Origin of the sequence: Facivitalis istanbulensis (assembly GCF_040560405.1) — a bacterium.
Lineage (GTDB): Bacteria > Pseudomonadota > Alphaproteobacteria > Sphingomonadales > Sphingomonadaceae > Sphingomonas > Sphingomonas istanbulensis.
Window position 1 is genome coordinate 224125 of the sequence record NZ_JAVSCQ010000001.1, and the last position, 52112, is coordinate 276236.

At 66.5% G+C, this 52112-nt stretch carries 70 protein-coding genes and 1 tRNA gene (2 of these 71 only partly in view); 40 read left to right on the forward strand and 31 right to left on the reverse strand.

Annotated features, from left to right (window positions below; all coding sequences use genetic code 11):
- The 5 genes from RN629_RS01115 to RN629_RS01135 form a co-directional block, all read right to left on the reverse strand.
- Positions 1-17: the 5' portion of a hypothetical protein gene (locus tag RN629_RS01115; RefSeq protein WP_407033421.1), read on the reverse strand. 355 nt of this gene lie to the left of the window's left edge; the window shows 17 of its 372 coding nt (coding positions 1-17); its start codon is at positions 15-17; its stop codon lies off the left edge, out of view.
- 2 nt (positions 18-19) lie between these two features.
- Positions 20-925 (reverse strand): hypothetical protein, encoded by a 906-nt coding sequence (locus RN629_RS01120; protein ID WP_407033422.1) that lies wholly within the window; start codon positions 923-925, stop codon positions 20-22.
- 2 nt (positions 926-927) lie between these two features.
- Complete coding sequence (locus tag RN629_RS01125; RefSeq protein WP_336866886.1) at positions 928-1185, reverse strand: hypothetical protein; 258 nt, start codon at positions 1183-1185, stop codon at positions 928-930.
- Entirely contained in the window at positions 1182-1349 is a 168-nt protein-coding gene (locus RN629_RS01130; protein ID WP_407033423.1) for a hypothetical protein, read from the reverse strand. Before RN629_RS01130 ends, RN629_RS01125 begins: the two co-directional genes overlap by 4 nt.
- A 323-nt stretch (positions 1350-1672) precedes the next feature.
- The gene (locus tag RN629_RS01135; protein ID WP_058734298.1) at positions 1673-1918 is read right to left on the reverse strand and encodes a helix-turn-helix domain-containing protein; all 246 of its coding nucleotides are present in this window, start codon (positions 1916-1918) and stop codon (positions 1673-1675) included.
- 51 nt (positions 1919-1969) lie between these two features.
- Here RN629_RS01135 and RN629_RS01140 point away from each other — a divergent pair, with 51 nt between their 5' ends.
- From RN629_RS01140 to RN629_RS01220, 17 genes are all read left to right on the forward strand, one after another.
- The gene (locus tag RN629_RS01140; RefSeq protein WP_407033424.1) at positions 1970-2383 is read left to right on the forward strand and encodes a helix-turn-helix domain-containing protein; all 414 of its coding nucleotides are present in this window, start codon (positions 1970-1972) and stop codon (positions 2381-2383) included.
- A 318-nt stretch (positions 2384-2701) separates the two neighbouring features.
- Positions 2702-3091: a hypothetical protein gene (locus tag RN629_RS01145; protein ID WP_407033425.1), complete on the forward strand. Its 390-nt coding sequence runs from the start codon at positions 2702-2704 to the stop codon at positions 3089-3091.
- The gene (locus tag RN629_RS01150; RefSeq protein ID WP_407033426.1) at positions 3088-3237 is read left to right on the forward strand and encodes a hypothetical protein; all 150 of its coding nucleotides are present in this window, start codon (positions 3088-3090) and stop codon (positions 3235-3237) included. Before RN629_RS01145 ends, RN629_RS01150 begins: the two co-directional genes overlap by 4 nt.
- Positions 3237-3590 carry a hypothetical protein gene (locus tag RN629_RS01155; RefSeq protein WP_407033427.1) on the forward strand — a complete coding sequence of 118 codons (354 nt, stop codon included), beginning with the start codon at positions 3237-3239 and terminating at the stop codon, positions 3588-3590. The genes RN629_RS01150 and RN629_RS01155 overlap by 1 nt, the downstream gene beginning before the upstream one ends.
- Complete coding sequence (locus RN629_RS01160; protein ID WP_407033428.1) at positions 3587-3949, forward strand: hypothetical protein; 363 nt, start codon at positions 3587-3589, stop codon at positions 3947-3949. The genes RN629_RS01155 and RN629_RS01160 overlap by 4 nt, the downstream gene beginning before the upstream one ends.
- Complete coding sequence (locus RN629_RS01165; RefSeq protein ID WP_407033429.1) at positions 3946-4155, forward strand: hypothetical protein; 210 nt, start codon at positions 3946-3948, stop codon at positions 4153-4155. Before RN629_RS01160 ends, RN629_RS01165 begins: the two co-directional genes overlap by 4 nt.
- Before the next feature lie 2 nt (positions 4156-4157).
- Positions 4158-4394 carry a hypothetical protein gene (locus RN629_RS01170; protein ID WP_407033430.1) on the forward strand — a complete coding sequence of 79 codons (237 nt, stop codon included), beginning with the start codon at positions 4158-4160 and terminating at the stop codon, positions 4392-4394.
- Positions 4394-4819, forward strand: a complete 426-nt coding sequence (locus tag RN629_RS01175; RefSeq protein WP_407033431.1) for a hypothetical protein — start codon at positions 4394-4396, stop codon at positions 4817-4819. The genes RN629_RS01170 and RN629_RS01175 overlap by 1 nt, the downstream gene beginning before the upstream one ends.
- Positions 4819-5229, forward strand: a complete 411-nt coding sequence (locus tag RN629_RS01180; RefSeq protein WP_407033432.1) for a hypothetical protein — start codon at positions 4819-4821, stop codon at positions 5227-5229. Before RN629_RS01175 ends, RN629_RS01180 begins: the two co-directional genes overlap by 1 nt.
- Positions 5222-5671 (forward strand): hypothetical protein, encoded by a 450-nt coding sequence (locus RN629_RS01185; RefSeq protein WP_407033433.1) that lies wholly within the window; start codon positions 5222-5224, stop codon positions 5669-5671. The genes RN629_RS01180 and RN629_RS01185 overlap by 8 nt, the downstream gene beginning before the upstream one ends.
- Complete coding sequence (locus RN629_RS01190; protein WP_407033434.1) at positions 5668-5955, forward strand: hypothetical protein; 288 nt, start codon at positions 5668-5670, stop codon at positions 5953-5955. The genes RN629_RS01185 and RN629_RS01190 overlap by 4 nt, the downstream gene beginning before the upstream one ends.
- A 29-nt stretch (positions 5956-5984) precedes the next feature.
- The gene (locus RN629_RS01195; protein ID WP_407033435.1) at positions 5985-6191 is read left to right on the forward strand and encodes a hypothetical protein; all 207 of its coding nucleotides are present in this window, start codon (positions 5985-5987) and stop codon (positions 6189-6191) included.
- A gap of 1 nt (position 6192) precedes the next feature.
- Entirely contained in the window at positions 6193-6723 is a 531-nt protein-coding gene (locus tag RN629_RS01200; RefSeq protein WP_407033436.1) for a hypothetical protein, read from the forward strand.
- A complete protein-coding gene (locus RN629_RS01205; protein ID WP_407033437.1) occupies positions 6720-7184 on the forward strand; it encodes a hypothetical protein in 465 nt (154 codons plus the stop codon). Before RN629_RS01200 ends, RN629_RS01205 begins: the two co-directional genes overlap by 4 nt.
- Positions 7181-7999, forward strand: a complete 819-nt coding sequence (locus RN629_RS01210; RefSeq protein WP_407033438.1) for a hypothetical protein — start codon at positions 7181-7183, stop codon at positions 7997-7999. The genes RN629_RS01205 and RN629_RS01210 overlap by 4 nt, the downstream gene beginning before the upstream one ends.
- The gene (locus tag RN629_RS01215; RefSeq protein ID WP_407033439.1) at positions 7996-8484 is read left to right on the forward strand and encodes a hypothetical protein; all 489 of its coding nucleotides are present in this window, start codon (positions 7996-7998) and stop codon (positions 8482-8484) included. Before RN629_RS01210 ends, RN629_RS01215 begins: the two co-directional genes overlap by 4 nt.
- A 49-nt stretch (positions 8485-8533) precedes the next feature.
- Positions 8534-9808: a hypothetical protein gene (locus tag RN629_RS01220; protein ID WP_407033440.1), complete on the forward strand. Its 1275-nt coding sequence runs from the start codon at positions 8534-8536 to the stop codon at positions 9806-9808.
- Positions 9809-9857: 49 nt separating this feature from the next.
- On the opposite strand, the gene RN629_RS01225 is transcribed toward RN629_RS01220, so the two are convergent.
- Entirely contained in the window at positions 9858-10481 is a 624-nt protein-coding gene (locus tag RN629_RS01225) for a hypothetical protein (RefSeq protein ID WP_407033441.1), read from the reverse strand.
- A 49-nt stretch (positions 10482-10530) separates the two neighbouring features.
- Here RN629_RS01225 and RN629_RS01230 point away from each other — a divergent pair, with 49 nt between their 5' ends.
- The gene (locus RN629_RS01230) at positions 10531-11001 is read left to right on the forward strand and encodes a hypothetical protein (RefSeq protein ID WP_407033442.1); all 471 of its coding nucleotides are present in this window, start codon (positions 10531-10533) and stop codon (positions 10999-11001) included.
- Positions 11002-11120: 119 nt separating this feature from the next.
- Positions 11121-11194: transfer RNA gene (locus RN629_RS01235), tRNA-Gly, on the forward strand.
- Positions 11195-11705: 511 nt separating this feature from the next.
- Here RN629_RS01235 and RN629_RS01240 read toward each other — a convergent pair.
- Complete coding sequence (locus RN629_RS01240) at positions 11706-13007, reverse strand: hemolysin family protein (RefSeq protein WP_407033443.1); 1302 nt, start codon at positions 13005-13007, stop codon at positions 11706-11708.
- Between the two features lie 139 nt (positions 13008-13146).
- On the opposite strand from RN629_RS01240, the gene RN629_RS01245 reads away from it, so the two are divergent.
- Positions 13147-13824, forward strand: coding sequence for an OmpA family protein (locus RN629_RS01245; RefSeq protein WP_407033444.1), 678 nt, complete (start codon positions 13147-13149; stop codon positions 13822-13824).
- Positions 13825-14014: 190 nt separating this feature from the next.
- Here the strand turns inward: RN629_RS01245 and RN629_RS01250 are convergent, their stop codons facing one another.
- Both RN629_RS01250 and RN629_RS01255 read right to left on the reverse strand, forming a co-directional pair.
- Positions 14015-14464, reverse strand: coding sequence for a nucleoside deaminase (locus RN629_RS01250; protein ID WP_407033445.1), 450 nt, complete (start codon positions 14462-14464; stop codon positions 14015-14017).
- An 81-nt stretch (positions 14465-14545) separates the two neighbouring features.
- On the reverse strand, positions 14546-14758 hold the full coding sequence (locus RN629_RS01255; protein ID WP_407033446.1) for a hypothetical protein: 213 nt from the start codon (positions 14756-14758) through the stop codon (positions 14546-14548).
- Between the two features lie 149 nt (positions 14759-14907).
- Here RN629_RS01255 and rpmB point away from each other — a divergent pair, with 149 nt between their 5' ends.
- Positions 14908-15216, forward strand: a complete 309-nt coding sequence (gene rpmB, locus RN629_RS01260; protein ID WP_407033447.1) for a 50S ribosomal protein L28 — start codon at positions 14908-14910, stop codon at positions 15214-15216.
- A gap of 146 nt (positions 15217-15362) precedes the next feature.
- Here rpmB and RN629_RS01265 read toward each other — a convergent pair whose 3' ends face one another.
- Positions 15363-16367: an esterase-like activity of phytase family protein gene (locus RN629_RS01265; RefSeq protein ID WP_407033448.1), complete on the reverse strand. Its 1005-nt coding sequence runs from the start codon at positions 16365-16367 to the stop codon at positions 15363-15365.
- Between the two features lie 167 nt (positions 16368-16534).
- Here RN629_RS01265 and RN629_RS01270 point away from each other — a divergent pair, with 167 nt between their 5' ends.
- On the forward strand, positions 16535-16873 hold the full coding sequence (locus RN629_RS01270) for a glycine zipper 2TM domain-containing protein (protein ID WP_407033449.1): 339 nt from the start codon (positions 16535-16537) through the stop codon (positions 16871-16873).
- A 115-nt stretch (positions 16874-16988) separates the two neighbouring features.
- Here the strand turns inward: RN629_RS01270 and phbB are convergent, their stop codons facing one another.
- The 3 genes from phbB to RN629_RS01285 form a co-directional block, all read right to left on the reverse strand.
- Entirely contained in the window at positions 16989-17711 is a 723-nt protein-coding gene (gene phbB / locus RN629_RS01275; protein ID WP_407033450.1) for an acetoacetyl-CoA reductase, read from the reverse strand.
- 85 nt (positions 17712-17796) lie between these two features.
- On the reverse strand, positions 17797-18810 hold the full coding sequence (gene hemH, locus RN629_RS01280) for a ferrochelatase (protein ID WP_407033451.1): 1014 nt from the start codon (positions 18808-18810) through the stop codon (positions 17797-17799).
- Positions 18810-21038, reverse strand: a complete 2229-nt coding sequence (locus tag RN629_RS01285) for a xanthine dehydrogenase family protein molybdopterin-binding subunit (RefSeq protein ID WP_407033452.1) — start codon at positions 21036-21038, stop codon at positions 18810-18812. Before RN629_RS01285 ends, hemH begins: the two co-directional genes overlap by 1 nt.
- A gap of 182 nt (positions 21039-21220) precedes the next feature.
- Here RN629_RS01285 and lgt point away from each other — a divergent pair, with 182 nt between their 5' ends.
- On the forward strand, positions 21221-22102 hold the full coding sequence (gene lgt, locus RN629_RS01290; protein WP_407033453.1) for a prolipoprotein diacylglyceryl transferase: 882 nt from the start codon (positions 21221-21223) through the stop codon (positions 22100-22102).
- Positions 22103-22166: 64 nt separating this feature from the next.
- Positions 22167-23249 (forward strand): class I SAM-dependent methyltransferase, encoded by a 1083-nt coding sequence (locus tag RN629_RS01295; protein ID WP_407033454.1) that lies wholly within the window; start codon positions 22167-22169, stop codon positions 23247-23249.
- Positions 23250-23314: 65 nt separating this feature from the next.
- On the opposite strand, the gene RN629_RS01300 is transcribed toward RN629_RS01295, so the two are convergent.
- Complete coding sequence (locus tag RN629_RS01300) at positions 23315-24184, reverse strand: DUF4349 domain-containing protein (RefSeq protein WP_407033455.1); 870 nt, start codon at positions 24182-24184, stop codon at positions 23315-23317.
- Positions 24185-24343: 159 nt separating this feature from the next.
- Between RN629_RS01300 and RN629_RS01305 the strand changes: the two genes are divergently transcribed.
- Positions 24344-24811, forward strand: a complete 468-nt coding sequence (locus RN629_RS01305) for a nuclear transport factor 2 family protein (RefSeq protein ID WP_407033456.1) — start codon at positions 24344-24346, stop codon at positions 24809-24811.
- Between the two features lie 2 nt (positions 24812-24813).
- Positions 24814-25386 (forward strand): TetR/AcrR family transcriptional regulator, encoded by a 573-nt coding sequence (locus RN629_RS01310; protein WP_407033457.1) that lies wholly within the window; start codon positions 24814-24816, stop codon positions 25384-25386.
- A gap of 33 nt (positions 25387-25419) precedes the next feature.
- Here the strand turns inward: RN629_RS01310 and RN629_RS01315 are convergent, their stop codons facing one another.
- The 4 genes from RN629_RS01315 to RN629_RS01330 all read right to left on the reverse strand — a co-directional run bounded on the left by RN629_RS01315 (position 25420) and on the right by RN629_RS01330 (position 29388).
- On the reverse strand, positions 25420-26751 hold the full coding sequence (locus tag RN629_RS01315) for a cystathionine gamma-synthase family protein (RefSeq protein ID WP_407033458.1): 1332 nt from the start codon (positions 26749-26751) through the stop codon (positions 25420-25422).
- Positions 26752-26832: 81 nt separating this feature from the next.
- On the reverse strand, positions 26833-27597 hold the full coding sequence (gene pgeF / locus RN629_RS01320) for a peptidoglycan editing factor PgeF (RefSeq protein ID WP_407033459.1): 765 nt from the start codon (positions 27595-27597) through the stop codon (positions 26833-26835).
- A 218-nt stretch (positions 27598-27815) separates the two neighbouring features.
- Positions 27816-28487, reverse strand: a complete 672-nt coding sequence (locus RN629_RS01325) for a GNAT family N-acetyltransferase (RefSeq protein WP_407033460.1) — start codon at positions 28485-28487, stop codon at positions 27816-27818.
- A gap of 166 nt (positions 28488-28653) precedes the next feature.
- Entirely contained in the window at positions 28654-29388 is a 735-nt protein-coding gene (locus RN629_RS01330; protein ID WP_407033461.1) for a cold-shock protein, read from the reverse strand.
- Between the two features lie 299 nt (positions 29389-29687).
- Between RN629_RS01330 and RN629_RS01335 the strand changes: the two genes are divergently transcribed.
- The 7 genes from RN629_RS01335 (at position 29688) to RN629_RS01365 (ending at position 35585) form a co-directional block, all read left to right on the forward strand.
- Positions 29688-30308 (forward strand): ribonuclease D, encoded by a 621-nt coding sequence (locus RN629_RS01335; RefSeq protein WP_407033462.1) that lies wholly within the window; start codon positions 29688-29690, stop codon positions 30306-30308.
- Between the two features lie 39 nt (positions 30309-30347).
- Positions 30348-30986 carry an LPS export ABC transporter periplasmic protein LptC gene (gene lptC, locus RN629_RS01340; protein WP_407033463.1) on the forward strand — a complete coding sequence of 213 codons (639 nt, stop codon included), beginning with the start codon at positions 30348-30350 and terminating at the stop codon, positions 30984-30986.
- Between the two features lie 6 nt (positions 30987-30992).
- Positions 30993-31535 (forward strand): LptA/OstA family protein, encoded by a 543-nt coding sequence (locus tag RN629_RS01345; RefSeq protein ID WP_407033464.1) that lies wholly within the window; start codon positions 30993-30995, stop codon positions 31533-31535.
- 117 nt (positions 31536-31652) lie between these two features.
- A complete protein-coding gene (gene lptB / locus RN629_RS01350; RefSeq protein WP_407033465.1) occupies positions 31653-32441 on the forward strand; it encodes an LPS export ABC transporter ATP-binding protein in 789 nt (262 codons plus the stop codon).
- 90 nt (positions 32442-32531) lie between these two features.
- Complete coding sequence (rpoN, locus tag RN629_RS01355) at positions 32532-34016, forward strand: RNA polymerase factor sigma-54 (RefSeq protein ID WP_407033466.1); 1485 nt, start codon at positions 32532-32534, stop codon at positions 34014-34016.
- 98 nt (positions 34017-34114) lie between these two features.
- Positions 34115-34462: a hypothetical protein gene (locus RN629_RS01360; RefSeq protein WP_407033467.1), complete on the forward strand. Its 348-nt coding sequence runs from the start codon at positions 34115-34117 to the stop codon at positions 34460-34462.
- Positions 34463-35096: 634 nt separating this feature from the next.
- Positions 35097-35585: a MucR family transcriptional regulator gene (locus RN629_RS01365; RefSeq protein ID WP_407033468.1), complete on the forward strand. Its 489-nt coding sequence runs from the start codon at positions 35097-35099 to the stop codon at positions 35583-35585.
- Positions 35586-35737: 152 nt separating this feature from the next.
- Here RN629_RS01365 and RN629_RS01370 read toward each other — a convergent pair whose 3' ends face one another.
- From RN629_RS01370 to RN629_RS01430, 13 genes are all read right to left on the reverse strand, one after another.
- Positions 35738-36634, reverse strand: a complete 897-nt coding sequence (locus tag RN629_RS01370) for a flagellar motor protein MotB (protein ID WP_407033469.1) — start codon at positions 36632-36634, stop codon at positions 35738-35740.
- A 3-nt stretch (positions 36635-36637) separates the two neighbouring features.
- A complete protein-coding gene (motA, locus tag RN629_RS01375) occupies positions 36638-37501 on the reverse strand; it encodes a flagellar motor stator protein MotA (RefSeq protein WP_407033470.1) in 864 nt (287 codons plus the stop codon).
- Between the two features lie 154 nt (positions 37502-37655).
- The gene (gene flgL, locus RN629_RS01380; RefSeq protein WP_407033494.1) at positions 37656-38549 is read right to left on the reverse strand and encodes a flagellar hook-associated protein FlgL; all 894 of its coding nucleotides are present in this window, start codon (positions 38547-38549) and stop codon (positions 37656-37658) included.
- A gap of 5 nt (positions 38550-38554) precedes the next feature.
- Positions 38555-39898 carry a flagellar hook-associated protein FlgK gene (flgK, locus tag RN629_RS01385; RefSeq protein WP_407033471.1) on the reverse strand — a complete coding sequence of 448 codons (1344 nt, stop codon included), beginning with the start codon at positions 39896-39898 and terminating at the stop codon, positions 38555-38557.
- 14 nt (positions 39899-39912) lie between these two features.
- Complete coding sequence (locus tag RN629_RS01390) at positions 39913-40233, reverse strand: rod-binding protein (protein WP_407033472.1); 321 nt, start codon at positions 40231-40233, stop codon at positions 39913-39915.
- Positions 40230-41327, reverse strand: a complete 1098-nt coding sequence (locus tag RN629_RS01395) for a flagellar basal body P-ring protein FlgI (protein WP_407033473.1) — start codon at positions 41325-41327, stop codon at positions 40230-40232. The genes RN629_RS01390 and RN629_RS01395 overlap by 4 nt, the downstream gene beginning before the upstream one ends.
- A gap of 12 nt (positions 41328-41339) precedes the next feature.
- The gene (locus RN629_RS01400; protein WP_407033495.1) at positions 41340-41999 is read right to left on the reverse strand and encodes a flagellar basal body L-ring protein FlgH; all 660 of its coding nucleotides are present in this window, start codon (positions 41997-41999) and stop codon (positions 41340-41342) included.
- Between the two features lie 74 nt (positions 42000-42073).
- Positions 42074-42862 carry a flagellar basal-body rod protein FlgG gene (flgG, locus tag RN629_RS01405; protein ID WP_407033474.1) on the reverse strand — a complete coding sequence of 263 codons (789 nt, stop codon included), beginning with the start codon at positions 42860-42862 and terminating at the stop codon, positions 42074-42076.
- 13 nt (positions 42863-42875) lie between these two features.
- Entirely contained in the window at positions 42876-43631 is a 756-nt protein-coding gene (locus RN629_RS01410) for a flagellar basal body rod protein FlgF (protein ID WP_407033475.1), read from the reverse strand.
- A gap of 30 nt (positions 43632-43661) precedes the next feature.
- Positions 43662-44951 (reverse strand): flagellar hook protein FlgE, encoded by a 1290-nt coding sequence (locus tag RN629_RS01415; RefSeq protein WP_407033476.1) that lies wholly within the window; start codon positions 44949-44951, stop codon positions 43662-43664.
- A 28-nt stretch (positions 44952-44979) separates the two neighbouring features.
- Positions 44980-45675 carry a flagellar hook assembly protein FlgD gene (locus RN629_RS01420; RefSeq protein ID WP_407033477.1) on the reverse strand — a complete coding sequence of 232 codons (696 nt, stop codon included), beginning with the start codon at positions 45673-45675 and terminating at the stop codon, positions 44980-44982.
- Positions 45676-45677: 2 nt separating this feature from the next.
- A complete protein-coding gene (gene flgC / locus RN629_RS01425; protein ID WP_407033478.1) occupies positions 45678-46088 on the reverse strand; it encodes a flagellar basal body rod protein FlgC in 411 nt (136 codons plus the stop codon).
- Between the two features lie 3 nt (positions 46089-46091).
- Entirely contained in the window at positions 46092-46439 is a 348-nt protein-coding gene (locus RN629_RS01430) for a flagellar basal body rod protein FlgB (RefSeq protein WP_407033479.1), read from the reverse strand.
- Positions 46440-46708: 269 nt separating this feature from the next.
- Here RN629_RS01430 and RN629_RS01435 point away from each other — a divergent pair, with 269 nt between their 5' ends.
- The 7 genes from RN629_RS01435 to flhA all read left to right on the forward strand — a co-directional run.
- The gene (locus tag RN629_RS01435) at positions 46709-47440 is read left to right on the forward strand and encodes a motility protein A (protein WP_407033480.1); all 732 of its coding nucleotides are present in this window, start codon (positions 46709-46711) and stop codon (positions 47438-47440) included.
- Positions 47437-47991: a flagellar motor protein MotB gene (locus tag RN629_RS01440; RefSeq protein WP_407033481.1), complete on the forward strand. Its 555-nt coding sequence runs from the start codon at positions 47437-47439 to the stop codon at positions 47989-47991. The genes RN629_RS01435 and RN629_RS01440 overlap by 4 nt, the downstream gene beginning before the upstream one ends.
- Positions 47988-48485 (forward strand): flagella basal body P-ring formation protein FlgA, encoded by a 498-nt coding sequence (locus RN629_RS01445; RefSeq protein ID WP_407033482.1) that lies wholly within the window; start codon positions 47988-47990, stop codon positions 48483-48485. The genes RN629_RS01440 and RN629_RS01445 overlap by 4 nt, the downstream gene beginning before the upstream one ends.
- Before the next feature lie 127 nt (positions 48486-48612).
- Complete coding sequence (gene flgM / locus RN629_RS01450) at positions 48613-48873, forward strand: flagellar biosynthesis anti-sigma factor FlgM (protein ID WP_407033483.1); 261 nt, start codon at positions 48613-48615, stop codon at positions 48871-48873.
- Positions 48870-49181, forward strand: coding sequence for a flagellar protein FlgN (locus RN629_RS01455; RefSeq protein ID WP_407033484.1), 312 nt, complete (start codon positions 48870-48872; stop codon positions 49179-49181). Before flgM ends, RN629_RS01455 begins: the two co-directional genes overlap by 4 nt.
- A gap of 265 nt (positions 49182-49446) precedes the next feature.
- Entirely contained in the window at positions 49447-50307 is an 861-nt protein-coding gene (locus RN629_RS01460; RefSeq protein WP_407033485.1) for a lytic transglycosylase domain-containing protein, read from the forward strand.
- Between the two features lie 4 nt (positions 50308-50311).
- A protein-coding gene (flhA, locus tag RN629_RS01465; protein ID WP_407033486.1) for a flagellar biosynthesis protein FlhA crosses the window boundary here: on the forward strand, positions 50312-52112 show its 5' portion. 281 nt of this gene lie beyond the right edge of the window; 1801 of the gene's 2082 nt are visible here — the first part of the coding sequence; its start codon is at positions 50312-50314; its stop codon lies off the right edge, out of view.

Consider the following 52112-nt stretch of genomic DNA (forward strand, 5'->3'; position numbering starts at 1 on the left):
AGCGAGCGCCACCGCATCGTCAGTTCACCGAATAGCTGGTCGTGACCAGCGCCGCGCCTTGCGCATTGGCGCCGTTGATCACCCGCCCGCGATACCCGGCCGCCGTCACCGGCACCTTCAACGTGGCGGACGATCCCGCCACCAGCGCCACCGATCCGACCTGGCGCCACGTCGTGCCGCCATCGACCGTGACGTCGACATACAGCGTGCCGCCCGCCACATCGCTAAACGCGCTGGCCGTGAAGAACGCGAAGCGCGATCCCACACCGCCCGCCGTGCCCCCGTTGCTGCGCAGCGTGCCGGTCAGCGTGCCGGACGCCGCCAGCGCGGCCGTGCTTTCCGTCCAGAACTGGCTCGCGCCGATGAACGCGCCGCTGGTGTCGCCCCGCGCCGCGATGACATTGCTGCCGTTCCAGACATAGCCCAGCGAACCGGAAGGAAAAGCCGACCCGGAACCGACGCCCGGCGGATAGGAGAGGAAGACCTGCGTACCGGTGTCGACCGGCGCCTGCGCCGCGCCGCCCGCCACCACCCGCAACTGGCGACGGCTGTCGGTAATCAGGTCGACCCGAACGCCGTCAGCCGAAAAGCCCAGATTGGTGGTGACCACCCCGCCGATCTTGACCGGCGCGCCGCTGTCCGCGCTTCCGGCCGCGACATTGCCGACCACCGGGAAGGGCGCACTGTCGGTCGCCGGGACCACCGACTGGCTGGTCGCACTCGACGACGCACCGCCACCCATGGCGGTCACCGGCATCGGATTGGTCGGCGCGGCCGGTGCACAGTTCGACGCGTTCGCGTCGCAAATCATCAGCACCGATCCGCCCGCGCGCACACCGCTGGCCCGTGTCGGGAAGGTCGACTGCGCCGCGATCGGCGCCGCCACCATCATGGCGACCCCGGCCGCCAGCATAGCCCGCATCATCCTCATGCCCCCTGCACCTCCCAATCTTCCGGTTTCACCGCGCCCTTGGTCACGCGCGCGATCACGATCGCCTCGTCACTGGCGGGCACCACCGCGCCCTCCAGCAGCCGCTCCAGCATGAACGTCGACATCCGCGTGCGCCGGACGAACCCGCGCAATCGCGACCGCGTCATCGCCGTCGAGCTGGCCCGCTTGCCGTCGCCGGTGACCAGCCACCGCGCCAGCGCCTGGCCGCCCCGCGAAAGGGTCGGGGCGGTCATCGCGCAGCGCCAATGAAAATCAGGAACCACAACACCTTAGTGACGACGTGCAGGGCCGCTTGAACGTGGTTGTCGATATACTCGCGGCGCCGCGCACCGTAGATCAGTACACAAGCGACCAATTCCGCGAGACCGAAGCGCCAATTGATGGCGGCCGTGATCATGATCGCATGCAGAAAAGCTCGCGCTGCGATACATGGGGGAGCATCACAAACACCGGCGGGGGCGCCGCCCAGCCCCCCGCCGGTGACGCTCGACGCCGCTGAACAGGCAGCAGCGGAGAAATGGGCGGACGCGACAGGGGAGCACGTCCGCCCCGGCACGGGGTCTTGGGTGGGGAGAACGATACCCGTGCCGATCTGATGCAAATTAACCTGTTGACGTGTTGGAGATTTCCCGCCGATATTCGGAACAGAACGGGAACGCCGTCCGGCCTCCCGCGCACTCGGGAGAACGTCCAATGTCGTCGAATGTGGTGCCGTTTCCGTCATGCGGCGCGACCAGAAAGCGCCGCAAGGGTGGCACTCAGCGCCCGCCGCCAGCGCGGCACGTCATAAAAATCGTTGGGCTGAACCTCCCCCTCGGTCAGCATGAAAATCCGCTGCTTCGTACCAGCGTCGGGATCGCGCTTTCCCTTTTCGTAGCGCCAGACAGCGCTAACGGTGCAGCCCAGCTCATCTGCAAGGCGCTCAAGGGTCCACCCCTTCTTCTCTCGCCAGTCAGACAGCTTCATGCCGCGCCAATCCAATCTGTTAGGTCGTTGCCAAAATGGCTATACGAAACATTGGCATTGTGGCAATACGCCAATATGGCAAACGGCCAAATTGTCTATATTCGGCGGGTGGCAAACGATGACAGCGCCCCGAACCGGATTCAGGAACTGCTTGATGCCCAAGGCATGTCGCAGGCCGATCTGGCGCGCGTCGCGAATGTGTCGGTGTCCGCGTTGAACAAGGTCATCAAGGGCACGCGCGGGCTCGACCAGGACTGGATGCGTCGCCTCGCCCCACATTTGGGCGTCACACCGGCCGAACTGCTACCTGTCGAAGACAACCCGCTCTCGCTTTCAGTAGAAGAAAAAGCCTTACTGGCGCGGTATCGCGCCGCCGATAGAAGCACTCGAGCACAACTGTCCCGCGTCAGCGAAGCACTGACCAGCGAAGCGCCGCAGTCGCCGTCGAAGTTTCGAGCAGCATGATTTATTGGTCCTTCGGTGTTGCCCACACCGTTATGTGGACCAGCGTTATCATCTACCCCGCTCTACTGCATGAACTCATGAAACGCTGGGGCATAGCCGATCGGACGCGAACCGTGGTCACCACAATCGCGGTCATCGGCTTACTCGTTCTGCTATGGCCCACCATGGACTTCATCAGCGACATAGGCTGTCGGCATTTCGAGCATGTGCCATGCGATGAGGTGGAATACGAATTGCCATAATGGCAATTTTCGGGATTGACAGCATTTCCATTTTGGCAATAACTGCGCTCCGTTCACAACCGAACGGAGCCCGGCCATGCCGAACGTCGCAGTCCTGCCAACGCCGCTGACCCATGCGGCATTGGCCGCCAACAACCCCCGCAACGCCCATACCTGCGGTATCTTCGATATCGCTGGCCGCATGGGCTATGCCGATCGCAGCGTCCCCTGGATCTGTCGCCAGATTGACGGCCTGATCGCGCAGGCGAACTTCCCCAAGCCCTTCCCGCTGATGAAGGGCGGCCGCCTGACCGCCAAGGTCGGCCGCCGCAGCAAATGGGCCATCCCCGCCGTCGACGCCTGGTTCGACGAACAACTCCCCCCCGGCGCTCAGGCCTCCGTCCGCGATGCCGAACGCGTCGCCGTCGACAGCCGCCTGAACGCCAATCTGGGCCATCTATTTCCTGCCGTGGGAGGCCGGGCATGAACATCGACCGCAGCGCGGCCGCGCAAGCGATGGCAAAGGCCATCGCCTACAAGCAGTGCGGCAAGGACGAGCTGGCCAACGAATGGGCCCGCCGCCTGGTCGAGATCCTCGAATGCGCGGACATCCTCGTCCGGGAGGTGGCGTGATGGCCGACCAACCGATCAATGCGACTGTCCTGTCCACGACCGAAGGCGATCCTGTCGCATACCGCCCGCCCTACCTCGTCAGCATCCCCGGTGGCACTTATCGTATCCATCACGCGGTATCGGTCATGATCGGCACCGCGATGGACGACACGGCGGTCACGATCGCGCTGCTGCTCCCCGCATGCGAATGCGGCTGCGGCAAACCGGCGATGGGCATGGAATTCCTGCCCACGACCGACGACGCCCGCCAGTTCGCCTCGCAGCTGCTTGAGGCGGCGGATCAGGTCGACACGCTGGCTAAGCAATCGGCGGACCAGCTGCTGGCCCGGATCGCGAAGGGCGGCCGGTCATGAAGGCGCGTCCGGTCAAATTCGTGACGGGCGCGACCGAAGTGCGCAATGACCAACCTTTGGAAGTCGGTCCGCAGCGTATCAGCGTCCGCGATGAAACCTATTGGTGCTTCCCCGCCCATGGCTGTGCGATAGCCACCGTGACCAAGCCCGGCACGGCCGATTATCGCGACGGCGCGATCTCGCTCGTGACGTACGCGGATGCACCACCGGGAATGGCGGATGGGATGGCGCTGTTGCGCACGTTCTCGGCCGACGATGCCGAAGAGTTTGCCAATCAGCTGCTCAAGATGGTTGCCGAAATTCGCGATCAGGCAGCGGAGCAAGCCGACGCCGCCCTGCGCAAGGCGGCCGGACGATGATCCCGCTCGTCCTGCGCATCCTGTTCCCGGTCGAAATGCACCGGTTCCAGCGCATGTCGCTGTCGATGTGGCTGCACACCGATGGCCAGCGCCTGGCCCGCCGGATCGAGCCCCTGTTCTCGCACCTCATGACCGTCACGGCGGGCGGCCTGGTGTTGATGATGATCGCCCGGATCGCCATCGCCTGGGCGCAGGGGCGCCTCTGACCATGACCCCCGGCGCGCTCAACCAGGCCCGCCGTCGTGACCGCCGGATCACCGCGCTGGAGCGGCGATCCAGCCTGACCCCGGCGGAACGCCGGGAACTCCAGCATCTCACCGAAGCCCGCGACCATATGTGGCGCCGCCTGATGTCCCGCATCGACCGCCACACGGCCGCCCTCCGCCGCCTGGAAACCTATGCCGACGAAATCGGCCTGCGCGGCGCAAACCGTAGGAGTAAGTGATGAAGACGCAGTTCGAATGGCAGATAGTGCCTCACCCTATCGAAGCTTTGAAGCTCGACCAAATTGCTGGTCAGCCCTTCTTTGTCGGCGATGGTATAGCCTGGTTTTCCGCCTACTACGTCAAAGGCGCCTGGTGCCATGGTGCACCTGACAGGATCAACGTCGGTGAACCGCTGGACCCACAACCGACGCACTTCCTGACGCCGGTCAACGAAGATCCTCAACCTGGGGCAGCGGAAGGCCGAGCGGGCTGGAATTGCGGCAACCTCGCCCTGGCCGCTCGCTACCTGATGCTGCTGGTCGAACGGAACCCCAGCATGACGGCCGACCAGCTGGAACGGTTCAGCGACACGATTAATCAAGCAGGGCCCCGTTGGTGCCAGGAACGGCTCGATCTCTTCACCAATGACGAGGTGCCCTTCTAATGGTCGCCTCGCTCCACACATCGCTCGACGCGCCCGTCGGGCAAGCCGCTTCGATCGCGGCCGCACAGGTCCTGACCGGGGAGGCGCTGCGCGCCATCGTCGCGGAACGGATGAAGCAGGTCGATCGCCACGGCCGGACGATCGAGCGCGACCTGCAGTTCAACCAAGTGATGGACATGCCGGCTGCCGCCGGCAACTATCTGAACGCCTTCATCGTGCAGATGTGCACCCCGCCCGCACAAGCCACCCGCGAATTGGCAAAGCCGGACCCCGATAGCTGGCCCTGGGACGATCAGTTCTGGAAGCCCGAAAATCCGCGCGCCAACTTGGTCAAGGCCGCCGCCCTGATCTGGGCCGCGATCGACTGGCTGGACCACGCCCCCGCGACGACGGAGGCGGACCGTGGTTGATTTCATACTCCAAAGCACGAAGCTTCGCGCCGCCTTCCGTATGGCCGCCAGCGCGATCGAGCGCGACGTCCTCCTCGACCATTTGACCAATGACGAAGTCGACCGGCTGATCGCGGCGATCCTGAAAGCCGATTGGAAACTTTACCTGCCGACCGACATTGCGGAACGCCTGCTGGCGACCGGCCATGTGGAATGGGGGCAGACGCCTGCCCTCGACCCGGAAGCCCATGGCGCGCACGTCACCGCCAGCTGCCGCCTGACCGAAGAGTATTTCGGTCAACAGGGGGATCAGCATATGCATGGCCTTTACCCCGTCGGCACCAACACTGTGCTCTGCCACACCGGCACCAGCCCTAACTTGCCGCTGAATGCCCGCGCACTGGCCGGGGCATGGAACTGGCTGGTCGATCTGGCGAAGGCCGATGAAGAGGCACGGTCATGATCGTCGTCCGCGTCGAACTGTGGTCGGCCGTCACCGGCAACGTCACCGAAATCGCCCGGATGACGATCGACAATATCGGGGGCACCGTACAGTCGGGCGACTACCGCGTCCGCACGATGCGCGGCCGATCGGCGGAGGCCCTGCACAAGGCGATGCTGGCGAACACGCTGTCCCGCGAAGCCCAGGTGCTGTCCCACCCGCGCCTGCGCGATCACGTCTGGAGCCTGGTCGCCAAGGCACTGATCGCCATGCGCTATGGCAGCTATGGGAGCCGGACGCGATGACCCACCCATCGCCCGGCACCCTGTAGGCCATGCGCGCCTTCCTCGGCGGCTATCTCGATGAAGGCGGCCTCACCAGCATCGCCCTGGAAAAGGCGGTCGAGGTCCTGAAGCCCGTCACCCCGCCCGGCATCACCGTCGACGGTATGATCGTCTCACGCCTGCTGCGCCGCCTGAAGTTCCAGCGCAGCTACCTGCCCCAGGACCGGGGCACCATCATCTATCGAAAGGTCGATTAGGATGGCTGACCAAATGCCCGACAGCGCGAAGTCCGTGACGCAGACGGATAGCGAGTTTCTGCACGATGTGGCGGCTCGGGTGTGGCGCTTTGCCACGCCCAACATGGGCTTCGACCAAGGCGACACCGATCGGCTGTATCGCATCGCCCGCGACCTTTCCCGCGCCGCCCCGCCCGCGATGGATCGGGAGGCGGTGGGACTGGTGGAGCAGGTCAAGCGCGCTCTGAAAGAGCTGGATGAGGAAGGCGACCAGTACACCGACGCCGGGATGGAGGATGTGTACTATCGCTGGCCTACCATTCGTCACGCCCTATCCACCCTCTCCGCAGACGCGATCCGCCAGGGGGAGGGGCTTCCACAGAGCTTCGTAACGCTGGTCATCGCTGCACGCGAGGCCTTCGACACCGGCTTGTTGCCGCAGGATGAGCAGGGCGCGCTCGACAAGGCGTTAGAGCCGTTCGCATCGTCGGTGCCCTACGCGAATGAACCCGCCACCCCCGCCTCTCACGCCAGCGATGGGGGGAAGGCATGAACCTGCGCATCCTGAAAAAGCTGTCGAAGCGCGCGGCACCTCTGTTGCCGCTGCTGGGCGATAAGCGCGAGCAATTCCTATCGCAGGCCGGTGACAACTATCACGGCCTGATTGTTCGAGCCCGGAAGCATTGGGAGCGTTGCCCAAGTGTGCACGCTGACATCATCCGGGAAGACGGGCTTGTCGCGGCTCCACGATGCCGGGCGGGCACCCAATATCCCTACATCAAGGTCTATCGGCCTTCGCACCCATGGCCGCGCACTGTCATGGTCGGTGAGGTCAGCGGTTATTACCAGCCGGAATGGGACGAGCAATCGGCCTATGCCGCGCTGGCGACCTACGTCCATTATCATTTCTGCGATTGGGACGAGGATGGCGAGACGCCGACCCGACGTATCCGCACGCCCCGCGACGTGTTCCGGGCAGCCCATGACATTATCGCAGAGCGAGGTGCAGCATGACCACCCAGACGCCGGATGCTGTGCGCGAGGCTGACCCGCGCGTGGAGATAGTCGCTAAGGCGCTGGGGCTACACCGCTATCCCGGTGGCACCGGGCCCATCAACCCGCCGACGCGGTGGCCGCTCGACCCAACTGACAAGCTGGACGGTCGCGACGGCAAGGTCCCGCTGACCTGGGACTTTGCCGAGAAGTGCCGGGCCGATGCCCGCGTAATGCTCGCCGCCCTCGACAGCCGCGCGGGCGATGCGGCGGAGGGGCTGGCCGATGCGCAGTTAAAAGACGCTGTATCGGAATTGCTCAGCCATCGAGGGGAGCGCCCTTATCGTATTCTGCGAGGCGGTCAGGCTTTGTGGGAAACGTGGGTGCCCTCATTCCGGGCCGCTATCCGCTATCTTCCTGCCACCCCCGCGCCCGCTGTTGATGCGAAAGCCCGTGCCGATATGGCTGCCGCTTTGCGCAATACGCCCGCCGAGGCGTTGCGAGAGGCTGGATATCTTGAGCGCGCTGCCCAGATGATCGAAGCGCCCGCTGTCGATGCGGTCCCGGCGGGGGAGGTGGAGTTGCAGCCGATGTCGCTCGCACCGAAAGATGGATCGTACATCCTTGCCAGATATAACAATGATTACGCGCTGGATCGCGACCGGCATTACAACGGACGCTGGTTCGTGATCCGCCATCCAGGAGCATCGCCGGGCGAGTATGATCTCGGGTGGAACCTGTTCCCCGGTTATGGCGGAGTTCCCGATTTTGCGTTTGATGGCTGGCTGCCGCTGCCGACTATCTCCGCGCTCTCGCACGGGGAGGGGCGGAAGTGACCTTCGCCCACGACTTCGCCTTCTATCGCGACGATCGGCCGCTCGGCGCGCTGCAGCCGGACAGCTTCTGGTCGGCGATGAAGGCGGAGGCGGCGCAGCTGCACGCCGCGCGCCTCACCACCTTCCCCGATCGCGTCGCAAAAGGCCGCATGTCGCGCATCGACGCCGATCGCGAGCTGCGCATCGCCCGCGCCATTGCGGAAGACTGGGGCGCGCTTGAACGGTCCCCTGGCTTCCCGATCGCCACCTGGTCGGAAATAATCCACGGCCTGCGTCGCGAAATCACCTTGCGCCGCCAGCACTGGCCCCAGCTGGTCGAGGCCAGGCGCATCCCGGCCGATGACGCGGAACGCCGCCTGCTGACGCTGGAGATTGCCCACGACGTGCTGTGGCACTCCACCAACCTGCCCGAAGCCCGCGTCGCGCGCGACGCGCTGGCCGATCACCGCGAAGCCGAGCGCCAGCGACACCGCCAGGCCGCTTGACGCCGCCCCGCCCGGCGCGCACCCTCTCACCGCCACAGGAGCCCCCGCCATGGCGAAGATCTCGATCCCCTGTTTCCGCATCAAGAACACCGCTGGCGGCATCCGCTATTATTGGGAGCCCTCCGCCACCCTGAAAAAGGCGGGCTGGAAACCGCTCAAGCTGGGCCAGGACGAGGACGCGGCGATCAAGGCCGCCCGCGCACGCAACGCGGAAATAGCGGCTTGGCGCGACGGCACCGCCTGCCCGCGCGACGTGAAGCGGATCGAGAAGCGCCACACCGTCGACGCGGTCATTGCCGAGTTTCGCACCAGCCGCTTCCCCAAGCTGAGCGAAAAGACCCAGGTCGAGTATGCCTCGAAACTGGGCGTCATTTCCCGCTGGGCGGGCAAGGAGCGCATGGACGCCATCTCGCTGGACAACATCAAGGCGTTCCGCGACGCGCTCTACGCGCCCCGCAAAGGCGTCGTGCGCGCCACCTCGGCCTACAACACGCTGAAAGTGTTACGTGCCCTCTGGTCCTGGGCGCTCAATAACGAGCATATCACCAGCAACCCGGCCGCCAAGGATCTGGACCTGTCCGCCCCCGCGCCACGGCAGCAATTTGCCAGCGCGCTGGCCCGCCAGGCACTGGTCGACGCCGCGATCGCGCTCGACCGCCCCAACATGGCCGCCGCCATGATCATGGCCTGGACCATCGGGCAACGCGAAGAGGATCTGCTGAAGCTGCTGCAGAGCCGCTATGACGAGATCCAGCCCTATGAGGCGGACGATCCCGCCGTCTATGCGCGCATGGCCGCCCGAGAAAAGGACGGCCGTGTGATGGGTATCCGCCTGCGCCAGGGCAAGACGAACCTGTGGGTCGGCGTCCCCGTCACGATGGACGCCCGCGAAAAGATGGAGGTCGCCATCGCGGCCGCCAAGGCCAAGGGTCTGACCACGATCCTGTTCGACGAAGGCCGCGACCAGACCTGGACGGCCGCCGATCGCAAGGAGCGGACAACGCGCCAGATGTATTTCCAGCGGTCGTTCAGCGCGATCCGCGCCAAGGCCGTCGACGTGACGTCGAAGGCAGGTGACACCCAGCTGGCCCGCGAAATCGAGGATCTCCAGTTCCGCGACTTCCGCCGGACATGCGTCGTCATCATGGGACAGCGCGGCCTGCCCGATCACCTGATATCGGCGATCACCGGTCACCAGCTCGAAACGGTGAAGAAGATCTTGGAGACCTATTTGCCCCGCACCACGGGCATGGCGATGCTGGCGGTCGACCTCACCCACGAACGCGCACCGAAGCAGGTAGGTCGAGAAAACAAAATTGCCTAAACGGCGCTACTGAAACATTTCGACCAATACACTGCAGCAAGTATGGCCGTTATTCTCGCCGGTCTTTCTTGTCAGAAGCGGGCGAGTTGGAAATGTGCAAGCCTCCGTCACGGCCGCCAATCGCCGTGCTATTTCTGATTACAACTGTACCGCCGGTTCCTTGGATTTTAAGACCTAGGGAAGAACCACGAAAATGCGACCCGGTGATTTCCGCGTCACCTAAGACTAGATCGGCGCCTACACCTCTACCGTTTTCATTCTCTTTGCCTGACACTGCGCCCGCTCCTATGGCAATCGACGTAGAATCCGCTTTTGCTCCATGACCAATCGCCAGCCCGCCACGATTGAGGATCAAGTTTCCATTGATGTCAGCCACGTCGACAACTGTGTTCCCGCTGCCAGCGGCAAGACCTGGGTGCACCGAACCTACAAAGGTATTATCTTTTGGTGACGACATAAGCGACTCCTCATTTTCGCTTGACCGCGTTAGCTTCCACCATTGTCGATCGTTTATGGTAATTCCCCAGACGAACAGAAAGACGCCCAGCCCTATGCTTGCACATCCCGCATAAAACGGAAGCCCCGTAGCCGTCGCGCCCATTGCAGCACCGATGCCGGCGAAAACCGCGCTAAATCCGTTGTACCAAACACCGTTTGCAAGACCGATTCGCATCGAATTTCATTATCATCAACGCAATAGGCCGGAAAGGAATAAACCTTAAATGTTTCTCAGGTCCGATAGCAATATGTTTTACCATATCTCATCGATCGACCGATACTGGATTGATGGCAATCAAGTAATCGCACAGCTGAAAGAAGGGGGCAGGGTTCAGTTTCCAGCCTCTTATCAGGCCCGCCTTCAACGTGCGCACTTCACATCGACACCCGCTATGCCTGGAACGTTCTATATCGGCATCGTTGATGAAGGGGGCGCGCCAACAAGCATATGGATTAAGCCCGTTATTGCATGGCTGGTTGGCAATGGCGGACCACCCGTATCTGTCACCACCGATGGTGAGGAAGACGATGTGACCAACGAGTATGCAATTCTGCATCCCACCGGACGTGTCAGTCGCTGGGAGCAACCGGATACCAACGGATTAAGCCGCTTCCTCGAGCAGCTGAATTTGGATGACGCAGCAATCGACGATGCAATAACCGACGCTCGCGCGGCAGGAGCGATGCTGCGTTGACACTTGCAGCGGGGCGGCCCTTTGGCTAAGAGCCGCCCCGGACATGTTGGAATTCCAACGGAACAACCGTTGGAACATCGGCAACCATGATCGAGAAAACCTAGGTTTTCCAAGACGTTGCGGGTATAGCACAATGGTAGTGCAGCAGCCTTCCAAGCTGAATACACGGGTTCGATTCCCGTTACCCGCTCCATACGCGCCCCTCCCAAATGTTCTGCCGCGGTCCGGACGCCCTGTGGGCTGACCGACAGCACGGACTATGCTCATCCTGACAACGCTCGCCGCTGGCAGGCTGTAGCAGCGCAGATATCGGGTCGAGGCTGCCCGACCCGGCCCATGACGAGATGGGCTTGAGCGACGCCCACAACCGGCGTGACGCAGGCCGCCGCTGTGAGGACAGGATGCATTCGCGTGTCCACGCCATCACATAAGACAGAGTCTATTGCGCCCAGATCGGTCAGGGATCACCCGCCGGCGCGCCGCGAATACCGGGTCGCCAACCGCCAACCGCCAAGCCGACCTGCTTTCGCCGCCACGCCGATTTGCTTGAACGAGACGCCCGGGATCTTGCGGCTCTTCACTCCCTCGCCCTCGCCTGCCGCATCATGCAGCAGGCGACCACCCGCGCCGCAGGTTCACGGCTCATCGGAAATACACACCGGAAGGGCTCCGGGAGGGAGCCACCGACCTTGGGGGCGCCCGGCCTATGCTTCGCTGACCAGCAGCTTGTCGATCCGGCGTCCGTCGAGATCGACGACCTCGAAGCGCCAGCCCTGCTCGACGAAACTCTCACCCTCGCCCGGCAAATGCCGGAACACCGCCAGCGCCAGTCCTGCCACGGTGGCATAGTCGCGGTCGTCGGGCAGGTCGATGCCCAGCCGGTCGGCCAGCGCATCCGCCGACATGGTGCCCGCGACCAGCAACGATCCGTCGTCGCGCTCGACCACGGAGGGGGCTTCGCCCGGCTCGGCGTCGGAGGCGAACTCCCCCGCAATCGCCGCCAGCAGGTCGGACGGGGTCACGATCCCTTCGAAATGGCCATATTCGTCATGGATCAGCGCCATGGGCACATCGGCCTGGCGCAGCGCCAGCAATGCGTCCATCGCATCGATCCGATCGATCACGACCGGCGCCTTGCGCATCAGCCGCTTCAGGTCGAGATGCTCGCCCCGGAACAACGCCATGACGATGTCGCGCGCCTGCACGACGCCGACCACCGCGTCGATCGAACCATCGCCCACCGGCAGGCGGGTGCGCGGGCTTTCGAGCAGCTTGGCCCGGATCGATTCGTCATCCAGCGTGCAGTCCAGCCAGTCGATCTCGGTTCGCGGCGTCATCACCTCGCGCACCGGCCGGTCGGCGAGGCGGACGACGCCCGAGATGATCGATCGCTCATGCTCCTCGATCACGCCCGACTTGGACGCCTCGGCGACGATCAGGTGCAATTCCTCGGCGGTCACCTGATCCTCATTGTCGCGGCTGAGGCGCAGCAGCTTGAAGATCACCGCGCTGGTCGAATCGAGCAGCCAGACGATCGGCGCGGTCACGATGGCCAGCCAGCGCATCGGCACCGCGACGAACGCGGCGATCGGCTCGGGCTTGCGCAGCGCGAATTGCTTGGGAACAAGCTCGCCCAGGATCAGAGAGGCATAGGTCGTCACGCCGATGACCAGCGCAAAGCCCAGCGTCGCCGCCGTCGCGGGCGACACGCCCATCGCCTCCAGCCGCGCCGCCGTCGGCGTGCCCAGGCTCGCCCCCGAATAGGCGCCCGCGATGATGCCGGTCAGGGTGATGCCGATCTGCACCGTCGACAGGAACTTGCCCGGATCGGCGGCCAGCGCCAGCGCGGTCCGCGCGCCGCTGCGCCCGCTGCGCGCCATCGCCTCAAGCCGGGCGCGGCGCGAGGAGACGATCGCCAGCTCGCTCATGGCAAAGGCCCCGTTCAACGCGACGAGCGCGAGGATGATGAGGACGTCGATCCAGGGAAAGGGGGGCAGCGTTGCCATCGGTGTACAGCGCTCATAGCGGGCGGGACCAGCCTTCGACAACTCCCGTCGTCATCTTCCGTTCAGATCGGATGCGGAACAAGCGCGCCCTGCTTCGCGTTCCGGGGTGAAACGTGACAGATTTAACAGGGGTGATCGCATGAAGACGTCCGCAAAGTTCCTGACCCTGGCCGCGCTGTCGGCGCTGGTCGCTACCTCGGCCTGCACCACCGATCCGGAAACCGGGCAGCAGCGTCTGTCCAAGACGGCGATCGGCGGACTGGGCGGGGCGCTCGGCGGCTATCTGCTCGGCGATCTGGTCGGCGGTCGGCATGACCGGACCGAAAAGATCCTGGGCGCGGGCATTGGCGGCCTCGCTGGCGCGGGCATCGGCGCCTATATGGACAAGCAGGAGCGCGATCTGCGCGCCCGCACCGCGGGAACCGATGTGCAGGTCGTCCGCCAGGGTGACGACCTGCTGCTGAACCTGCCGTCGGGCATCACCTTCGCCTATGATTCGTCGACGGTGCAGCCGCAGTTCCGCCAGACGCTGGATCAGGTGTCGGACGTGCTGTCGCAATATAAGCAGACCTATATCGACGTGTACGGCCACACCGATTCGACCGGCAGCGACTCCTATAACCAGGCATTGTCGGAACGCCGCGCGGTGGCCGTGGCCGATTACCTGACCTCGCGCGGGGTGCAGGCCGCGCGGATCGGTACGCGCGGCTTTGGCAAGACCCAGCCGATCGCGTCCAACGACACCGACGCGGGCCGCGCCGCCAACCGCCGCGTCGAGATCAAGATCGTGCCGATCCGCGAGGGCGATCTGCGCTGATCCTTGGCCGGCGCTTCGTCGCGGCGATGACAGCGGGGCCCGTGCAGACCATCTGCGCGGGCCCTTTTTCTTTGCAGAGTGCGCAGCCGGAGCCGAACCGACGCGGATGGCGCGGCGCCATGGGTCGCCATGGCTAGAATGATCTGTTCGCCGGCATCGGAGCGGATGATGCCGGCGTGACCCCGGCCCGCTACCGCCGCGCCGCGAAGAAATCGCGCAACAGACGCGCCGCCTCCGCCTCGCCAATGCCGGTATAAAGGTCGGGCCGGTGATGACAGGTGGGCTGGGCAAAGAAACGGGGGCCATGTTCCACCGCGCCGCCCTTGGGATCGCTGGCCGCATAATAGAGTCGCGCGATACGCGCATGGGCGATGGCACCCGCGCACATCGCACAGGGCTCCAGCGTCACCCAGAGATCGCAATCCTCCAGCCGGTCGCGTCGCAGCACCGCCGCCGCCTCGCGAATCGCCTGGATTTCGGCATGCGCGGTCGGATCATGCAGGCGGCGCGGCGCATTGGCGGCCACCGCCAGGATCGCGCCCCGATGAACGACCACCGCGCCCACCGGCACCTCGCCCGCGTCCCCCGCCCGTCGGGCGGCATCGAGCGCCAGGCGCATCGGTTCGGGAAGCGGGAACATCAGGCTTCCCTGCCCCGCCCCCGGCGCAGGGGCAAGCCGGGGCAGGCGTGAGAGTGTCGGCCATGCGGCCCCGAGCCCGGCCTATTGGGCGTTGTCGCCCGGCTTTTCGACCGAAACGGTGGGCACCTCGACCGTCCTGGTGGTGGTGCCCACCGACACCTTGGGTCCTTCGGCACGGAATTTCGGGGCCTGGACGACGGCGGGGCGGGTCTGGTCGATGCTGATCCAGCCCATCGCCATGGCTCCGGCGGCCAACAGCAGGACGATGCCGATGAGGACAAGAAAGGCGCGCATGGGTCTGGCTCCATCAGGTTCGTTGGCGTAACAACGCCCCGTTCCGGGGGCGGTTGCACGATCGCTCATGGGGAATCGGTTGACGGGCGCGCGGGAACACGGTATCCGCGCGGCCTTTCCGGGCATTGCCTGAAACCAGGATAACGATCATGTCGCGCATTTGCGAGCTGACCGGCAAGGGCCGGCAGGTGGGCAACAATGTTTCCCACGCCAACAACAAGACCAAGCGTACGTTCCTGCCGAACCTGCAGAACGTCACGCTGATTTCCGACGCGCTGGAAAAGAGCGTCCGTCTTCGCGTTTCGACCCACGGCCTGCGCTCGGTCGAGCACAATGGCGGCCTCGACAACTGGCTGGTCAAGACCTCGGACGAACAGCTTTCGCTGCGCGCCCGTCGCCTCAAGCGCGATGTCGTGAAGAAGCTGGCCAGCGCCAAGACCGAAGCCGCCGCCGCGTAATCGACGCCGCGACGTCCAGGGTTTCGAAGCCCGCCGCTCCCCGGGGCGGCGGGTTTTCGTCGTGGGGGATGGCATGATTGGCGGGCCCGCCTGACCCTCACCCTTATTGCAGGCCCAGCGCCATCGGACGCCCGGGCGAGCAGCGCTCAGCGCCGCCGATCCAGCCGGAATTTCAGCAGATAGCTGTGCTGCAACAGCATTTGGTTGTCGTCCGACACCAGCCACAGGATCGTCGCCCCCGCCTCCTGCGTCACCGCGACTCCCTCGAAATTGTCATGGACCAACGGCGCGTCGAGTTCGGCCAGCAGTTGCCCGCGCGCGATTCGCCCCGGCGCGATCTCGGCGGCCGGCACCAGCATGATACGGTTCGAGAAACGGAAGGGCAGGCGGAAGCGCCGCTCGACCACCACCAGCGACCCGTCCGGTAACGCCCCGGCATCGGCGACATCGAAATACGGTGTCACGCGATAGGCGAATCGGCGGGGATCATGGCGCAGCGGATCGCCCGCGAAGATCAGCCCCTGCCGGGTCGTGCAGCGCGACTCCTCGCTCCCACGCCATGCCGGGCGCGGCACCCTGGCTTCTTCCGAAATCATCACGAAACGGCCGTCCGGCATCCGCGCCAGCGATTCGGCGCCCCCATTGCGCGGCCATTTCGCCATCGCCCGGGGCGCGACATAGGCCTCGGCCCGCGTGAAATCGGGGGCATAGCGCCAGATCTGGTTATACCCCTCGAACCCGACCCAGAGCGTGCCGGTGCGCAGGTCGACCGCCATCGATTCGCTGTCCCGGTCGCGCTTTTCCCAGCCCCGGCCGGGACCGGCGGGAAGATTACCGAATCGCAGGCCATGCGGCTGCCAGTCCGCCCCCATCGCGAATTGCACGATATTGCCGCCATCGCTGAGCAGCGTGAACCGGTCCCCCCGCACCATCAGAGAGGAGAATCCGCCAAAGGCCGGATCGCGGCTGACCAGCTCGATACCGCCGAGATAGGTCAGCGCGCCGATCCGGCGCCGCGCGGGATCACGGGGATCGAGCGCCACCGGCCGCACGTCCATCGCCGCCTTTGATCCCAGCAACGGCAGCCTTTGCTCCCCCGACCAACCAGGCAGCAGGACGAGGAGTAGCAGGCAGGACAGGAAGATACGCATCGCCGCCTCATACGCGCTGCACCGCGACACGTCCGAAGGATTTCACGGCCGCTTCGATGAACCGCGGATAACCGCGGCATTCAGGAACGGGTCAATGCGGATCTTCCAGAAACGGATCAACGACGACGGGCAACACCGTCGATCGCAAATGTTTCGGGAGTGAAATCATGATGAAGACCCTGACCCTGACAGCGACCACGCTGGCGATGATCGGTGGCGCCGTCCTGCCCGCCACCGCCGCGGACGCCCAGCGGTATCGCCGGTCCTATCATGCAGACCGCTATAATCGTGGCTATAGCGACGGTGAGCGCGCCGAGTATCGGTATCAGAAATGCCGTCGCTCGGGCACGACGGGCACCATCGTCGGCGCGGTGGCCGGTGGCCTGCTGGGCCGCACCATCGATACCGATGGCGACCGCACGCTCGGCACGCTGATCGGCGGCGGCGCGGGCGCGCTGGCGGGCCGCGCGATCGAACGGTCGGGCCGCCCCGGCTATTGCCGCTGACCCCTTATACGCGAGCGGGGAGCATAGCCTCCCCGCCCGCCTGTGCGTTTCCTCGCGTAGCGTATCGAGGACGGGACGCCGGTCTCCCCCTGGGGAGGCCGGCGTCCTTGCCATCTCAATACATGTGCTGGCCACCGTTGATCGACAGGGTCGAGCCGGTGACGAACGCCGCCTCGTCCGAGCAGAGGAAGGCGACGCCGCGTGCGATCTCATGCGCCTGGCCCAGACGGCCGACCGGAATCTTGGCGACGATCTTTTCCAGCACATCGGCGGGGACCGCGGCGACCATGTCGGTGTCGATATAGCCCGGCGCGATGGCATTGACCGTCACGCCGAAGCGCGCGCCTTCATGCGCTAGCGCCTTGGTGAAGCCATGGATGCCCGACTTGGCGGCGGCATAATTGACCTGGCCATATTGCCCGGCCTGGCCGTTGATCGAACCGATATTGACGATCCGGCCCCATTTGCGATCGCGCATCCCCGCGAACACCGCCTTGGCCATGTTGAAGCACCCGCCAAGGTTGGTGTCCACGACCTCCTTCCACATCTGGTAGGTCATCTTGAGCAGCGTGCCGTCGCGGGTGATCCCCGCATTGTTCACGACGATATCGACAGGGCCGAGGTCCTCGACCACCTGCGCGACGCCCGCCTGCACCGCGTCATAATCGGCGACATCCCACTTATAGGCCTTGATACCCGTACGCTCGGCAAAGGCCTGGGCCCGTTCGTCATTGCCCGCATAATTGGCGGCGACGACGATGCCCGCCTCTTTCAGGGCCAGGCTGACCGCCTCGCCAATACCACGCGTACCGCCCGTCACGATCGCAACCCGTGTCATTACACCTCTCCCAATTGAGATTGTGGCATAAAAGAGGCAACGTGCATCCGCAATGCCCAAGGGGCCGGCGAAACGCTATATTACGCTACGGCAACCAACCTTCCAGCTCGCGCGCGATCAGTCCGCGCAGCATCGCCATGCCGGGGTCGGCATCGTTGAGGCATGGCAGATAGGCGAAATGGGTGCCCCCCGCGCCCTCGAAGCTCTCACGCCCGCGAATGGCCAGTTCCTCCAGCGTTTCGATACAATCCGCCGAGAAGCCCGGCGCGAGGATCGCCACCTTGCGGATGCCGCGCCCGGGCAGCGATTCGAGCGTGGTGTCGGTCGCCGGTTCCAGCCATTTGGCGCGCCCGAAACGCGACTGGAAGGACACCAGCAACTCGCGACCGTTCAGCCGCTCCTTCATCGCCTCGGCCAGGAGGCGCGCGGTCTTGCGGCAATGGCAATGATAGGGATCGCCAAGTTCGAGCGTCCGCAGCGGCATGCCGTGAAAGCTGGCCAGAATCGCCTGGGGCTCGAAATCGAGCGCGTCGAGCTGCGCCGCCAGTTGCTGCTTCAGCGCGTCGATATAGAGCGGATCGTCATAATAAGGCGGCAGGGTGCGGATTGCGGGTTGCCAGCGCATCGTCGCCAGTTGCGCGAATGCCTTGTCATTCGCCGTCGCGGTCGTTGCCGCGGAATATTGCGGATAGAGCGGCGCGAGCAGGATGCGCTCGCATCCCGCATCCTTCATCGCCTGGACCCGGTCGGCAATGGCGGGGCGGCCATAGCGCATCGCCCAGTCGACCAGGACCTCCGGCCCGAACGCATCCTTGAGCGCCGCAGCCTGCGCGCGGGTGATCGCGGCCAGCGGCGAACCGTCGTCGCGCCACACCAGCGAATAGGCGTGCGCCGACTTTTTGGGTCGGGTGTTCAGGATGATGCCGCGTAGGATCGGCTGCCACAACAGCGCCGGGATCTCGATCACCCGCCGATCGGACAGGAATTCGCGCAGATAGCGCTTCACCGCGCGCGGCTCCGGCGCGTCGGGCGTGCCCAGATTCATCAGGAGCACGCCGATCCTGGGGCGCGGGACGGGGGGATGATCGGGAGATAGCATCAGGCGGACAACTCCATCGGCAGGCTTCGTATCCGTGGGAAGCCGGGCAAGGTGGCAAGAGCATTGGCGATGGCGGGGGCGACCGGGGGCACGGCCAGTTCGGAAACCCCGCCGGGCGCTTCGTCGGAATCGATCAGTTCGATCGTGATATCGGGTGTATCGGCGAGCCGGGGAAGCCGGAGCGCGTCCAGTCGATCGGCGGTTGCAAGGCCATGGGCAAATCCGGTCGCCGCGCCGCGCCACGCCGCCAGCCCGAACAGCAACCCGCCCTCGATCTGCTGCCGCAAGAGATCGGGCGCGATGACGCGTCCGCAATCGACTGCGGCGACCAGCCGATCGACGACCGGATGGCCCCGATCGTCGCGATGCGCCTCGGCCAGCACCGCAGCGAAACTGCCGCGAAAGCCATGCGCGGCCAATCCCTGCCCGCTCGCCGCCCGCTCGCCGTCCCAGCCGCCCAGCGACGCGGCCGTCGACAGGCACCGCGCCAGCCGTGGCGCGTCCCCCAACAGGCGCAATCGCCAGGCGAGCGGATCGGCGCGCGCCCGCTGCGCCAGTTCGTCGAGGAAGGATTCGATGACGAAGCAATGGGCGACATGCGCGCCCCCGCGCCCATGGCCGGTGGGAATGGGCAGGTCGGCACGGTGATGATGCACCGCCAGCGCCGGGATCGCATAGGCCGGAACCGCCCCGCCCATCGCATAGGCGTCGCCATGCCGCGCGCCCCGCATCCCCCAGCGGCGCAATCCGTCCGGCAGCAGGCGCTCGGCCAGTGCCTCGCCGGTGGCGGGCGTCGCGATGCGGCTGCGCCACCCTGCGATCCCGCCCTGCCCCAGCCGCGCGGTCATCCTCGCCCTGACCGGCGCGCGAAAGGCATCGCGGCGCAGATCGTCGGCGCGCGACCATTGCAGGTTGACCGGCCGCTTCAGCCGCGCGGCGATCATCGCCGCCTGCGCCACCGCCTCGGACTCCAGCGCGGCCCCGGTCGATCCGCCGACCGGCATGGCGTGGACGACCACGCGGTGCTCGGCGATGCCCGCCGCGCGCGCCGCGATCGCCCGGGCGCGGGTCGGAGCCTGGGTCGGCACCCAAAGCTCAAGCCCGCCTTCGCGCCATGCCGCCACCGCCGCGCGCGGCTCGATCGCGGCATGGACGCCAGCGGCGATGCGATAGTCCGCCCGGACCAGCCCCCCACCCGCCCCCTCTTCCGCCAGCACGCCCGCGACATCGCCACGCGACACGACCTGTTGCCCGTCGCCGGCCAGCGCCTGTTCCAGCATCCGGCCGATCGTCGCGCTGTCGGGCAGCGGCCCGCCGGACACCGCGCTGGGCGCGAGCGCGTCCAGCCCCTTTTGCGCGATCCACCAGCTGGCGGCGGCGACCGCGACCCAGTCGGGCCCCTCGATCACATCGATCCCCCCGCGCACGCGCATCGCCGCATCCCGGTCGATACGAATCGCGCGCGTGTCGCCCAGTGGCGCGTGGCGAAGCGCCACATGCACCATGTCGGGCAGGCGGATATCGGCGGTGAAATTGGCGGAGCCGTCGATCTTCGCGGGCGAATCGAGCCGGGGAAGATCGCGCCCGGCCAGCTTGCCCGCGCCGCCGGTCCCCAGCGGCAAGGGCTGGGGCACCGTCTCCCCCGCCGCCGCCTCGGCCAGTTCGGCGAAGCGCAGCCTTTGGCCCTGATGCGTGATGAAGCCGTCCGCCGCCTCGCACCGGGTCCAGTCGACGCCCCAGCGGCGCGCGGCGGCCTGCGCCATCAATGCCCGGGCCGTCGCGGCGGCGGCGCGGGCGGGCCCCTCGAACATGCGGATCGAGCTGGACGCGCCGGTCAACATCATCCCGTCGCGCCGCAGCCATTCGTCGCGCACCGCCTGCGGCAACGCGTCGAACGCCCCCTCGAACAGCGAATCGATGCCGATCGGATTGGCGTAGGGCGGGCCGAGCGGCGCGGGTTCGACGCCGATGCTACGCCAGTCCGCGCCCAGTTCGTCGGCGACGACCTGCGCCAGCGCCGTCGCGATCCCCTGGCCCTGCTCGGCCTGCGGCACCGCGACGGTGACGATCCCGTCGCGACCGATCTTCAACCATGCGCCGAACGCCTGTTCGCCGTCCCGCGTCGGCAGGTTGGGGGCATAGGCGCGCGGCCACAGGCCATAGGCGACCAGCAGGCCGATCCCCGCCCCGCCGCCGATCAGGATGTCGCGCCTGTTCACTCCCGTCATGCGCCCGTGCCTTACCGGACCCTGTCCGACTGACAAGCGCAGCCTTTCGGTGTCTCAAAGCGAACCGGTCGATCAGGGTGGATGCCGCTCGCCAACGCCGTCCGCGACGAACCCCACGGCGCGGTCTTGGTGTTGACGCATGGTCGCTCTATGGAAGCGGGTCAGAGATAAGGGAAACACGCTTGATCCTGCCCATGCTCGCGGCCGCCGCCGGCCATATCCGGTTCGAGGATCTGGGGTTGCACCCGGACATCTTCTCGATCGGCTTCTTCACGCTGCGCTGGTACAGCCTGGCCTATATCACCGGCATCCTGTTCGGCTGGTGGTATCTGGGCAAGATGCTCGACCGGCCCGGCGCGCCGATGTCGCGCGCGCATGCCGACGACCTCGTCTTCTACGCGACGCTGGGCATCATCCTGGGCGGACGGATCGGCTATGTGATCTTCTACGCCCCCGAAATGTTCCTGCACCCCTTGCGCATCCTGCGGCTGTGGGACGGCGGGATGAGCTTTCATGGCGGCGCGGTCGGCACCGGGATCGGTGTCTATCTCTTCGCGCGCAAGCACAAGCTCCAGTGGCTGCGCATCCTCGACTATCTGGTCTGCACCGCGCCGGTCGGGCTGTTTCTCGGCCGTCTTGCCAATTTCGTGAATGGCGAGCTGTGGGGCAAGCCGTCGGACGTGCCCTGGGCGATCATCTTCCCGCACACCATGCCGTTCGGCATTCCCGAGCCCGCGCGCCATCCCAGCCAGCTCTACGAGGCCGGGCTGGAGGGGTTGATCCTGTTCGCGGTCATGAGCTTCGTCTTCTGGCGGACCAAGGCCCGCTATGATCCGGGCAAGCTGTCGGGCGTGTTCCTGCTCGGCTATGGCATTGCGCGCTTCATCGTCGAATTCTTCCGCGAGCCCGACCAGCAGTTGCGCGAATTCGCCGCGATGACCGGGCTGCACATGGGCCAGTGGCTGTGCGTGCCGATGATCCTGGGCGGCCTGTACCTGATGAACAGCGCCAAGGCACGGCGCGTCCGGGTCGAGCCGATCGCAGGGCCGGACAGCGTCGCCTGACACGCAGGCGGCCGCCCCTTGCGGCCCCCTTGCGGTGGCGAAGGCGGGGCGGCAGAGCTGGCGGATGACGAACCCGCTGATCCCCCCCGCCGATCACAAGCCCGAGCCCGAGGACGCGCTGCCCGAACGGCTCGCCCGCGCCATCGCGCTGGCAGGGCCGATTCCCGTCGCGCAGTTCATGGCCGCCGCCAACGCCCATTATTACGGCACCCGCGACCCGCTGGGCGCGGCGGGCGACTTCACGACCAGTCCCGAGATCAGCCAGATGTTCGGCGAACTGGTCGGCCTGTGGTGCGCCGATCTGTGGGACCGGGCGGGGCGGCCGGAGGTGCACTGGGTCGAACTGGGCCCCGGACGCGGCACGCTCGCCGCCGACGCCCGGCGCGCGATGGCCAGGGCGGGACTGACCCCGACCCTGCATTTCGTCGAGACCAGCCCGCCGCTGCGGACGGCCCAGGCCCAGCGGGTGGATGAAGCCCGCTGGCATGATTCGGTCGACACGCTGCCCACCGACAAGCCACTGATCGTCGTCGCGAACGAGTTTTTCGACGCGCTGCCCATCCGCCAGATCGTGCGGCGCGGGGATGGCTGGCACGAGCGGCTGGTCGCGGCGCAGGACTTGTTGTTCCTGCCGATCGCCGGGCCGCCGGTGCCGGATGAGATCATTCCCGGGCCGCTGCGCGAGGCAGAGGCCGGTTCGGTGATCGAGGTATCACCCGCCAGCGTCGCGGTGATGCGCAGCCTGTCCATGCGAATCGCCGCGCAAGGGGGGGCCGCACTGATCGTCGATTATGGCTATGAAGGCCCCGCCGTCGCCGACACGCTGCAAGCCGTACGCGGCCATGCCTATGCAAATCCCTTCGACCGGCCGGGCGAGCAGGATTTGAGCGCGCATGTCGATTTCACGACGCTGGCCGCCGCCGCGCAAGGGGCCGGGCTCGCCATCTTCGGTCCGGTGACCCAGCGCGATCTGCTGGGCGCGCTGGGCATCGACCAGCGGACCGCCGCCCTCGCCCGCGCGCATCCCGACCGCGCCGACGCGCTGCTCGCCGATCGCAACCGGCTGATGCAGGACATGGGCACGCTGTTCCGCGCGTTGGCGGTGACCCGGCCCGACTGGCCCGTCCCCGCGGGTTATGGCGGATGATCGCCGCGCGGCGCGGCGCGATCGTCAGACGGCACGGCGCCTGATTCTGCGCCCCGCCGCCCGGCTCAGCCCGTCGGCGAATCGGTCCGCGCCCGGCGCGGCCAGCGCCAGCCCCACCGCCGCCACGCCCGGCGCAGCAGGGCAAAGCCGAGACCGCCGACGATCAGCCAGGGCAGGCCCGCGACGATGGCGGTGATCAGCGCAGCGACGCTCGCCGTCAGGGTCTGCCCCGCCGCGGCGATGCTGGCCCGGATCGGCGACATCGCCCCCGGCGTCTCGTTTAGCACATAGGTGATCTCGATCGGCGACATGGCGACGCGCTGCGCCAGATTGGCCTGTTCGCCACGCGCGGCGTCCAGTTCCTCCTGGGTGGCGGCATAGGCGCGTTCGGCCTGCACCAATTCCCCGACATTGCCCTTGCCCGACTGGATGATGGCGAGCAGCCGGGCGGCGAGCGCCTGTTTGGCGCGGACGCGGGCGTCGGTGTCGATCACCTGCCGAGTCACATCCTCCGCCTCGACCCGGTGGTTCGTCGACAGGACGTCGCCCGCTTTGGCCAGCGCATCCAGACGATGGCTGATCGCGGCCGCGATACGGGCATCGACCAGCAGCGTCGCCTCGTTGGTAACGCTGTCGTCCTTGGGCCCGGGCGCGTGGATCGAGGATTTCATCACCAGGCAGCGCGACGGGCCCAGCGACCGGCAAAGCGCCATCTGCCGTTCCTGCACCTGCGCCATGCCGCGCCGGTCGAAGACATAGGTGATCGTATAGCTATAGGCGATCCGGCTGCTGGCCGTGGGATGTGGGGGGCCTGGTGCCTGGGCCGGCCCTGCGGTGTCGAAGGCGGCGAGCTTTTCGACCGACTGGTTCACCTGGGGTGCGGAACCGCACGCGATCAGCAACAATGGGGCGATCAGTACCGAATATGGACGCATCGTCTCGTCACCGCCTCGCAATGGTTCGGCAAGAGCCTCGACACGGCGGCGATCCCTGTCAAGCATGGCCGGACATAGCGGACGGCCAAAGCCATGTTGATTCCCGGCCCGCGCATCTGTACCGATCGATACAGGTGCAATTTTCCGGTCAGGTGCCGCATGACCTCTCGCCCACCCCTTCCCCCCTTCACGGCCGAAACCGCCGCGCAGAAGGTGCGCGCCGCCGAGGATGCGTGGAACAGCCGCGACCCCGAACGGGTGGCGCTGGCCTATACCCCCGATTGCCAGTGGCGGAACCGCGCCGAGTTCATCACCGGGCAGGCCGAGATCGTCGCCTTTCTCCAGCGCAAATGGGCGCGCGAGCAGGGCTATCGCCTCATCAAGGAACTCTGGGCGCAGGAGGGCAGCCGGATCGCGGTGCGCTTCACCTATGAATGGCATGACGCGCACGGCCAGTGGTTCCGATCCTATGGCAATGAGAATTGGGACTTTGCCGAGGATGGCCGGATGCGGCGCCGGATCGCGTCGATCAACGACCTCGCCATCGCCGAGCGTGATCGGCTGTTCCACTGGCCGCAGGGGACGCGGCCCGCCGACCATCCCTCGCTGACCGAATTGGGGTTATAACCATGGCGCGGTTGATCGCCGAGCGCGCGGATGCGCTGCCGGGCCTGGCCGAGGCGTTCCGCGAGCACGGCTATGCCGGGGCCAGCCTGTCGGTGATCGGCACCGCGACCGGGCTCGGCCGGGGCAGCCTCTATCACTTCTTCCCCGGCGGAAAGCGCGAGATGGCCGAGGCCGTGCTGGCCAATATCGCCGCCTGGTTCGAGACGGCGGTCTTCGCGCCGCTGTCCGAGGCAGAGGATCCGCGCACCGGCATCGACGCAATGATGGTCGCGATCGACCGCTATTTCCAGTCGGGGCGGCGCGCCTGCCTGATCGGCGCCTGGGGGCTGGGGGCGACCCGCAATCCCTTCGCCGCGCCGATCGCCGGCTATTTCCAGCGCTGGATCGCGGTGTTGAAGGACGCTTTGCAGCGCGGCGGCGTGGCCGAGGACCACGCGACGACGCTGGCACAGGATGTGGTCGGGGGTATCCAGGGCGCGATCACCCTGTCGCGCGCGCTCGATGATCCGGGCCTGTTTCGCGCGACGCTGGGACGGCTGACCGCGCGACTCTACACCGCGCTTGCCGCCGCGTGAGGGGGGAAGGGACGCTCCCTCCCCCCTCCCCGATCAGATTGCGGCCAGCGCCTGTTCGCAATCGGCGATCAGGTCATCGGCATCCTCGACGCCGATCGAGATGCGGACCAGATTGTCGGTGATGCCCAGCGCCGCCTTGCGCGCGTCGGGGACCGACAGATGGGTCATCGCGGCGGGATGGCTGGCCAGCGTCTCGGTCCCGCCGAGGCTCACCGCCAGCTTGGCGATGCGCAGCGCGTCGAGGAACCGGAACGACTCCGCCTCGCCGCCCTTGAGATAGAGCGAGAAGGTCGAACCGCCGCCGGTGCAGTGGCGGCGATAGATATCCGCCTGCCGCTCCATGCCCGGCGTGTCCGCCAGAAAGCCGAGATAGCCGACCCGCTCGACCTTGGGATGGGCGCGCAGATAGGCGCAGACCTTCGCCGCATTCTCCCCCGCGCGGCTCATGCGCAACTCCAGCGTCTCGAGCGAGCGCAGCAGCATCCAGGCGGTGTTGGGGTCGCAGATCGTGCCGATGGTGTTGCGCATCGATCGGATGGTGGCGATGTGCGCCTTCGACCCCAACACGCCGCCCGCGACCAGATCCGAATGGCCGCCCGCATATTTGGTCAGCGAATAGACGACCAGATCGGCACCATGCTTGAGCGGACGTTGCCATAGCGGCCCCAGAAAGGTGTTGTCGATCGCGATGGGCGGCTTCTCGTCCGCATCGGCAAAGGCCGCGTCGCGCGCACCGGCCACCGCCTCGATATCGACCAGCGCGTTGGTCGGGTTGGCGGGGCTTTCCAGATAGATCAGCGCGACGCGCCCGATATCGGCGGCCTTGGCCAGCACGGCATCGATTTCCTCGCGCGTCGCGCCCGCCGGGAAGTCGAGCCATTTCACCCCGAAGCGACCGAGGACCCGGCCGATCAGCGTTTCGGTCGCGGCATAGAGCGGCCCCGAATGGACGATGACGTCGCCCGGCTGCACCATCGACAGGAACAGCGTGGCGATCGCCGCCATGCCGCTGGAAAAGGTCAGGGCATCCTCCGCCTCGTCCCAGATGGCGAGTCGGTCTTCGAGGATTTCCTGATTGGGTCCGTTGAAGCGCGAATAGACCAGGCCGTCCGCACCGCCCGGCCGCTTGCCGGTCACGCCCTCGAAATGGCGCTTCCCCGCCGCCGCATTGGGAAAGACGAAGGTGGAGGTCAGGAAGATCGGCGGCTTCAGCGATCCTTCGGACAGGACCGGGTCGAAACCATAGCCCATCATCAGCGTCGAGGGGCTCAGCTTGCGGTCGCCGATGCTGGTCGCATCGCTCTTGCGGACGGCCGGGGCCGGAGTCTGCGGCGGAACGCCGGTCAGATCGGATTCGGTCGGCATGGGGCATCTCCTTGGGACATGAGGGCCGCTCGGTCGGCGGCTATGGCCCAAGGATAGCGGGGCAAATGGGTTTGGCGAGGCTCAAGCCAGACCGATCAGCGAAATCTGGCGGCCATAGGAGGGTTCGCCGCGATGGGTCGCGCGGCGGAAGCTGAAGAATCGGTCCTCCTGCGCATAGGTATCCTCACCCAGCGCGGCGACGCGCGCGACCCCGGCGGCGGCGAGGCGATGCGCGACATAGGCCTCCAGATCGAACTGATAATGGTCGGGACGGATACCGTCGGCAAAGAAACGTTCATTCTCCGGTGCCTGCTCGGCGAACCGACGCAGAAAGGCGCTATCGACCTCGTAGCTGACGCGCGCGATGCACGGGCCGATCGCCACGGCGATCCGGTCGCGGCGGGCACCCAGCGCCTCCATGGCGAGCAAGGTCGCATCGGTGATGCCGCCCAGCGCCCCCTTCCACCCGGCATGGGCCGCGCCGACCACCCCCGCCGCCGCATCGGCGAACAGCACCGGCGCACAATCGGCGGTCAGGATGCCCAGCAGCAGCCCGGGCCGGTTTGTCACCAGCGCATCGCCATGGGGGCGGGCCTCCTCCTCCGGCGCGCTGAGCAGCGTCACCGCCTCCGCCGAATGGATCTGGTAACAGGTGACGAGTCGCGATCCCGGCCGCACCGCGTCGCGCGCGCGGCGGCGATTCTCCGCCACCGCATCGGCATCGTCATCCGAACCGAACCCGACATTCAGCCCGCCATGGATGCCCGCCGACACGCCCCCGCGCCGCCCCAGAAAACCATGGGGCACCGCGCCCAGCAGCGGAGTCGTGATCCTGTCGATGGTCATAGCGGCAATCTCATGATCCGGTGTTCGCAGCGGCCTTGGCCGACGAGGAAGGCGACCCCGCCGATATCGACAAAGCCGGAACGGGCATAGGGGCTGTCATGGATTTCCGAACGGGCGTGATTCGTTCGCCCATGACCGCAGGCGACATGCTTGCAACGCCAGCCGTGGAGAGCCACGCCTGCTGTCACAGCGTCAGGCTGGTGTCGCCGGACGCGGGTTCAACATGCTGGCGTCAATGGCGTGATGGCCACGCCTTCGGCATCGAAATTGCCGTCGTCGAGCCATGATTCGAACAGCGCGCGCCGGGCCGGCCAGTCCGCGGCCACGATCGAGTACCACGCCGTATCGCGTCGGCGACCCTTCACGATGCCATCGCCGCGCCATGTTCCTTCATAGGTGAAGCCAAAACGACGCGCGGCCCGCATGGACGCCGCGTTCAGCGCATTGCAACGCCACGCGACCCGATAATAGCCGAGCACGAAGGCGTGGCGCATCATCAGGAAAATCGCTTCCGTGGCGGCGCGGGTTCTTTGCAACCGTGGTGAAAACCAGATGCTCCCGATCTCGATCGCGGCGTCGCGGGGCGCGATATCGCAGAAGGACGCCCATCCTTCCGCCTTGCCGGTCGATATCGGAACGATCGCGAAAAACGGCTGGTGTTCGAGGCCGCTAATTCGGTCGAGATGCTGCGCGAGATCGTCCTCGGCAGGGAATGGACCATATTTCAGGTACGACCAGGAGATATCCGCGCCCTGGACGGCGTCCCATAGATTCGCGAGATGTCGGGCCGAAAGCGGTTCGAGAAGGACCGCCTTGCCGACATGCCGTTCGAATCCCGGCAGCGGCGGGGGTGATTCGGGAGCGATCGGACCGAGCGGAACGCAAGTCATGCCCGATCATGGCCGAGCGGCATCGATGGGTTCAACGTCCGTGTTCCGCTTAACCGTGCAAGCGTCCGGCAAAGCGACGGTGCACCGAAAACGAAAAGGCCCGGCGTCACATCGCTGCGACGCCGGGCCCTGTCGCCCGAAAAGGGAATGGCTCAGGCCGTCAGGCTCAGCCTTCGTTCTGAAGGTTGACGGCGGCATATTTGCCGCGACGATCGACCTCGATCTCGAAGGACAGGCGATCGCCTTCGTTCAGCGAACCCATGCCGGCACGCTCAACGGCCGAGATGTGCACGAACGCGTCGGGCTGGCCGTCGTCGCGCTGAATGAAGCCGAAGCCCTTCATCGCGTTGAAGAACTTGACCGTGCCGGTCGCCTTCTCACCGGTCAGCTGGCGCTGCGGCGCGGCACCGAAGCCACCGGCCGCACCACCACGCGGACCACGATCGCGGTCGCCGCCGAAGCCGCCTTCGCGCGGCTCGCGGGGAGCGCGTTCCTGGACGGGGAGCGGTTCGCCCTCGATCTTCAATTCGGTGGCCGAGATGCGGCCGCCACGATCGACCAGGGTGAAGCCGAGCGGCTGACCCTCGGCCAGACCGGTCAGGCCCGCCTGCTCGACGGCCGAAATGTGAACGAACACGTCCTCGCCGCCGTCATCGCGCACAACGAAGCCGAAGCCCTTCTGCGCGTTGAAGAACTTGACGACGCCCGTGCCCTCGCCAACGACCTGGGGGGGCATGCCGCCGCCACGGCCGCCGCCGAAACCACCACCACCGCCGCCGCCGCCACCGAAGCGATCACCACCGCCGAAGCTGCCGCCGCCGAAATCATCGCTGCCGAAATTGTCCCGCTTGTCGCGGCCACGCGAGCCGCGATTGCCCCGGCTACCTCTGTCGAAACCCATAAGCCCTGTTCGTCTTCCCGGTTCGCCCGCAAATGCTGTCATCAAAAACCATACGCCGGACGAATAGCGCGGGTCTTCAGGCGCCAAACCTATTGCGCCTAGTTCCGATGCATAACGCAGAAGACGATCCATCGCGAACGAAATCGTGCGACGCCCGCGTCGCTTTACCGCGAACCATGCCGATTGCGTCCGAAATGTGGCCAAAACTCCACAACATCCCGGCAGAAACCTTCGTCCCGACGCACTTCCCCGCTCCGATCGCGGTTGAGGCTTCGCCCCTCGACCGCTAGGGCATAGGGATGACCGTTCATCTGCATGAAGAAGATATCCCCGCCGATCTGTTCGCAGCCGGTGCCGCCATCGCCGTCGATACCGAGACGATGGGCCTCATCACCCCGCGCGACCGGCTGTGCGTGGTCCAGCTGTCCGATGGCGGCCCCGACGAGCATCTGGTGCGCTTCGCGCCGGACAGCGACTATGCCGCGCCCAATCTGCGCGCGCTGCTGGCCGATCCGGCGCGGCTGAAGCTCTATCATTTCGGGCGGTTCGACATTGCCGCGATTCGCCATTATCTGGGCGTGGTTGCCGCCCCGGTCTATTGCACCAAGATCGCCTCGCGGCTGATCCGGACCTATACCGACCGCCATGGCCTGAAGGAGCTGGTGCGCGAGTTGCTGGGCGTCGAATTGTCCAAGGCGCAGCAATCCTCCGACTGGGGCGCCCCCGAACTGTCCGACGCGCAGCGCGAATATGCCGCCTCGGACGTCCGCTATCTGCACCGGATGAAGGTCGAGCTGGACAGGCGGCTGGTCCGCGAGGGGCGGATGGAACTGGCACAGGCCTGTTTCGATTTCCTCCCCGCCCGCGCCGAGCTGGACCTTGCCGGCTGGCCCGAGATCGACATCTTCGCCCACGCCTGATTCGCCGCCGCCCCGTCGCTCCCCTGTAAGGAAGCCGCCATGTCCGACATCGCCGACCGCGCCCGCACCCAGCGGCAGATCTGGGCCGCGCCGGGCAGCCGTCACGACCGATTCGTGGCGGTGGCGCGCTGGATGCTGCCCAGCGCGATCGGCGCGCTGACCGCCTTTCTGGTGATGGCGCCGATCTACACCTCGAACGAGGTGTCGTTCGTCCTCGACAAGAAGAAGGTCGAGGTCGCGCAGGAGCGGCTGAAGATCCAGGCGGCGCAATATCGCGGCGTCGACGACAAGGGACAGCCTTTTTCGCTCGACGCCGGTTCCGCGATCCAGCGCAGTTCGGCCGAGCCGGTGGTCCAGCTCAACCAGCTTGCGGCACGTGTCCAGCTCTCGGACGGCCCCGCCTGGGTCAAGGCCGATTCGGGGCGCTACGACATGCGCACCGAACAGGTGATGCTCAACGGCCCGCTCGATTTCCAGGCGGCGGGCGGCTATGATCTCCAGACGCATGATGCGACCATCGACCTCCAGCAGCGGACGCTCGTATCGGGCGGCGCGGTCACCGGCCGCGTGCGGCAGGGGACGTTCCAGGCGGATCGGCTCCGTGCCAATCTGGAAAACCGGACGGTGACGCTCGACGGCAACGCACGCTTGCGCATCGTGCCGCAAAGCACGAAATAACGGGCCATGCACAAGCTCTCCGCCGTGATGGCCCCTGCCCTTATCGCCCTCGCGGCCGTCGCCCCGGCCCAGACTCGGCACAACACGAACGCGCCGATCGATTTCGGCGCGGATCATATCGAGTTGCAGGACAAGGCGAATCGCGCAGTGCTGTCGGGCAATGTCTCGGTGCGGCAGGCCGAGATGACGCTCAACGCCGCGCGGATGACGGTGGCCTATACGGGGCAGGTGATCGGCGGCGATCCGCAGGTATCGCGGCTGGACGCGTCGGGCGGAGTGCTGGTCAAGCGGCCGGGCCAGACCGCGCGGAGCCAATATGCCATCTACGACATCAACCGCCGGGTCATCACGATGCTGGGCCGCGTCACCCTGACACAGGGCGGCAATACGGTCAGCGGCGGCCGACTGACCCTCAACCTGGATACCGGCCGCGCGGTCATCGACGGATCGGGCGTGCCCGGCGGGGCGAGCGCCGGCACCGGCACGACGACGACCCGCGCACCGTCGGGTCGCGTCACCGGCACCTTCTCGGTTCCGCAGCGCAACTGATCGGGCGGAGCCACCGCTAAGGGCGCGACCTTTGCGGTCGCCGCCCGGCACGCTAAGCTCCCCTCCCGAACGACAAGACCCTCCTGACAGAGACGAGACAGGGCGAGAGATAGGGCGATGGACATGGAAACCCCGACCCGCGACGCGAGCGATCGCACCAGTCCCGTGGCGGAGCCCCCCGTCGCCCATGGGCTTCAGGTCGTGTCGATCGCCAAAAGCTATGACAAGCGGGTCGTGCTGACCGACGTGTCGGTGTCGGTCGGGCGCGGCGAGGTGATCGGCCTGCTCGGCCCCAATGGCGCGGGCAAGACCACCTGCTTCTATTCGGTCATGGGGCTGGTGAAGCCCGATTCGGGCCGCATCATGCTGGACGGCGAGGATATCACCGGCCTGCCCATGTATCGCCGCGCGATCCTGGGCCTGGGCTATCTGCCGCAGGAAACATCGATCTTTCGCGGGCTGTCGATCGAGAAGAATATCTCCACCGTCCTCGAACTGGCCGAACCCGACCCCGCCGAGCGCAAGCGCAAGCTCGACCGGCTGCTGGAGGAGTTCGGGCTGACCCGCCTGCGCGCCGCCCCCGCCATGGCGCTGTCGGGCGGCGAGCGTCGCCGCGCCGAGATTGCGCGCGCGCTGGCCGCCGATCCGTCGATCATGCTGCTCGACGAACCCTTCGCGGGCATCGATCCGATCTCGATCGCCGATATCCGCGATCTGGTGAAGGACCTGAAGCGCCGCGACATCGGCGTCCTTATCACCGACCATAATGTCCGCGAGACGCTGGACATCGTCGACCGCGCCTACATCATCTATGACGGGCGCGTGTTGTTCACCGGATCGCCGGAGGAACTGGTCGCCGACGCCAATGTCCGCCGCCTCTATCTGGGCGAGGGCTTTTCGCTCTGATCCGATGACGGCCTCGCCCCGCTCCACCCTGTCTCGTTCCGCCGCTTGCGTCAGGCCGCGGGCGCGCGGGGCCGAACGGACGCGCGCGCCATGAGCCTGGCCCCGCGGCTGGACGTTCGCCAGAGCCAGTCGCTGGTGATGACGCCGCAGTTGCAGCAGGCGATCAAGCTGCTGGCGCTGTCCAATCTGGAGATCGAGGCGTTCATCGCCGATGAGGTGGAGAAGAACCCCCTGCTCGACGCGCAGGGGATTCGCGAGGTCGCCACCCCCGAACGCGCCGAGCGCGAGGGTCCGGCCGGCGCGGACGAACTGGTGCTGGGCACCGCCCCGGCGGAGGATCGCGGGCTCGACCTGGATTACGCCACCGAGAGCCATCAGCAGGACAGCATCGCCGATGGCGGTGCCGGGCCCGATGGCGGCCTGTCGCTGAACGGCGGAGCGGCGGGCGGCGGGTTGGGCGGCGAGGACGGCCCCGACTGGAACGCCCTGCCCGACGATGCGCCCAATCTCGCCGAGCATCTGACCGCACAGGCGACGCTGGCGCTGTCGGGCGTGCGGCTGACCATCGCCGTGCATATCATCGACCAGCTCGACGACGCGGGCTATCTGACCGTTCCGGTACGCGACATCGCCGAGCGGCTGGGCGTGACGGTGGAGGCGGCCGAATCGGTGCTGGCGGTGGTGCAGGGCTTCGACCCTACCGGCGTCGGTGCGCGCGACCTGGCCGAATGCCTGGCGATTCAGGCGCGTGAGGTTGATCGCTATGATCCCTGCATGGCCCGCCTGATCGCCAATCTCGACCTGCTGGCGCGCGGCGATCTGGCGCGGCTCAAGCGGCTGTGCGGGGTCGATGACGAGGATATGGCGGACATGATCCGCGAACTGCGCAGCTATGATCCCAAGCCCGGCTGTCGCTATGGCGGCGAACCGTCTCAGGCGGTGGTGCCGGACCTGTTCGTCACGCGGACCAAGGCGGGCTGGGGCATCGAGCTGAACAGCGCCACCCTGCCCCGCGTGCTGGTCAATCGCCGCTATTATCAGGAGCTCCGCCACGGCCCGCAGGACAAGGGATCCAAGGCATGGCTGGCCGATTGCCTGGCCAGCGCCAACTGGCTGATGAAGGCGCTCGACCAACGGCAACGGACGATCATCCGGGTCGCGACCGAGATCGTGAAGCAGCAGGAGGCGTTCTTCCTGCACGGCGTCGCGCACCTCAAGCCGCTGACGCTGGCGCGGGTTGCCGAGGCGATCGGGATGCACGAATCGACGGTCAGCCGCGTGACCAGCAACAAGTATCTGAGCTGCGCGCGCGGGCTGTTCGAACTCAAATATTTCTTCACCAGCGGAATAGCCGCGGCCGATGGCGGGGATGCGGTGTCGGCCGAAGCGGTGAAAAGCGCGATCCGGACGCTGATCGCGGGCGAAGGCGCCCGGATCCTGTCCGACGACACGCTGGTCGACCTGCTTCAGGCCAAGGGCTTCGACATCGCCCGGCGGACGGTCGCCAAGTATCGCGAGTCGATGGGCATTGGCAGCTCGGTCCAGCGCCGTCGCGCCCGCACATTGGGTGGCTGACCCCACCAGCCGCCCTATCCGATCGACCGATACACCGCGACCTTGTCCCGGCCTCGACGTGTATTATATCATCGACACACTGTGAACGGAGTGGTCGGATGGGCAAGAAGAAGCAGAAAGGCAAGCAGAAGAAAGAAAAGCAGCAGGCCGCCGAGACGCCATCGCCGCTCCACCGTGCAGGACAGATCCTGCTCGACCAGGCGCGCGGCCCCGTCGGCCGACAATTGCTGGCCACGGGCCTGATGGTCGCGGCCACCGCGCTCGCGCGCGAGATCGGACGCGCCCCGGCCTCTTCATCCACCGAACCAGGGAGCGACGCTGAGCCACAACCCGCACAGCCCGCCCCCGCTGCCCCGGAACGATCCGAAGCGACCGCCCTTGCCGGACTGGCCCTCGCAGCGCTGGACCAGTTCATCCAGCATAAGACGGCTCCCGACAAAGGCTGAATCCCGCGCGCCATGCCGCGATCGGCCTCCGGCCAGCTATAATATCGATGGTCAGGGAATTTGGGGGGAGCAATGCCGATCGCTCAACCCCCGACGTCGACGCGCCTGGCCGGTTTCCCGGCGGCCTCCACTCCTGCATTTTATATCATTGACGCGTCGCGATGGGGAGCAGCCTAGGCGCAACCACCCTCCAAGCAAAGCCAAAAAAAAGGCTGGTCCGAAGACCAGCCGTGAAAGTTTTTAGGAGAGGATGCCTGAAAGGCCCGGCTCCTTTGGCCCAGCGTCACGATTAACACAAATGCATCCTAATCAATTTTTGTTGCAAAATCTGCAATCATCGATGCGCCAACACCGCCGCCATACGGGCACCCTGACCATATCCCATTCATAAATATGAATTTTATGATTTTTCTGAACTTTACGCACGGACGGCAAGCTTTGCCATCCCCATCTCAAAATATGGCGGAGTCCGGATGGCGTTTGGCACCTGTGCCACACCGGTCGCCTGCCTTTTTTTTGGAACCTGATCAAGATCAGCGAAATCAGCGACCTCATTATTCCATGCTACCACTTCAAATGGTTGACGTGGCTAGATGTTTGTTTAGTTGCGGCCGAGAATAACAAGGAGCGTATCATGGCCGACGACCCTATCGATGTGAATGCCGTAGAATTGGCGACCGAACTGACCATTGCGTGGCTGGGAAATCCCAATACCCGCACGTCGTCGGAGGAGGTTCCCGCTTTCCTGCACAAGATGCACGAGACCGTGTCTTCGCTGCTGGGTAGCGCGCCGCAGGCGACCGATGCCGAAACCCCGACGGAATATGTTCCGGCCGTGTCGGTTCGCAAGTCGCTGGCGTCGAAGGATCACATCATCTCGATGATCGACGGCAAGCCGTACAAGACGCTCCGCCGCCACCTGGCGACCCACGGCCTGACGCCGGAGGAATATCGCGAGCGTTATGGCCTGAAGTCCGATTATCCGATGGTCGCCGAGACCTATTCGGAAAGCCGTCGCGCGATGGCGAAGAAGATCGGCCTCGGTCGCAAGCCGGGCCCGCGCAACGGCACGACCGCCGCGCGCAAGCCGCGCAAGGGTGCCGAGGGCGCGACCGAGGAATAATCCTCTCGCCACCTCGCGCGATCCAGGCGCCGCACCGCCCGTCGGGGGTTCCTGTCTTCTCCCAGGACAGGAAAATCCCCGGCGGGCTTTCTTTATGATGCGGGCGGGACGGGACGAACGGCTGCTGCGAAGACCGGCCACGGCCCCCGCCATTACCGGCCGAATGCGCCCTTGCGATAGAGCAGGGTGATCGCCACGCGGCGGTTGCGCGGGTCGGCGGGGTTTCCGGCGATCATCGGCTCGCGATCGGCGACGCCCTCGATCCGTTCGAACCGCGCCTCCGCCAGCCCCCCCGCCGCCAGGCGCCGCCGGGTCGCCTCGGCACGGCTCGATGACAACATCCAGTTGTTCATCGCGCGCGGATCGCCATAGGGCACCGCATCGGTATGCCCGCGGATCATGATCGTATTGGGCAGACCCGCGATCGACTTGGCGATGGTGCCGATCAGTGCCGATGCTTCGGGCTCCAGCGTCGTCGTGCCACTGGCGAACATCGAATAATTGGCGTTGTCGACCAGGTCGATGCGCAGCCCTTCATCGGTTGGGATGAATCGCACCTGCTGGGCCAGCTTCTTGAGCGACGGCGTGCTTTCCATCTTGCTGAGCAGTTCGCGCTTCAGCATGGCAAAGCTGCGCTGGTCGCGTGCGAGCGCATCGGGATTGCGCAGCGAACCCTTGTCGCCGGTGCCGGGCTTCTCGCCGCCCTGCCCATTGACGCGCGGGACCACCGTCTGGACGATCGCGGTGCTGCTGTTGCGGCTGGAGATGCCATTCGCGCTCGATCCGCCGTTCGGCGTACCGCCCCCCACCCCCATCGACCGGGTGTCGAGCAGGGTCGGGGCGAAATAGTCGGCAATGCCCTTGCGCTGCTTTTCGGTGGTCGCGCCCAGCAGCCACAACAGCAGGAAGAACGCCATCATCGCCGTCACGAAATCGGCATAGGCGACCTTCCACGCACCGCCATGATGCCCGCCATGCCCTTCGGCGACGATCTTCTTGACGATGATGATCTTGGGCGGTTCATTCTTGCCATGCGGTGCGCGCGCCATGGCTTAACGGCCCCGCAGACCGTCGAACACCTCGGCGAAGCCGGGCTGGTCCTTGTGGGCGATGCCCGAGCGGGCGGCTTCGATCACCAGCGGCTGCGGATGGCCGTGGAGCGAGGCGATGATGATCTGCTTGACCACATGATAGATGGCGGCATCCGCATCGATCACCTGTTGCAGGCGGTTCGCGAACGGATTGACGATGCCATAGGCGAGCAACACGCCCATGAAGGTCCCGACCAGCGCCGAGCCGATCATCGCGCCGAGCACGCTTGGCGGCTTGTCGATCGACCCCATGGTCTTCACGATGCCCAGCACCGCCGCGACGATGCCCAGCGCGGGCAGCGAATCGGCCAGGCTCTGGAGCGTCCCGTGCGGCCCTTCGACCTCGTGATGATGGGTCTTGATGGCGTTATCCATCACCTCCTCGACCGCATGGACGTCGAGCGTGCCCGACGACACGACGATCAGGCGCAGCGTGTCGGCGATCAGGTTGACCAGCGTATGGTCGGCGACGAGTCGCGGATATTCGGCGAAGACCGAGGAGGACTTCGGGTCCTCGACATGCGGCTCCAGCGCGATCGGCCCTTCGGTGCGCAACATCTTCATCAGCTTGGAGACGAGGAAGATGACGTCGAGATAGTCCTGCTTCTTGTATTTCGGCCCCTTGAAGATCTTGCCCATCGCGCCGCCCAGCGCCTTCAACTCCTTACCGGAATTGCCGATGATGAGCGCGCCCACGGCGGCACCGCCGATGATGAGCATTTCATGGGGGATCGCCTCGAACACGGGGCCCAACGCGCCGCCGGTAATGGCGAAGCCGCCAAAGACCATGCCGAGCAGGATGACGAGACCGATGGCAGGAAACATGGTAAACCGATTCTCCAGAAGACCGGCATGGCGGCCGTTCCATCCCCCGGGCTTAGCGTCACCCCGTCAACATAGGGTTACCGGGGTCCGTATATCGGGCCCGTTTGCCGGCAGGGTCGCGGGCAGGGTCGTGGGCGGCGCGGCGCCCCGCGCATCACTTCAGATAATCGAACAGCGAAAGGCCCGACAGCTTGGTGAAGCTGGCCTGGGTCGCCTGCAACACGGTCATCGTCTGCTGCAACTGGATGATGGCGGTGGAAGCATCGACATCCTGGATCGCGGAGCGCAACGTGGCGCGGTCGGTGCCCGCCTGCTGCTGCAGGTTCGTCTGCAGGTCGACCCGCGCCTCGCGGGCGCCGATCGACGCCTGCACCGCCGCGACATTGTCATTGGCGGCCGACAATTTGGTCATCGCGTCCTTGATCGTCCCGGAGACATCGCTCGACCCCGACTTCAAAGCGGTGATGAGCGTATTCAACACATTGAACGTGTCGCTGTCGCCCGCCTTGAACACCCGGTCGGCGCCGACCGTCACTTCCATGGTCTGGCCATCCGCGATGGGAATCGCCGACACATTGGCCGCGCTATAGGTGTAGGTGCCGTTCGCCTGGGTCACCGCATCCGCGCCCGACGCCGCCCCGAACAGCGACTGGCCGCGCGCGTCCTTGGAATTGGCGAGTCCCAGCATCGTGTCGCGGATCGCCGCCAGTTGATCGCCGATGCTCGACCGGTTCGCGGCGTTCAGCGTACCGTTCGCCGCCTGGGTCGCCAGTTCCAGCGCCTTTTGCACCTGGGTGCCGATCTGAGTCAGGGTCGTATCCGCCTGTTGCAGCAGCGACCCCGCCAGCGTCAGATTGGTCTTGTAGACCGCATCATCCGCGTCGCGCCGGTCGAATTCGGCGATCTGCGCGGCGGCGGCGGCATCGTCGGACGGATTCTGAATCTTCTTGCCGGTCGAAATCTGGGCCTGAAGCGCATTGGCCTTGCCGGTCAGCGACGCCATCCGCCGTGCCGCACTGTCATAGAAGGCATTGGTGGAAATCTGCATCGCCGTCACCGGATCTCGAGGATGGACTGGAAGGTCTCACGCGCCGCCTGAATGACGCGGCTGGACGCCGAATAGGCCTGTTGAAAGCGCATCAGCGTCACCGCTTCCGCATCGAGCGTGACGCCCGACGCCGCCGAAAGCGAGGACTTGGCACCATCCACGATCGCGCTCTGCGCATCGGCGATGGTCTGGCGCTGCTTGAGCGCGGTCGCGTTGTCGGTGACGATCTGGGTCAACCGCGACTCGAACCGCACCGAGCCGCGCGCGGACTCCAGCGCGGCCAGATTGTCGGCGTTGCGCGATCCCTGGCCGTTGGTCGCCGCCGCGATCTTCGCCCCATCGGTCATCACCAGGCTGACCTGCGCGGTGCCCGATGCGATCGAGAACATGGCGGTGCCCTGCGTCCCGTTCAGATCCTGACCGCCGCTTTGCAGTCCGTTGACGGTATCGACGAAATCCTTGGCCACCTGGTTGAAGGCGGCGCGCGTCGTGGAAATCCGTTCCGCGCCGTCGAGCATGCCGGCCAGCGCCCCGCCGCTGGGGGTGAAGTCGCTGACCTCGCCGTTCAACGCGACGTTGAAACCGACGCTGCCGTCGCTGCGCCGGGTGAACGTGACCGAGCCGACCATGTCGGTCGAGGCCAGCACCGGCCCCGCCCGATCGCCCAGCCGCACCGTCGCACGGCCGAGCTGGTCCGTCGTCGTCGTGATATCCGACAGCGAACTCATCTGCGCCAGGATCTGGTCGCGCTGGTCCGCCAACTGCGCCGCCGCGGCGGTGCCCGGCTGGGTCCGGCCCAGCCCGTCATTGACGCGGACGAGCGAGACGGCGAGCGAGGACAGGTTCTGCGCCGCCTGTCGGGCCTGGCCGTCGAAATCAGACTGGATCTGATCGAACGCGGCATCCGTCGCGGTAAAGGCGGTGGAGGTCGAACGCGCGGTTTCCAGCAGCGTGGCGCGCACTGCCGTCGAGGTCGGCTCCGCCGCCAGCGTGCGCGCGGTGGTAAAGAAGCTGGTCAGTCGCGACGACACCTGATCCCCGGTCATCGCGCTTTCGATCCGGCTCAGCCAGGTCGCCCCCGTCTGGGTCCGCGACAGATCGGCGGTGGCGGAGCGCACGGCGGCCGAAGCATAGGTATCGGTGGCGCGTGCGATGCCCAGCACCGACACGCCCGACCCGGCCGACACCTTGTTCGCCGCCAGCCCGGCGGCCGGCACCACCTCGCGCAGGCTGACCGTCCGTCGCGAATAGCCGTCCGTCGCGACGTTGGCGATATTCTCACCAACCGCCGTCAGCGCGGTCTGATATGCGCGGACGCCCGAAGCGCCAATGGAGAGCAGGTCGCTCATGGCGCCGGACTACATCAACCCTGGTTAATATTGGGTTGCGATTTTGCGAGGAAATCCGTCACCGCCTTGCCGATCCCCATCGGGGCATGGGCCGCCATGCTTTGCGCCACCTGCTGGTCCTGCATGTCGCGAAACGTGTCGAGCGCCTTCGAGTCGAACAGTGTTTCGCCCAGCTTGGTCTGGCGCATGGCCTTGAGCATCATGCCGGTGAAGATCGCCTCGAACTGGGTGCCCGCCTTGTCCAGATTGGCGCCGTTGGACAGGCGGCGGGTGTCGGTCGACACCGTGCCCGTGATGGCCGCCGCGGCGGGCGTGGATGCGATGGACCCGGTCATAGCACGATCAGTTCCGCCTTGAGCGCGCCCGCTTCCTTGAGCGCTTCCAGAATGGCGACCAGGTCGGACGGGGCCGCGCCGATCGCGTTCACCGCCTTGACCACATCGGCGAGCCGGGGACCGGGGCTGAGCAGGAACATCGGGCGACGCTCCTCCTCCACCGAGACGCCCGACTTGGGCGTGACGACGGTCTGGCCGCCGCTGAACGGCGCGGGCTGGCTGACCCGCTGATTCTCGTCGATCTTCACGGTCAGCTTGCCGTGCGTGACCGCCGCCGCGCCGACCCGCACCGCCGAGTTGATGACGACCGTGCCGGTGCGGGCGTTGACGATGACCTTGGCCGACGGCTCGGCCGAGGCGACGTCGAGATTCTCGATCTCGGACATCAGCATCGCGCGGACATCGGCACCCATCGGCGCGCGGACCGCGACCGACACAGCGTCCATCGCCTGGGCCGTCCCCATGCCCAGCCGGCCATTGATCGCCTGCGCGACATTCTGCGCGGTGGTGAAATCGGCGCGGGCCAGGTTGAAGGTCAGCGTGGGCGCGGTGTCGAAGCCGGTGGCGACGGCGCGTTCGACCGTCGCCCCTTCGGGAATGCGGCCGGTGGAGGGCACGTTGACGACGATCTTCGACCCGTCCGCGCCTTCCGCGCCCAGTCCGCCGACCGCCAGATTGCCCTGCGCCATCGCATAGATCTGGCCATCGGCCCCCTGAAGCGGGGTGAGGATCAGGCTGCCGCCGCGAAGCGACTTGGCCTTGCCCATCGAGGCGACGGTGATGTCAAGCTTCTGGCCGGGCTTGGCGAAGGGCGGCAAGTCGGCCGTGACCAACACCACCGCGGCATTCTTCAAGCCCTGGCTGGCACCCGGCGGCATCTGCAACCCGAAGCGCGAGACGACGGCCTTCAGCGACTGGACGGTATAGTCCAGATTGTCGTCACCCGTGCCGGGCAGGCCCACGACCACGCCATAGCCGGTCAGCTGGTTGGTACGGATACCCTGGAACCCGCCCAGATCCTTGATGCGATCGGCACAGGCCGGGGTCGCGACGAAGAGCGCGGCGAGCAGGGTGAGGAGGAAGCGGTGGATCATCGCGAAGCGGCCTCAGAACGGGCTGACGGCTTGGAAGAACCGGCTCAGCCAGCCCTGGCGGCTGGCGCGGGCGACATCGCCCTTGCCGGTATAGGCGATCTGCGCATCGGCGACGCGCGTGGACAGCACCCGATTGTCGATGCCGATATCGGCGGAGCGGACCAGCCCCTTGATCTGGATGAACTCGTCACCCCGATTGAGAGTCACGCGCTTCTGCCCCTGGACCAGCATCGTGCCGTTGGGGAAGACCTGCGCGACGGTCACGCTGATCTCGCCCGACAGCGAGTTGGACTGGTCGGCCGCACCCGCGCCGTTGAAGTTGCGGCTGCCGCCCATGCCGATATCGGTCGACTTCAGCAGCGAGCCGAGCGGCCCCGTGGTCGGCGGGTTAAGGCCGAGATCGCCCTTGGAGCCCAGCTTCGACGTCGCCGACTTGGATGCCGCCGTCCGTTCGACCAGCACGATGGTCAGCGGATCGCCGACCCGGCGCGCGCGCCAGCCTTCGTAAAGCGCGGCATAGCCGTCCGACGCCTGGAAGATCGCGCCGGTTGGCTGCGCGGCGGGTGGCATTGGCATAGCCGGCGGGCGCACGGTGGAGAAATCCTCCGCCGGCGCCTTCCGGCCGAACAGGCTGGCCTGCGCGGGCGCGGGGGCCAGCGCGGCGACGACCATGACGCCCGCCGCCGCCGACAGCGTCAGCTCGATCCAATAGTCGAAGCGAGGAAGGGTGATCCGCATCGTCACGCTCACAGATTCTGGTTGGCGTATTGGAGCATCTCGTCGGTCGACTTGATCATCTTCGAGTTGACCTCATAGGCGCGCTGCGTCTCGATCATGTCGACCAGTTCCTCGACGACATTGACGTTCGAGCCTTCGAGCATGCCCTGCCGGATCTGGCCGCGCCCCTCGAGCCCCGCGACGCCCATGTTCACCGCGCCCGAGGCGGCGGTTTCGGTCAGGTAATTGTCGCCCTTGGACTGAAGGCCCGCCGGATTGGGGAAGGTCGCGACCTGGATCTGGCCGATCTCGGACGGGGCGGTCTGTCCCTGGACCGTCGCCGACACCGTGCCGTCGGTGCCGATCGTGATCTGCGTCGCGCCATCGGGCACCGTGATGCCGGGCATCACCTGATAACCTTCCGAGGTGACCAGCAGTCCCTCGGCCGACCGCGAGAAATTGCCCGCGCGGGTATAGCCCAGCGTGCCGCCCGGCATCTGCACCTGGAAGAAGCCCTCGCCGTCCAGCGCCATGTCCAGGCTGTTGTTGGTGGTCTGCATCGCACCTTGCGTGTTGATCCGCGCGGTGCCCTGGATGCGGACGCCGGTACCCAGGTTCAGGCCGGTCGCATATTTGCTCTCGGTCGAGCTGGCCGCGCCCGGCGCGGTGATCGTCTGATAGGCCAGCGTCTCGAACGCGGCGCGATCGCGCTTGAACCCGGTCGTGTTGACGTTGGCCAGGTTGTTCGAGATGACCCGCATGCGCATGTCCTGGGCGTCGAGCCCGGTGCGCGCGATGTGCATGGCGGCGGAAGACATGGTTCCTTGATCCTCAGCTCGGCAGCCGCATCAGCGATGCGCTGTTCTCGTCCATCGACTTGGCCTCTTTCATGAGGTTGGCCTGCACCTCGTAGCTGCGCTGATTCTCGATCATGTCGACCAGCGTCTGGGTCATGTTGACGTTCGACCCTTCGAGCGCGCCCGACTGGACGGTGGCGTCCATGTCCTGCGGCAACGCCCCGCCGCCCTTGACGCGCAGCAGATTGTCCAGCCCCTTCACCGTCTGCGAGACGCGGGTATCGGCCAGCTTCATGCGGTCGATCACCTGCGCCTGCGTGTCCGGCCCCGCGCCCAGCGGGATGATCGACACGGTGCCGTCGGGCGATACGGTCAGCGAGTTGTAGGGCGGCACGGTGATCGGCCCGTTCTGGCCGATCACCGGATAGCCGTCGCCGGTCTGGAGCACGCCCGATGCGGTGACCTCCAGGTCGCCGCGCCGCGTATAGGCCTCCGACCCGTCCGGCGCCTGCACCGCCAGCCACGCGCTGGACGTCGCGACCGCCACGTCCAGCGGGTTGCCGGTATGCTGTACCGTGCCCGGTGCGCGGTCGGCGTCGGTCACTTCCTCGGCGGTGGGCATCCGCGCCTCGAACGCCGCGCCGCCGCCCTTCAGGTCGATGCGGTCGAACACGACGCGGTCGGCGCGAAAACCGATGGTCGACGCATTGGCCATATTGTTGGCGATCGCCGACTGCGCCGCCATGTGCGCCCGCAATCCGGTCGCCGCCGTATAGACCAGCTTGTCCATCGCTGCCCCCTGCTACCTCGCCCCGCGCGCTTAGCTGCGGATGTTGAAGATGGTCTGCGAGATCTGGCTCGACGTATCGAGCGCCTTGGCATTCGCCTGGAAATTGCGCTGCGCGGCGATCAGATTGACCAGTTCCTCGGTGATGTCGACGTTCGACCCCTCGATGGTGCTGGACCGGATCGCGCCATAGGCCCCCTGATTGGCGGTGCCGAACTTGGCCGCGCCCGACTTGCCGGTCGCTTCCCAATAGCTGTTCCCCTCCTGGCGCAGGCCGGGCATGTTGACGAAGGTCGCCACCGCCACCTTGCCCAGATTGGCCGTCTCGCCATTGGAGAAGGAGGCCGTGATCAGGCCGTCCTCGCCCACCGCCACGCCCGACAACAGGCCGACCGCCTTGCCGTCCTGGGTGCGCGACGCGACCGAGAAGATCGACCCCGACTGCGACGATCCGGTATAGTCGAGGCTCAGCGGCTGCGACACGATCGAGGTACGCGGCGTATAGTCGTCGAATTTGATCGCCGCGGTCGGCTGGGTCATGTTGCCGCCCGAATCGAAGGTCAGCTCGACCGGCGACTTGGAACCGCCGACCGTCATCTGCTGGTCGCCGACAAAGCTGTAGACCTGCCAGGTGCTGCTGCCGTCGGACGGCTTGATCGCATTGCCGCTGGAATCGACCGGCAGCGGCTTGCGCACATAATAATTGGTCAGCGTCATGGCGTTGCCCGACGCGTCATAGATCTTGGTCTGGGTCGTGTTGTTGTAGGTGCTCATGTTGGTGCGGTCGAAGGTCCCGGTCGGCGCCACGGCGGTGCTCGACAGGTTGACGTCCAGCGTCACCTTCTTGGTGGCGACCGGCGTACCGCTGGTCGCGGGCAGTTGCAGGCTGGTCAGGCCATCATTGCCGGACGAAGTGACATTGCCGTCTCCATCGACCGGAAAGACCTGCAGCTTGTTGCCCTGCGCGTCGGTGACGTAATTGTTGGTGTCGACCTGGAACGAGCCGTTGCGGGTATAGTTGAGCGTGCCGGTGCTGCCCCCCGACTGCACCGTGAAGAAGCCGTCGCCCGAAATGGCGAGGTCCAGCGCGCTGGAGGTGCTGGTGTAATTGCCCTCCTTGAAATTCTGCCGGTTGGCCTTGACCACCGTACCGGAACCGACCTGCTTGAACGGATCGGTCGCGAAGTTCGCCGCCATCACATCGGCGAATTCCGCACGGCTCTTCTTGAAGCCGTTGGTGCCGACATTGGCGAGGTTGTGCGAGATGACCGACATGTCGGTCTGCGAGGCCTTGAGGCCGCTCAGCGAAGTGTAGAAGGACATGGGCTATCTTCCTGGTGCGAAAGGGGGATCAGCCGACCGAGCGGACGGCGGACAACTGGACCTGGCCGAGTCCGGCGACGGTCAGGACGGGATTGCCGGAACTGGGCATCGACACCGACTGGACCGGCGCCCAGACGAGCGAGCGGCTGGTGACCGCGGTGTTACCGTTGTTGGCGGAGACCGAGATGGTGAACGGGCCCGAACCGGCTTCGCTGCCATTGTCCAGCTTGCCGTCCCAGTCATAGCTGGCGGTGCCCGCCTTCTGCGCGCCCAGCGACAGCGTCTTCAGCACCCCGCCCTTCGAGTCGGCGATGGTGACCTGCACGTCGGACGCCGCGTCATCGAGTTCGACCTGCCCCGCCAGGCCGCCGCTGGTGCGGCCATAGGCGACCGATCCCGCGGTCAGAACGGTCTTGCCGACATAGTTCAGCGCATCGGCGGGCTTGGTCGCGTTCAGCTTGGTCGCGATCGACGACAGGGTGGTGTTCATCTCGGAGATGCCCGCCACGCTGGAGAATTGCGCCATCTGGGCGACCATCTGGGTGTTGTCCATCGGCGCGAACGGATCCTGGTTCTTCAACTGCGCAGTCAGCAGTTGCAGGAACGAGGACTGATCGAGCGTGGTCTTCTTGGCGCCGGTCGTCGCGGCGGCCGAACTGCCGCTACCGGCGCGCTTGATGCCCAGACTGTCGAGCGTCGAGCTGATGGAAGAAGTCGTCGTCATGATCAGCGACCCAGCTTGAGGGTGTCGAGGATCAGCGACTTGGCCGTCTGCATCACCTCGACATTGTTCTGATAGGTGCGCGCCGTCTCCATCATGTCGACCAGCTCGCGGGTTTCGTCGACCGCCGCCTCGAAGACGTTGCCGTCCTTGTCGGCCAGCGGGTTGTTGGGGTCGTGGCGCTTGGTGGGGGCTTCGCCCGCCGTCACGATCTTCTCGACATCGACGGTGGACAAGCCGGTCGCGGCGTCGAAGCTGGTGCGGAACACCGGCTTCATCGTCTTGTACGCGGTCTCGGCCGACCCCGCGATGCCACCCGCATTGGCCAGGTTGGACGCGGTCGTGTTCATCCGCACCAGCTGCGCCGACATGGCGCGCCCGGCGACCTGGAAGATGGAAAGCGGGGAGTTCGCCATCGCTTATTCGCCCTTCAGCGCGCGGGTGATGGTGGAGATGCGTCCGTTCAGGAACGACAGCGTCGTCTGATATTGGACGGCATTCTCGGCGAAGGCGGTCTGCTCCTCGGCCAGTTCGACCGTGTTGCCGTCGAGCGAGGTCTGGAGCGGGATGCGGTATTTCGTCGCCTTGGCGATGCCCTGGTCCTGCTGCCCGCCCTCGACGGCGGCGAGCGCCGCCTTGAAATCAATGTCGCGCGCCTTGAAGCCGGGAGTGGAGGCGTTGGCGATGTTGGACGCCAGCACGCCCATGCGCTGCCCCCGGACTTCCAGAGCCGCACCGTGCACGCCGAAGAGCGTTTCCATGGCCATCGATCAACCTCCTTTCCCACGCGCAAACGTCACGCCACCGAGGTTTCGCAATCATCGTGCCAATTGCGCGCCTTGGAGGGGAAGCAGGGCGGCAGGCCGGGGCTGCAGCCTGAATCCGGCAAGCCCTTGCCGGCGCTTGCCGCCTCGCTTGCCGGTCGGCGGCAACGGGTGGCAGCGCCCCTCAGCGCGGCGGCACCCTCATCCGGTTCGGCGCGCGCCGTGGAATCCCGCCCTATCGAAACTGGCCCGGTCCTTGCGTAGGGGCGGGCATGACCGCTCTGCCCCCCCTTGCTCAATTCCTCGACCCGGCCGCGCTGGCGATCGTGTTGGGTGGCACCCTGCTCGCAACGCTGTTGCGCACGCCCTGGCGGGATGCGCGGCGCGCGGTCGCGGCATTGACCGTGCTGGTCCGCAAGCCGTTTTCGGCCGACCCGCTGATCGAACAGATCGGCCATCTCTCCCGCATCGCGCGCCGCCACGGCGTGCTGACGCTCGATCGTTCGGTCGTCACCGATCCCGATCTGGCCGAGGCGATCGCCGCGATCGTCGATGGCGAGGGGCCCGAGGCGGTGGTCGCCCGGACCATATTGGCCCGCGCCGGTCGGGTCGAGCGCCATCTGGCGGTCGCCGATATCTGGGCGGGCGCCGCCGAGGTCGCCCCCGCCATGGGAATGGTGGGGACGCTGATCGGCCTGGCGACCATGTTCGCAACGATGAACGATCCGCAGCGGATCGGCGGCGCGATGGCGATCGCGCTGCTCGCCACGCTGTACGGCGCGCTGTTCGCCAATCTGATCGCGCAACCGATCGCGATGCGCCTGCGCCGCGCGGCGCGGATCGAAGCCTTTGAACGCACCCGGATGGACGCGCCGCTGGCCGCGCTCGCCGCGCGCGAAGCCCCCCGCCGCTCGGCCGGCGTGACGCTGGGCGGCGGTACCGGAAGCGGCATGAACGGCGGCACGCCCCATAAGCCCGGGCCCAGCCTGGCGAGCGTCGCATGACCCGTTTCGAATTTCCCGATACGCCGCCCTCCCGCCCGATCTGGCTGGTGACGCTGGCCGACCTGGCGCTGCTGCTCGTCGGCTTTCTGGTGCTGGTCCAGGCGATCGGCACCGATCGCCGCCCCGCGCTGATGACCGGGTTGCGCGCGCAATTCGGTGCAGGGACGCCGGCCGCCGTGCCGCCGCCCGCGCCGATGCCCAGCCCCCCGTCCCCCGCCATGCCGGTGGCGAGCGCTGCGCTGAGCTTCGCACCGGGTTCGGCCGTGCCCAACGAAACCGATGACGCGCTGGCGGCCTGGGCGCGCCAGGCGCTGGCGGACCCCCGCGTCCGCCTGTCGATCGTCGGCATGACCGATGGCAGCCCGGGCGATGTCGATCCCGTCAGCCGCAGCGCGGTGGTGCTGGCCGCCGACCGCGCGCGCGCCGCCGCCGCGCGGATCGGCCCCGCCGCCACCGATCGCCTGATCCTGTCCACCGCCGCCGGGCCGGGACCGCGCACCGCCATGGTGACGCTCGTCTTTGCCGGCGATTCCGTCCGGAGTGTCCGATGATCCTTGCTCTCCTGCTGGCCGGCGCGGCCGGGTTTCAGAATATCGCCTCGCTCGATGCCGCGGTGACCGCCTTTACCGGGCGGCCGATCGGGGTGGAGGGCGGCGCACGGGCGCCGGTCGATGCCCGGCTGAAGCTGGCGCAATGCCCCACCGTCTCCCTGTCCTGGCGGACCGAATCGCATGACGCGGTGGTCATCACCTGCACCGGCCCGCAATGGCGGATCTTCGTGCCCGTGCTGTCCGCGCCCCGCCCCGCGCCCGAACCGCGCGCCGCCGCCGCCGTGATCGCCAAGGCCGAACCCGTGATCCGGCGCGGCGACCCGATCGTGATCGAGGCGGGCGCGGAGGGCTTTTCGATCACGCGCGAGGGCGTCGCCATGGCCGATGCCGCGCCGGGCGTGCATTTCCCCGTCCGCGTCGACAATGCGCGCCAGCCGATCCAGGCGGTCGCGCTGGCCAGTGGGCGCGCCACCCTGCCCGGCTGGGCCGAATAGGCGAACGGAATGCGCGGAAAATCGCAAATTCTTCCTAAAGGATTTCTTGCACCGGCCGTTACTCCCCATGTCAGCGAAACCAGTGGGTGCGGGCATGGTGAATGGAACAAGGCTGAATGCCGGGGAAATGGCGGTCACACGGGTCACGGGCGTCACGCGCCCTGCCGCCGTCGCAACCGCCAGCCAGGCCGCCACCACCCCCGCCCGGCCGGAGGGCGATCTCCGCGATGTCAGCAACCTGGCCCGGACGCTGGCCGCCCAGCCGCCGGTCAACCAGGACCGGATCGCCGAGATCAAAAAGGCGATCGCCGATGGCAATTTCCCGATTCTGCCGGCGACCATCGCCGACCAGATGATCGCGCTGAAGCTGAACTGGAACGGTAAATGACGCGGCGTGACGCACTGATCCGGGTCATCGAGGCCCTTCATCGCGAGATTGCGGCGCTCAAGAGCAACGACGTCGCCGCGCTGGAACGCGCGACCACCGAGAAGCTGAGCGCGATCGAGGAGGTCGCCGCGCTGGGCACCGGCCCCGCCGGCACCGAGTTGCGCGAGCTGGCGGACGAGGCCAATCGCCTGAACGAAACCTGCCGCATCTATGTCAACCTGATGGCCGCCAATGTCCGGCGCAAGCTCCAGACGCTGACCGGCGATTCGGGCGCAGGCTATCGCCCGATGATGCGCGCCTACGCCTGATTGCCGCCCCGCGCGGATTTGCCGGAAACTTGCCGGAATCAGGGCGGCAAGCGGTTGCCGCTTTGCCGGAGATACGGTGTCCGACCGGCAAGGCAGGGCGGACGGAATGATGAAATCCAGGGCCCAGAAACGTGTCAAGGCACGGTTTTCCGGGCCTTTTTGATTCGGAAGCCGTCTGGCGCCCACCTTGCCGCCGGCCGACATCGCAAGAATTGGCACGCCCCTTGCTGAGAGAGGCTCCGAACAGGGGCTTCAATCAGGCAGCATGACCGTCCAACCCGTCTCTCAATCCAGGATCCAGTCGGCGATCGCGCTGGCCTCGAGCCGCACGGGAGTCGATTTCGGCTATCTGCTGGGCCAGGCCAAGCTCGAATCCGGGCTGAACGCCAATGCGCGTGCGGGCACCTCCTCGGCCTCCGGGCTGTACCAGTTCGTCGAGCAGAGCTGGCTCGCCGTGGTCAAGAAGCACGGTGCCGAACACGGAATGGGCTGGGCCGCCGATGCCATCGGCCAGTCGGGTGGACGCTATTATGTCACCAGCGGCGCGCGCGCGGCGGTGATGGGCCTGCGCAACGATCCCACCGCCGCCTCGCTGATGGCGGCCGAGCATGCCTCGGACAACAAGGCCGCGCTGGAATCGACTTTGGGCCGCGAAACCAACGGCACCGACCTCTATATGGCCCATTTCCTGGGTCTGGGCGGCGCGACCAAATTCCTGGGCACCATGGCCCGCAATCCACAGACGAGCGGGGCTAGCCTGTTCCCCGCCGCTGCCCGCGCCAACCGCTCGGTCTTCTATACCAGCGGCGGGCAACCGCGTTCGCTGGCCGATATCTATGACCGGTTCAGCACCAAGCTGGCGGGCAGCCAGGTCGACAGCGACGCGACGCGCTCCGCCAATCTGCAATTCGCGGCACAGGCCTTCGCGCTGCAGGGCATGAACGGCGACGCCACCGTGGTGACCGGCAACAATGAAAGCGCGGCCGACGCCATGGCCTGGGCAACCAGCACGATGAACCAGCTCGGCCTGCGCAGCCAGGGCCGGAATGGCGGCGATAGCGTGCTGCGGCCCAGGCCCGATCATGCGCGGCTGGCCTATATGATGCTCGCGAGCATGGGCGGCTGACGGCATGGGCAAGATTTTCTCCAGCGGCCGCACCATGGCCCTGCCCGCGGCGATCCTGCTGCTGGTCCTGGTCATGGTCGTGCCGATCCCACCGGCGCTGCTCGACATCTTCTTCGTCGCCAATATCGCGATCAGCCTCGCGGTGCTGATGGTGGCGCTGAACGCCGAGAAACCGCTCGACTTCTCGGCCTTCCCGACCGTCCTCCTCTTCGCCACGCTGTTCCGGCTGGGCCTCAACGTCGCCTCGACCCGCATCGTGCTGGTCCATGGCCATGAGGGCGAGAGCGCGGCGGGCCATGTCATCGAGGCGTTCGGCACCTTCCTGATCGGCGGCGACTATGTCGTCGGCCTCTTCGTCTTCGCGATCCTGATGATCATCAACCTGATCGTCGTGACCAAGGGCGCAGGCCGCGTGTCGGAAGTGTCGGCGCGCTTCACCCTGGACGCCCTGCCCGGCAAGCAGATGGCGATCGACGCCGATCTGAACGCCGGCCTCATCACCCCCGAACAGGCCAAGGCGCGCCGCGTCGAGGTGGCGACCGAGGCCGATTTCTACGGCTCGATGGACGGTTCGTCCAAGTTCGTGAAGGGCGACGCGGTCGCCGCGATGCTGATCCTGGCGGCCAACATCATCGGCGGCCTGATCCTGGGTCCGGTCAGCCATGGCATGGGCATCGCCGACGCCGCCAAGACCTATATCCTGCTCGCGATCGGCGACGCGCTGGTCGCGCAGTTGCCCAGCCTGATGCTCTCGATCGCCGCCGCCGCCATCGTCACCCGCGTGTCGTCGGACAAGGATCTGGCCGGCCAGATCGGATCGCAGTTCGGCGCGTCCAAGACCTGGATTCCGGTCGCGGTCATCCTGGGCCTGCTCGGCGTGCTGCCCGGCATGCCGCATCTGGTGCTGCTGCCCGCCGCCGCCATCGCCGGCTTCACCGCGTGGAAGCTGCGCCAGATCGAGAAGCGCCCGGTCGTCGCACCCCCCGCTCCCGCCGCCGAGCCGGTCGATCCCTCGCGCATCGGCTGGGACGAGGTGATCGACGGGATGCAGGTGCATATCGACATCGGTTACGGCCTGGTGCCGCTGGTCGACGAACGGCGCGGTGCGCCGCTGATGGCACGCATCACCGGCGTCCGCCGCCAGTTGTCGAAGGAACTGGGCTTCGTCGTGCCGCAGGCGCGGGTTCGCGACGACATCAATCTGGGCCCGTTCAACTATCGCATCATCATCAACGGCGTCGTCGCCGCTGAGGACCAGGTGTCGCCCGACGAGATGCTGGCGCTCGACACCGGCCAGGCGTTCGGCACGCTGGCGGGCAAGCCCGTCAAGGACCCGACCTTCGGCCTGCCGGCGACCTGGATCCTGAAGGGCGACGCCGATGCCGCCACCGGCATGGGCTATCTGGTGGTCGATCCGGGCACCGTGATGGCGACCCATCTGAACCATGTGCTGGGCTCCAACGCCGCCGAGCTGCTCGGCCCGGACGAGGTCCAGGCGCTGCTCGACGGGCTGAAGGAACGCGCGAGCCAGCTCGCCGCCTCGCTCAGCCCCAACCCCCTGCCGCTCACCACCCTGACCCAGGTTCTCAAGGGCCTTCTTTCGGAGAATATCACCTTGAAGGAGTTTCGCCGTATCGCCAGCGCGATCGCCGTGGCGGCTCAGAAGACGCTCGACGCCGAGGAAATCGTCGAGTCGATCCGGCCGCAGCTGGGCGCGCTCATCATCCAGAAGCTGTGCGGGATGCGCGAACCGCTGCGCGTCATGACGCTGGACGGCCAGCTCGAAGGGCTGCTGGCGCAGGCCA

Coding starts and splice junctions, on each gene's coding strand:
- RN629_RS01245 (WP_407033444.1), top strand. CDS start 13,147: ATGAAGACGTCCGCAAAGTTCCTGACCCTGGCCGCGCTGTCGGCGCTG.
- RN629_RS01170 (WP_407033430.1), top strand. CDS start 4,158: ATGACCCCCGGCGCGCTCAACCAGGCCCGCCGTCGTGACCGCCGGATC.
- RN629_RS01195 (WP_407033435.1), top strand. CDS start 5,985: ATGCGCGCCTTCCTCGGCGGCTATCTCGATGAAGGCGGCCTCACCAGC.
- RN629_RS01305 (WP_407033456.1), top strand. CDS start 24,344: ATGACCTCTCGCCCACCCCTTCCCCCCTTCACGGCCGAAACCGCCGCG.
- RN629_RS01365 (WP_407033468.1), top strand. CDS start 35,097: ATGGCCGACGACCCTATCGATGTGAATGCCGTAGAATTGGCGACCGAA.
- RN629_RS01335 (WP_407033462.1), top strand. CDS start 29,688: ATGACCGTTCATCTGCATGAAGAAGATATCCCCGCCGATCTGTTCGCA.
- RN629_RS01120 (WP_407033422.1), bottom strand. CDS start 925: ATGATGCGGGCTATGCTGGCGGCCGGGGTCGCCATGATGGTGGCGGCG.
- RN629_RS01435 (WP_407033480.1), top strand. CDS start 46,709: ATGACCGCTCTGCCCCCCCTTGCTCAATTCCTCGACCCGGCCGCGCTG.
- RN629_RS01270 (WP_407033449.1), top strand. CDS start 16,535: ATGATGAAGACCCTGACCCTGACAGCGACCACGCTGGCGATGATCGGT.
- RN629_RS01165 (WP_407033429.1), top strand. CDS start 3,946: ATGATCCCGCTCGTCCTGCGCATCCTGTTCCCGGTCGAAATGCACCGG.
- lptB (WP_407033465.1), top strand. CDS start 31,653: ATGGACATGGAAACCCCGACCCGCGACGCGAGCGATCGCACCAGTCCC.
- RN629_RS01410 (WP_407033475.1), bottom strand. CDS start 43,631: ATGGACAAGCTGGTCTATACGGCGGCGACCGGATTGCGGGCGCACATG.
- RN629_RS01160 (WP_407033428.1), top strand. CDS start 3,587: ATGAAGGCGCGTCCGGTCAAATTCGTGACGGGCGCGACCGAAGTGCGC.
- RN629_RS01265 (WP_407033448.1), bottom strand. CDS start 16,367: ATGCGTATCTTCCTGTCCTGCCTGCTACTCCTCGTCCTGCTGCCTGGT.
- hemH (WP_407033451.1), bottom strand. CDS start 18,810: ATGCTATCTCCCGATCATCCCCCCGTCCCGCGCCCCAGGATCGGCGTG.
- RN629_RS01345 (WP_407033464.1), top strand. CDS start 30,993: ATGCACAAGCTCTCCGCCGTGATGGCCCCTGCCCTTATCGCCCTCGCG.
- flgL (WP_407033494.1), bottom strand. CDS start 38,549: ATGCAGATTTCCACCAATGCCTTCTATGACAGTGCGGCACGGCGGATG.
- RN629_RS01390 (WP_407033472.1), bottom strand. CDS start 40,233: ATGACCGGGTCCATCGCATCCACGCCCGCCGCGGCGGCCATCACGGGC.
- RN629_RS01360 (WP_407033467.1), top strand. CDS start 34,115: ATGGGCAAGAAGAAGCAGAAAGGCAAGCAGAAGAAAGAAAAGCAGCAG.
- RN629_RS01205 (WP_407033437.1), top strand. CDS start 6,720: ATGAACCTGCGCATCCTGAAAAAGCTGTCGAAGCGCGCGGCACCTCTG.
- flgM (WP_407033483.1), top strand. CDS start 48,613: ATGGCGGTCACACGGGTCACGGGCGTCACGCGCCCTGCCGCCGTCGCA.
- RN629_RS01420 (WP_407033477.1), bottom strand. CDS start 45,675: ATGACGACGACTTCTTCCATCAGCTCGACGCTCGACAGTCTGGGCATC.
- RN629_RS01200 (WP_407033436.1), top strand. CDS start 6,193: ATGGCTGACCAAATGCCCGACAGCGCGAAGTCCGTGACGCAGACGGAT.
- lptC (WP_407033463.1), top strand. CDS start 30,348: ATGTCCGACATCGCCGACCGCGCCCGCACCCAGCGGCAGATCTGGGCC.
- RN629_RS01295 (WP_407033454.1), top strand. CDS start 22,167: ATGACGAACCCGCTGATCCCCCCCGCCGATCACAAGCCCGAGCCCGAG.
- RN629_RS01445 (WP_407033482.1), top strand. CDS start 47,988: ATGATCCTTGCTCTCCTGCTGGCCGGCGCGGCCGGGTTTCAGAATATC.
- RN629_RS01210 (WP_407033438.1), top strand. CDS start 7,181: ATGACCACCCAGACGCCGGATGCTGTGCGCGAGGCTGACCCGCGCGTG.
- pgeF (WP_407033459.1), bottom strand. CDS start 27,597: ATGACCATCGACAGGATCACGACTCCGCTGCTGGGCGCGGTGCCCCAT.
- phbB (WP_407033450.1), bottom strand. CDS start 17,711: ATGACACGGGTTGCGATCGTGACGGGCGGTACGCGTGGTATTGGCGAG.
- RN629_RS01220 (WP_407033440.1), top strand. CDS start 8,534: ATGGCGAAGATCTCGATCCCCTGTTTCCGCATCAAGAACACCGCTGGC.
- RN629_RS01460 (WP_407033485.1), top strand. CDS start 49,447: ATGACCGTCCAACCCGTCTCTCAATCCAGGATCCAGTCGGCGATCGCG.
- motA (WP_407033470.1), bottom strand. CDS start 37,501: ATGTTTCCTGCCATCGGTCTCGTCATCCTGCTCGGCATGGTCTTTGGC.
- RN629_RS01155 (WP_407033427.1), top strand. CDS start 3,237: ATGGCCGACCAACCGATCAATGCGACTGTCCTGTCCACGACCGAAGGC.
- RN629_RS01440 (WP_407033481.1), top strand. CDS start 47,437: ATGACCCGTTTCGAATTTCCCGATACGCCGCCCTCCCGCCCGATCTGG.
- RN629_RS01190 (WP_407033434.1), top strand. CDS start 5,668: ATGATCGTCGTCCGCGTCGAACTGTGGTCGGCCGTCACCGGCAACGTC.
- RN629_RS01310 (WP_407033457.1), top strand. CDS start 24,814: ATGGCGCGGTTGATCGCCGAGCGCGCGGATGCGCTGCCGGGCCTGGCC.
- RN629_RS01255 (WP_407033446.1), bottom strand. CDS start 14,758: ATGCGCGCCTTTCTTGTCCTCATCGGCATCGTCCTGCTGTTGGCCGCC.
- RN629_RS01180 (WP_407033432.1), top strand. CDS start 4,819: ATGGTCGCCTCGCTCCACACATCGCTCGACGCGCCCGTCGGGCAAGCC.
- RN629_RS01370 (WP_407033469.1), bottom strand. CDS start 36,634: ATGGCGCGCGCACCGCATGGCAAGAATGAACCGCCCAAGATCATCATC.
- flgK (WP_407033471.1), bottom strand. CDS start 39,898: ATGAGCGACCTGCTCTCCATTGGCGCTTCGGGCGTCCGCGCATATCAG.
- RN629_RS01455 (WP_407033484.1), top strand. CDS start 48,870: ATGACGCGGCGTGACGCACTGATCCGGGTCATCGAGGCCCTTCATCGC.
- RN629_RS01230 (WP_407033442.1), top strand. CDS start 10,531: ATGTTTCTCAGGTCCGATAGCAATATGTTTTACCATATCTCATCGATC.
- RN629_RS01175 (WP_407033431.1), top strand. CDS start 4,394: ATGAAGACGCAGTTCGAATGGCAGATAGTGCCTCACCCTATCGAAGCT.
- rpoN (WP_407033466.1), top strand. CDS start 32,532: ATGAGCCTGGCCCCGCGGCTGGACGTTCGCCAGAGCCAGTCGCTGGTG.
- RN629_RS01130 (WP_407033423.1), bottom strand. CDS start 1,349: ATGATCACGGCCGCCATCAATTGGCGCTTCGGTCTCGCGGAATTGGTC.
- RN629_RS01415 (WP_407033476.1), bottom strand. CDS start 44,951: ATGTCCTTCTACACTTCGCTGAGCGGCCTCAAGGCCTCGCAGACCGAC.
- flgC (WP_407033478.1), bottom strand. CDS start 46,088: ATGGCGAACTCCCCGCTTTCCATCTTCCAGGTCGCCGGGCGCGCCATG.
- RN629_RS01250 (WP_407033445.1), bottom strand. CDS start 14,464: ATGTTCCCGCTTCCCGAACCGATGCGCCTGGCGCTCGATGCCGCCCGA.
- RN629_RS01150 (WP_407033426.1), top strand. CDS start 3,088: ATGAACATCGACCGCAGCGCGGCCGCGCAAGCGATGGCAAAGGCCATC.
- RN629_RS01395 (WP_407033473.1), bottom strand. CDS start 41,327: ATGATCCACCGCTTCCTCCTCACCCTGCTCGCCGCGCTCTTCGTCGCG.
- RN629_RS01330 (WP_407033461.1), bottom strand. CDS start 29,388: ATGGGTTTCGACAGAGGTAGCCGGGGCAATCGCGGCTCGCGTGGCCGC.
- RN629_RS01430 (WP_407033479.1), bottom strand. CDS start 46,439: ATGGCCATGGAAACGCTCTTCGGCGTGCACGGTGCGGCTCTGGAAGTC.
- rpmB (WP_407033447.1), top strand. CDS start 14,908: ATGTCGCGCATTTGCGAGCTGACCGGCAAGGGCCGGCAGGTGGGCAAC.
- RN629_RS01240 (WP_407033443.1), bottom strand. CDS start 13,007: ATGGCAACGCTGCCCCCCTTTCCCTGGATCGACGTCCTCATCATCCTC.
- RN629_RS01285 (WP_407033452.1), bottom strand. CDS start 21,038: ATGACGGGAGTGAACAGGCGCGACATCCTGATCGGCGGCGGGGCGGGG.
- RN629_RS01325 (WP_407033460.1), bottom strand. CDS start 28,487: ATGACTTGCGTTCCGCTCGGTCCGATCGCTCCCGAATCACCCCCGCCG.
- RN629_RS01300 (WP_407033455.1), bottom strand. CDS start 24,184: ATGCGTCCATATTCGGTACTGATCGCCCCATTGTTGCTGATCGCGTGC.
- RN629_RS01400 (WP_407033495.1), bottom strand. CDS start 41,999: ATGGTCGTCGCCGCGCTGGCCCCCGCGCCCGCGCAGGCCAGCCTGTTC.
- flgG (WP_407033474.1), bottom strand. CDS start 42,862: ATGTCTTCCGCCGCCATGCACATCGCGCGCACCGGGCTCGACGCCCAG.
- RN629_RS01315 (WP_407033458.1), bottom strand. CDS start 26,751: ATGCCGACCGAATCCGATCTGACCGGCGTTCCGCCGCAGACTCCGGCC.
- RN629_RS01125 (WP_336866886.1), bottom strand. CDS start 1,185: ATGACCGCCCCGACCCTTTCGCGGGGCGGCCAGGCGCTGGCGCGGTGG.
- RN629_RS01135 (WP_058734298.1), bottom strand. CDS start 1,918: ATGAAGCTGTCTGACTGGCGAGAGAAGAAGGGGTGGACCCTTGAGCGC.
- RN629_RS01145 (WP_407033425.1), top strand. CDS start 2,702: ATGCCGAACGTCGCAGTCCTGCCAACGCCGCTGACCCATGCGGCATTG.
- RN629_RS01225 (WP_407033441.1), bottom strand. CDS start 10,481: ATGCGAATCGGTCTTGCAAACGGTGTTTGGTACAACGGATTTAGCGCG.